The sequence below is a fragment of the Thiothrix lacustris DSM 21227 genome, from assembly GCF_000621325.1.
GTDB classification, from domain to species: domain Bacteria; phylum Pseudomonadota; class Gammaproteobacteria; order Thiotrichales; family Thiotrichaceae; genus Thiothrix; species Thiothrix lacustris.
The window spans coordinates 1-57,111 of record NZ_KK211258.1; the positions used below are offsets into that span (position 1 = coordinate 1).

General features: G+C 51.0%; 57 protein-coding genes (1 of these 57 only partly in view). 30 read left to right on the forward strand and 27 right to left on the reverse strand.

Annotated features, from left to right (window positions below):
- The coding region (locus Q394_RS0117625) for a DUF6036 family nucleotidyltransferase (RefSeq protein WP_028490522.1) at positions 1-461 on the reverse strand (461 nt) is incomplete at its 3' end.
- A gap of 215 nt (positions 462-676) precedes the next feature.
- Complete coding sequence (locus Q394_RS0117630; RefSeq protein WP_028490403.1) at positions 677-1,909, reverse strand: RtcB family protein; 1,233 nt, start codon at positions 1,907-1,909, stop codon at positions 677-679.
- Between the two features lie 209 nt (positions 1,910-2,118).
- Here Q394_RS0117630 and rtcR point away from each other — a divergent pair, with 209 nt between their 5' ends.
- The 4 genes from rtcR to Q394_RS0117650 all read left to right on the forward strand — a co-directional run bounded on the left by rtcR (position 2,119) and on the right by Q394_RS0117650 (position 7,673).
- Entirely contained in the window at positions 2,119-3,678 is a 1,560-nt protein-coding gene (gene rtcR / locus Q394_RS0117635) for an RNA repair transcriptional activator RtcR (protein ID WP_028490404.1), read from the forward strand.
- A 53-nt stretch (positions 3,679-3,731) separates the two neighbouring features.
- Positions 3,732-4,442, forward strand: a complete 711-nt coding sequence (locus Q394_RS0117640) for a TIGR00266 family protein (protein WP_028490405.1) — start codon at positions 3,732-3,734, stop codon at positions 4,440-4,442.
- Between the two features lie 71 nt (positions 4,443-4,513).
- Positions 4,514-7,276, forward strand: coding sequence for a DNA polymerase I (gene polA, locus Q394_RS0117645; protein ID WP_028490406.1), 2,763 nt, complete (start codon positions 4,514-4,516; stop codon positions 7,274-7,276).
- Positions 7,277-7,373: 97 nt separating this feature from the next.
- Positions 7,374-7,673: a TusE/DsrC/DsvC family sulfur relay protein gene (locus Q394_RS0117650; RefSeq protein ID WP_028490407.1), complete on the forward strand. Its 300-nt coding sequence runs from the start codon at positions 7,374-7,376 to the stop codon at positions 7,671-7,673.
- A gap of 16 nt (positions 7,674-7,689) precedes the next feature.
- Here the strand turns inward: Q394_RS0117650 and Q394_RS0117655 are convergent, their stop codons facing one another.
- Together Q394_RS0117655 and Q394_RS0117660 are read right to left on the reverse strand one after the other, a co-directional pair.
- Positions 7,690-8,880 carry a BaiN/RdsA family NAD(P)/FAD-dependent oxidoreductase gene (locus Q394_RS0117655; RefSeq protein WP_028490408.1) on the reverse strand — a complete coding sequence of 397 codons (1,191 nt, stop codon included), beginning with the start codon at positions 8,878-8,880 and terminating at the stop codon, positions 7,690-7,692.
- Between the two features lie 82 nt (positions 8,881-8,962).
- Positions 8,963-9,352, reverse strand: a complete 390-nt coding sequence (locus Q394_RS0117660) for a 3D domain-containing protein (RefSeq protein WP_028490409.1) — start codon at positions 9,350-9,352, stop codon at positions 8,963-8,965.
- 464 nt (positions 9,353-9,816) lie between these two features.
- On the opposite strand from Q394_RS0117660, the gene Q394_RS0117665 reads away from it, so the two are divergent.
- A complete protein-coding gene (locus tag Q394_RS0117665; RefSeq protein ID WP_028490410.1) occupies positions 9,817-11,346 on the forward strand; it encodes a B12-binding domain-containing radical SAM protein in 1,530 nt (509 codons plus the stop codon).
- Between the two features lie 99 nt (positions 11,347-11,445).
- Positions 11,446-11,994 carry a GTP cyclohydrolase I FolE gene (folE, locus tag Q394_RS0117670; RefSeq protein WP_038142023.1) on the forward strand — a complete coding sequence of 183 codons (549 nt, stop codon included), beginning with the start codon at positions 11,446-11,448 and terminating at the stop codon, positions 11,992-11,994.
- 4 nt (positions 11,995-11,998) lie between these two features.
- Here the strand turns inward: folE and Q394_RS22650 are convergent, their stop codons facing one another.
- A complete protein-coding gene (locus Q394_RS22650; RefSeq protein WP_169735916.1) occupies positions 11,999-12,163 on the reverse strand; it encodes a hypothetical protein in 165 nt (54 codons plus the stop codon).
- Positions 12,164-12,229: 66 nt separating this feature from the next.
- Entirely contained in the window at positions 12,230-14,071 is a 1,842-nt protein-coding gene (gene typA / locus Q394_RS0117680; RefSeq protein ID WP_028490412.1) for a translational GTPase TypA, read from the reverse strand.
- Positions 14,072-14,250: 179 nt separating this feature from the next.
- Here typA and Q394_RS0117685 point away from each other — a divergent pair, with 179 nt between their 5' ends.
- Positions 14,251-15,084 carry a GntR family transcriptional regulator gene (locus Q394_RS0117685; RefSeq protein WP_051543555.1) on the forward strand — a complete coding sequence of 278 codons (834 nt, stop codon included), beginning with the start codon at positions 14,251-14,253 and terminating at the stop codon, positions 15,082-15,084.
- Here the strand turns inward: Q394_RS0117685 and Q394_RS0117690 are convergent.
- Complete coding sequence (locus Q394_RS0117690; protein WP_028490414.1) at positions 15,047-15,988, reverse strand: ribokinase; 942 nt, start codon at positions 15,986-15,988, stop codon at positions 15,047-15,049. The two genes, Q394_RS0117685 and Q394_RS0117690, sit on opposite strands and share 38 nt — an antisense overlap.
- 186 nt (positions 15,989-16,174) lie before the next feature.
- Between Q394_RS0117690 and Q394_RS0117695 the strand changes: the two genes are divergently transcribed.
- The 8 genes from Q394_RS0117695 to Q394_RS0117730 all read left to right on the forward strand — a co-directional run bounded on the left by Q394_RS0117695 (position 16,175) and on the right by Q394_RS0117730 (position 21,539).
- Positions 16,175-16,978 (forward strand): RICIN domain-containing protein, encoded by an 804-nt coding sequence (locus tag Q394_RS0117695; protein ID WP_028490415.1) that lies wholly within the window; start codon positions 16,175-16,177, stop codon positions 16,976-16,978.
- A gap of 56 nt (positions 16,979-17,034) precedes the next feature.
- Positions 17,035-17,247 carry an OmpA family protein gene (locus Q394_RS23010; RefSeq protein ID WP_084260524.1) on the forward strand — a complete coding sequence of 71 codons (213 nt, stop codon included), beginning with the start codon at positions 17,035-17,037 and terminating at the stop codon, positions 17,245-17,247.
- A gap of 21 nt (positions 17,248-17,268) precedes the next feature.
- Complete coding sequence (locus Q394_RS0117705; protein WP_028490416.1) at positions 17,269-17,754, forward strand: hypothetical protein; 486 nt, start codon at positions 17,269-17,271, stop codon at positions 17,752-17,754.
- A 10-nt stretch (positions 17,755-17,764) separates the two neighbouring features.
- On the forward strand, positions 17,765-18,328 hold the full coding sequence (locus Q394_RS0117710) for a hypothetical protein (protein WP_028490417.1): 564 nt from the start codon (positions 17,765-17,767) through the stop codon (positions 18,326-18,328).
- Positions 18,329-18,344: 16 nt separating this feature from the next.
- Positions 18,345-18,935 carry a LemA family protein gene (locus tag Q394_RS0117715; protein ID WP_028490418.1) on the forward strand — a complete coding sequence of 197 codons (591 nt, stop codon included), beginning with the start codon at positions 18,345-18,347 and terminating at the stop codon, positions 18,933-18,935.
- Between the two features lie 2 nt (positions 18,936-18,937).
- Positions 18,938-20,329: a M48 family metalloprotease gene (locus Q394_RS0117720; RefSeq protein ID WP_028490419.1), complete on the forward strand. Its 1,392-nt coding sequence runs from the start codon at positions 18,938-18,940 to the stop codon at positions 20,327-20,329.
- Between the two features lie 103 nt (positions 20,330-20,432).
- Complete coding sequence (locus Q394_RS0117725) at positions 20,433-20,825, forward strand: group II truncated hemoglobin (RefSeq protein ID WP_028490420.1); 393 nt, start codon at positions 20,433-20,435, stop codon at positions 20,823-20,825.
- A gap of 90 nt (positions 20,826-20,915) precedes the next feature.
- Positions 20,916-21,539: an outer membrane beta-barrel protein gene (locus Q394_RS0117730; protein WP_028490421.1), complete on the forward strand. Its 624-nt coding sequence runs from the start codon at positions 20,916-20,918 to the stop codon at positions 21,537-21,539.
- Positions 21,540-21,607: 68 nt separating this feature from the next.
- On the opposite strand, the gene Q394_RS0117735 is transcribed toward Q394_RS0117730, so the two are convergent.
- The 10 genes from Q394_RS0117735 to Q394_RS0117785 form a co-directional block, all read right to left on the reverse strand.
- Positions 21,608-22,963, reverse strand: coding sequence for a hypothetical protein (locus Q394_RS0117735; RefSeq protein WP_051543546.1), 1,356 nt, complete (start codon positions 22,961-22,963; stop codon positions 21,608-21,610).
- 91 nt (positions 22,964-23,054) lie between these two features.
- Entirely contained in the window at positions 23,055-23,798 is a 744-nt protein-coding gene (locus Q394_RS0117740) for a lysophospholipid acyltransferase family protein (RefSeq protein WP_028490423.1), read from the reverse strand.
- Positions 23,795-24,340 (reverse strand): D-glycero-beta-D-manno-heptose 1,7-bisphosphate 7-phosphatase, encoded by a 546-nt coding sequence (gmhB, locus tag Q394_RS0117745; protein WP_028490424.1) that lies wholly within the window; start codon positions 24,338-24,340, stop codon positions 23,795-23,797. The genes Q394_RS0117740 and gmhB overlap by 4 nt, the downstream gene beginning before the upstream one ends.
- Positions 24,337-24,936 (reverse strand): RdgB/HAM1 family non-canonical purine NTP pyrophosphatase, encoded by a 600-nt coding sequence (rdgB, locus tag Q394_RS0117750; RefSeq protein WP_028490425.1) that lies wholly within the window; start codon positions 24,934-24,936, stop codon positions 24,337-24,339. The genes gmhB and rdgB overlap by 4 nt, the downstream gene beginning before the upstream one ends.
- Positions 24,933-25,649 carry a ribonuclease PH gene (rph, locus tag Q394_RS0117755; protein WP_028490426.1) on the reverse strand — a complete coding sequence of 239 codons (717 nt, stop codon included), beginning with the start codon at positions 25,647-25,649 and terminating at the stop codon, positions 24,933-24,935. Before rph ends, rdgB begins: the two co-directional genes overlap by 4 nt.
- Positions 25,650-25,710: 61 nt before the next feature.
- A complete protein-coding gene (locus Q394_RS0117760; RefSeq protein WP_028490427.1) occupies positions 25,711-28,017 on the reverse strand; it encodes a hybrid sensor histidine kinase/response regulator in 2,307 nt (768 codons plus the stop codon).
- Positions 28,018-28,356: 339 nt separating this feature from the next.
- Positions 28,357-28,629, reverse strand: coding sequence for a hypothetical protein (locus Q394_RS0117770; protein ID WP_028490429.1), 273 nt, complete (start codon positions 28,627-28,629; stop codon positions 28,357-28,359).
- 96 nt (positions 28,630-28,725) lie between these two features.
- Positions 28,726-29,073, reverse strand: a complete 348-nt coding sequence (locus tag Q394_RS0117775; RefSeq protein ID WP_028490430.1) for a hypothetical protein — start codon at positions 29,071-29,073, stop codon at positions 28,726-28,728.
- Positions 29,070-29,777 carry a response regulator transcription factor gene (locus tag Q394_RS0117780; RefSeq protein WP_038142026.1) on the reverse strand — a complete coding sequence of 236 codons (708 nt, stop codon included), beginning with the start codon at positions 29,775-29,777 and terminating at the stop codon, positions 29,070-29,072. Before Q394_RS0117780 ends, Q394_RS0117775 begins: the two co-directional genes overlap by 4 nt.
- Before the next feature lie 149 nt (positions 29,778-29,926).
- The gene (locus tag Q394_RS0117785; protein ID WP_028490432.1) at positions 29,927-30,610 is read right to left on the reverse strand and encodes a DUF3108 domain-containing protein; all 684 of its coding nucleotides are present in this window, start codon (positions 30,608-30,610) and stop codon (positions 29,927-29,929) included.
- Between the two features lie 144 nt (positions 30,611-30,754).
- Here Q394_RS0117785 and trxA point away from each other — a divergent pair, with 144 nt between their 5' ends.
- Both trxA and rho read left to right on the forward strand, forming a co-directional pair.
- Positions 30,755-31,081: a thioredoxin TrxA gene (gene trxA / locus Q394_RS0117790; protein ID WP_028490433.1), complete on the forward strand. Its 327-nt coding sequence runs from the start codon at positions 30,755-30,757 to the stop codon at positions 31,079-31,081.
- A 218-nt stretch (positions 31,082-31,299) separates the two neighbouring features.
- Positions 31,300-32,559, forward strand: coding sequence for a transcription termination factor Rho (gene rho / locus Q394_RS0117795; RefSeq protein ID WP_028490434.1), 1,260 nt, complete (start codon positions 31,300-31,302; stop codon positions 32,557-32,559).
- 34 nt (positions 32,560-32,593) lie between these two features.
- On the opposite strand, the gene hflX is transcribed toward rho, so the two are convergent.
- The 5 genes from hflX to Q394_RS21060 form a co-directional block, all read right to left on the reverse strand.
- Positions 32,594-33,874: a ribosome rescue GTPase HflX gene (gene hflX, locus Q394_RS0117800; protein ID WP_028490435.1), complete on the reverse strand. Its 1,281-nt coding sequence runs from the start codon at positions 33,872-33,874 to the stop codon at positions 32,594-32,596.
- Between the two features lie 35 nt (positions 33,875-33,909).
- Positions 33,910-34,140: an RNA chaperone Hfq gene (gene hfq, locus Q394_RS0117805; RefSeq protein WP_028490436.1), complete on the reverse strand. Its 231-nt coding sequence runs from the start codon at positions 34,138-34,140 to the stop codon at positions 33,910-33,912.
- 154 nt (positions 34,141-34,294) lie between these two features.
- Positions 34,295-35,221, reverse strand: a complete 927-nt coding sequence (miaA, locus tag Q394_RS0117810; protein ID WP_028490437.1) for a tRNA (adenosine(37)-N6)-dimethylallyltransferase MiaA — start codon at positions 35,219-35,221, stop codon at positions 34,295-34,297.
- On the reverse strand, positions 35,221-37,086 hold the full coding sequence (mutL, locus tag Q394_RS0117815; protein WP_028490438.1) for a DNA mismatch repair endonuclease MutL: 1,866 nt from the start codon (positions 37,084-37,086) through the stop codon (positions 35,221-35,223). The genes miaA and mutL overlap by 1 nt, the downstream gene beginning before the upstream one ends.
- Positions 37,086-38,897: a S1C family serine protease gene (locus Q394_RS21060; protein WP_084260526.1), complete on the reverse strand. Its 1,812-nt coding sequence runs from the start codon at positions 38,895-38,897 to the stop codon at positions 37,086-37,088. The genes mutL and Q394_RS21060 overlap by 1 nt, the downstream gene beginning before the upstream one ends.
- 194 nt (positions 38,898-39,091) lie before the next feature.
- On the opposite strand from Q394_RS21060, the gene ileS reads away from it, so the two are divergent.
- Together ileS and lspA are read left to right on the forward strand one after the other, a co-directional pair.
- Entirely contained in the window at positions 39,092-41,911 is a 2,820-nt protein-coding gene (ileS, locus tag Q394_RS0117825) for an isoleucine--tRNA ligase (protein WP_028490439.1), read from the forward strand.
- Positions 41,904-42,425, forward strand: coding sequence for a signal peptidase II (gene lspA, locus Q394_RS0117830; protein WP_028490440.1), 522 nt, complete (start codon positions 41,904-41,906; stop codon positions 42,423-42,425). The genes ileS and lspA overlap by 8 nt, the downstream gene beginning before the upstream one ends.
- A 44-nt stretch (positions 42,426-42,469) precedes the next feature.
- Here lspA and aqpZ read toward each other — a convergent pair whose 3' ends face one another.
- Together aqpZ and argH are read right to left on the reverse strand one after the other, a co-directional pair.
- On the reverse strand, positions 42,470-43,180 hold the full coding sequence (gene aqpZ, locus Q394_RS0117835; protein ID WP_028490441.1) for an aquaporin Z: 711 nt from the start codon (positions 43,178-43,180) through the stop codon (positions 42,470-42,472).
- A gap of 165 nt (positions 43,181-43,345) precedes the next feature.
- Positions 43,346-44,746: an argininosuccinate lyase gene (argH, locus tag Q394_RS0117840; protein WP_028490442.1), complete on the reverse strand. Its 1,401-nt coding sequence runs from the start codon at positions 44,744-44,746 to the stop codon at positions 43,346-43,348.
- A gap of 249 nt (positions 44,747-44,995) precedes the next feature.
- Here argH and Q394_RS0117845 point away from each other — a divergent pair, with 249 nt between their 5' ends.
- Positions 44,996-46,039, forward strand: a complete 1,044-nt coding sequence (locus tag Q394_RS0117845) for a sensor histidine kinase (protein WP_028490443.1) — start codon at positions 44,996-44,998, stop codon at positions 46,037-46,039.
- Positions 46,040-46,046: 7 nt separating this feature from the next.
- Positions 46,047-46,793 (forward strand): LytR/AlgR family response regulator transcription factor, encoded by a 747-nt coding sequence (locus Q394_RS0117850; protein WP_028490444.1) that lies wholly within the window; start codon positions 46,047-46,049, stop codon positions 46,791-46,793.
- Between the two features lie 54 nt (positions 46,794-46,847).
- Here Q394_RS0117850 and Q394_RS0117855 read toward each other — a convergent pair whose 3' ends face one another.
- The gene (locus tag Q394_RS0117855; RefSeq protein ID WP_028490445.1) at positions 46,848-47,333 is read right to left on the reverse strand and encodes a thioredoxin family protein; all 486 of its coding nucleotides are present in this window, start codon (positions 47,331-47,333) and stop codon (positions 46,848-46,850) included.
- Between the two features lie 227 nt (positions 47,334-47,560).
- On the opposite strand from Q394_RS0117855, the gene Q394_RS0117860 reads away from it, so the two are divergent.
- The 9 genes from Q394_RS0117860 to Q394_RS0117900 all read left to right on the forward strand — a co-directional run bounded on the left by Q394_RS0117860 (position 47,561) and on the right by Q394_RS0117900 (position 54,540).
- Entirely contained in the window at positions 47,561-47,911 is a 351-nt protein-coding gene (locus tag Q394_RS0117860; RefSeq protein WP_028490446.1) for an ATP synthase subunit I, read from the forward strand.
- Between the two features lie 41 nt (positions 47,912-47,952).
- Positions 47,953-48,807, forward strand: a complete 855-nt coding sequence (atpB, locus tag Q394_RS0117865) for a F0F1 ATP synthase subunit A (RefSeq protein WP_038142029.1) — start codon at positions 47,953-47,955, stop codon at positions 48,805-48,807.
- Positions 48,808-48,893: 86 nt separating this feature from the next.
- Positions 48,894-49,181, forward strand: coding sequence for a F0F1 ATP synthase subunit C (gene atpE / locus Q394_RS0117870; RefSeq protein WP_028490448.1), 288 nt, complete (start codon positions 48,894-48,896; stop codon positions 49,179-49,181).
- 43 nt (positions 49,182-49,224) lie between these two features.
- Positions 49,225-49,695, forward strand: a complete 471-nt coding sequence (locus Q394_RS0117875) for a F0F1 ATP synthase subunit B (protein WP_028490449.1) — start codon at positions 49,225-49,227, stop codon at positions 49,693-49,695.
- A gap of 11 nt (positions 49,696-49,706) precedes the next feature.
- Complete coding sequence (locus Q394_RS0117880; RefSeq protein ID WP_028490450.1) at positions 49,707-50,243, forward strand: F0F1 ATP synthase subunit delta; 537 nt, start codon at positions 49,707-49,709, stop codon at positions 50,241-50,243.
- Positions 50,244-50,271: 28 nt separating this feature from the next.
- Complete coding sequence (atpA, locus tag Q394_RS0117885) at positions 50,272-51,813, forward strand: F0F1 ATP synthase subunit alpha (RefSeq protein ID WP_028490451.1); 1,542 nt, start codon at positions 50,272-50,274, stop codon at positions 51,811-51,813.
- Positions 51,814-51,828: 15 nt separating this feature from the next.
- A complete protein-coding gene (gene atpG / locus Q394_RS0117890; protein ID WP_028490452.1) occupies positions 51,829-52,686 on the forward strand; it encodes a F0F1 ATP synthase subunit gamma in 858 nt (285 codons plus the stop codon).
- A gap of 39 nt (positions 52,687-52,725) precedes the next feature.
- Entirely contained in the window at positions 52,726-54,102 is a 1,377-nt protein-coding gene (gene atpD / locus Q394_RS0117895; protein ID WP_028490453.1) for a F0F1 ATP synthase subunit beta, read from the forward strand.
- Between the two features lie 12 nt (positions 54,103-54,114).
- Positions 54,115-54,540, forward strand: a complete 426-nt coding sequence (locus Q394_RS0117900) for a F0F1 ATP synthase subunit epsilon (protein WP_028490454.1) — start codon at positions 54,115-54,117, stop codon at positions 54,538-54,540.
- 70 nt (positions 54,541-54,610) lie between these two features.
- On the opposite strand, the gene Q394_RS0117905 is transcribed toward Q394_RS0117900, so the two are convergent.
- Positions 54,611-56,044, reverse strand: coding sequence for a sigma-54-dependent transcriptional regulator (locus Q394_RS0117905; RefSeq protein ID WP_028490455.1), 1,434 nt, complete (start codon positions 56,042-56,044; stop codon positions 54,611-54,613).
- Between the two features lie 33 nt (positions 56,045-56,077).
- Positions 56,078-57,111: the 3' portion of a two-component system sensor histidine kinase NtrB gene (locus Q394_RS0117910; RefSeq protein WP_028490456.1), read on the reverse strand. The gene runs 595 nt beyond the window's last position; 1,034 of the gene's 1,629 nt are visible here — the last part of the coding sequence; the start codon falls outside the window, past its right edge; its stop codon occupies positions 56,078-56,080.

The following is a 57,111-nucleotide window of genomic DNA, read 5'->3' on the forward strand; positions in this document are numbered from 1 at the left end:
AGTCTTGAAGTCTTGAAGTCTTGAAGTCTTGAAGTCTTGAAGTCTTGAAGTCTTGAAGTCTTGAAGTCTTGAAGTCTTGAAGTCTTGAAGTCTTGGAGGCTGATGACATGAACAGTCACGCCGCCATAAGCTACGTCCAAACGTTGTGTATAGCTATCGGCAAACTCCACGCCGTCAGGTTGTGTAAGCAAATCAATACGCAATGGTGGGTAGCCAAGCTGGATCACATTACCGAGTTTGGTAAAATCTTCAGTTGTCAGATCAAGCTCGCCAAAACCGAAATCTTCTAATACTGCCATGACTTTTGCAGCATTTTCCTCATCAGGCTTGACCCAAATATCCATATCGCCGGTATAACGCGGATGCCCATGGATGGCGAGTGCGTAACCGCCGACAAGCAGATACTCAACCGCGTGATTGTTGAGTAACTCGATAAACTCTTTGAAGTCGCGTTGGAACATCGGTACGGAAGCTCAGGTAGGATTGACGAAGCATTTCAACAGCATCCAGACGTTCAGCGATAGGTCGCGAAATCCAATATTGGTAGTCGGATGGTTGATCTAGGTTGGTGGTGACACGCACCACCTTCCTGATCATATGGAGTTCGCTGGTTGCTGGAATATCTGCCATTAGTGGGTGCTGTGGGTAGTGAAGTTATGCTCGATTATAGCATTCCTCACCCCTTCACACACAGCACCTGCTTCAACGTATGCATAATCTCCACCAAATCGCTCTGCGCTTCCATCACCTTCTCAATCGGCTTGTAAGCCGACGGTGTTTCGTCGATCACGCTGGCATCGGTACGGCATTCCACCCCAGCGACGGCGCGTTTATGCTCATCCAGCGACACGCGGCGTTTCGCTTCAGTCCGTGACATCACGCGCCCCGCGCCGTGGCTGCAACTGCAAAAGCTTTCGGCGTTACCCAAGCCGCGCACGATGTAAGACTTCGCCCCCATGCTGCCGGGGATGATGCCCATTTCGCCCGCCCGCGCACTCACCGCGCCTTTGCGTGTTACCCACACATCCTGCCCGTAATGGTGTTCCTTGCGGATGTAGTTGTGGTGGCAATTCACCGCTTCAACATCGGCAGAAAACGGTTTCGGCAATACCTCGCGGATCGCTTGCAAGGTACGCGCCATCATCACTTCGCGGTTGGCTTGCGCGAAATCCTGCGCCCACGCCACCGCTTCGACGTAATCGCGGAAATGCTCGCTACCTTCGGGGATATAAGCCAAATCCTTGTCCGGCAGGTGGATGAAATAGCGTTCCATATCCCTTTTCGCCTGCGCGATGAAGTGCGTGCCGATCTTGTTACCGACCCCGCGTGAACCGCTATGCAGCATCACCCACACGCTCTGGGTTTCGTCCAGACACACCTCGATGAAATGGTTGCCGGTTCCCAGCGTTCCCAAGTGGCTCAGGTTATTGGTGTTTTTCAGGAACGGGTGCTTTTCGCACAAACGCTGGAAACCGTCGCTCAAGGTCAGCCATTTATTCAGCACATCATCGGGCGCATCACCCCAGCTTCCGGGGTCACGTTGACCGCGCAAGTTTTCACCGCGCCCGTGCGGCACACGGCGTTCGATCTGGCTGCGCATCGCCTCCAGTGAATCGGGCAAATCGCTGGCTTTCAAGGTGGTTTTCGCCGCCATCATCCCGCAACCCAAATCCACACCGACCGCCGCCGGAATCACCGCGCCAAGGGTTGGAATCACGCTGCCGATGGTCGCGCCCTTTCCCAGATGCACGTCGGGCATCACCGCAATCCATTGGTGGATGAAGGGCATCTTTGCCATGTTCAGCACTTGCTGTTTGGAATTGGCATCGAAGGGTACGCCTTTTGTCCACGATTTAACGGGGGCGTGACCTGCTTCGTGGAGGACTTCGTAGTTGCCGGTAGTGGTCATAGTGTTTTCCTTGTTGCATTTCTCGTTGTTTGGGTTTTGGAGAAGGCGTATTGCATACGCCCTCTTCGGCTGATTAAAGCAATAGCTATGCCAAGATAAGAATTTTCTCATTAAGTAATTGTAAAATTTGAAAAAAACGAATTATTCTGATTTGGCCGTGATGTTTTGCTAAACTGTAAATCTATCCAAAAAAATAAAGAAATATCCAAATGAATAATATTGTCATCGGCATCCTCGGCTCGCGCCTTGACCACCAAGGCTTAGGCAAACGTCGCCATTCACGCTGGCGGCCTTCCATCGGCATCCTCATGCATCCCGCATTTCCGGTGGACGAGTTCGTGCTGATCCACCACGCCGATGAGGCTGAGTTAGCGGGTCTTACGCTGCGTGATATGCGCGAACTTTTGCCCAACATACGCCTGACGGCCTACGTGGTCGACTACGCTAATCCGTGGGATTTCGGCGAAGTTTACAGCCAGCTTCACGCATTCACCCGCCAGCAGCGTTTCGACCCGGAGCAAAACAACTACTACGTGCACATCACCACCGGCACGCACGTCGCGCAAATCTGCCTGTTCCTGCTCACCGAAGCGAACTACATTCCTGGCAAGCTGTTGCAAACCTCGCCGAGTGCAGAGGGCGTGCAAGGCAAGCTGCAAATCATCGACCTCGACCTGTCTCGCTACGACCAGATTGCCAGCCGCTTTGCCCGCGAAGCACAAGAAGGCATCGCCTACCTGAAAAGCGGCATCGAAACCCGCAACGCCGCCTTCAACAGCTTGATTGCACAACTCGAACAAGTGTCGATCCGCTCCTCTGCGCCGATCTTGCTCACTGGCCCCACAGGTGCGGGCAAATCACGCCTCGCCAAACGCATTTTCGAGCTGAAAAAGCAGCGCGGGCAGGTCAGCGGCAAATTGGTGGAAGTGAATTGCGCCACCTTGCGCGGCGACAACGCCATGTCAGCCCTGTTCGGGCATGTGAAAGGCGCTTTTACCGGCGCACTGACCGCCCGCACCGGCCTGCTACGCGAAGCCGACAAAGGCTTGCTGTTTCTGGATGAAATCGGCGAATTGGGGCTGGATGAACAGGCGATGCTGTTACGCGCCATCGAAGACAAAGTATTCACCCCCTTCGGCAGCGACCGCGAAACCAGCAGCGATTTCCAGCTCATTGCCGGAACCAACCGCGACCTGTTCAAGCGGGTGCGCGAGGGCAAATTCCGCGAAGACCTGCTGGCACGTATCAACCTGTGGACGTATGAATTGCCCGGCCTCCAACACCGCCTCGAAGATCTGGAAGCCAATATCGAATACGAACTCCAGCAATTCACCCGCAAGGTCGGGCACAAAGTCAGCTTCAACAAGGCGGCGCGGGAACAATACTTGGCGTTTGCACATTCACCACGAGCGACTTGGCGGGCGAATTTCCGCGACCTCAATTCCAGCATCACCCGCATGGCGACGCTGGCGAATGGCGGGCGCATTACCGAAGAAGGTGTGACCGGGGAAATCCAGCGCCTGCGTTACGACTGGGGTAGTTTCCAACAGGAAACGCCACCGGCGGACGAGGTGCTGGAAGGCATCGACCATTTCGACCGGGTGCAATTGGCGGAAGTGCTGCGGGTTTGCCGTGCCAGCAAAAGTTTGGCGGAAGCGGGGCGCACCCTGTTTAACATCAGCCGTACCCAACGAGCCAGCAACAATGATTCGCACCGCTTGCGGGTTTACCTGCAAAAGTTCGGGTTGAGTTTCGCTGATTTGGCGTAGGTATAGAATGTGCGTGGTATCTTTCCAAGCCAGATTCAAGCGAGGATTTAAAAATGACAGTGTTTACCATTACCGGGGAAGTTGATCCCTTTTTGCACGTTTCCATGCAGCAAGGCGACAAGATTTATTGCGAATCGGGCGCAATGGTGATGATGGAGGCCAATCTGGAGCTAAAAGGACGTATGACCGGGGGGCTGGGGAGCGCCTTGATGCGGCGTTTTACCAACGGTGAGTCTTTGTTCCAGCAACATATCGAGGCGGTGCGGGGTGACGGTGATTGCCTGTTATCCCCGGCTTTACCGGGCGGCATGGAAGTGATCGAGGTGGGTAGCACCCAGTACTTGCTCAATGATGGCGCGTTTGTCGCCGCCACTTCCGGCACGGAAATGAAAGTGCGTACCCAAAATCTGGGCAATGCCTTGTTCGCGCAATCTGGCGGCTTTTTCGTGATGGAAACTGCCGGGAAGGGTCAAGTGGTGGTGTCGGGTTTTGGTTCGATGTTCTCGCTGGATGTGGAGCCGGACAAAGACCTTATTATCGACAATTCCCATGTGGTGTGTTGGGACAGCACCTTGCGTTATGAGTTGTCGGTAACGACCAGCAGTTCAGGCAGCGGGCTGGGCGGCATGTTAGGTAATCTCGTCAACAGCGCCACCAGCGGTGAAGGTATCGTGTTACGTTTCAGCGGGCGCGGTAAAGTGTTTGTGTGTTCGCGTAACCCTGCGGCCTTCGCCAAGTTGGTGAGTAAGGGGATGACGGCGTGATACGGTAGTTTCATTGGGGCAGGGGGCAGAAAACGCTATACTCAGGCTTTTACACAGTTTGGCCTTGCCCCATGCCTAATCACACCTCCAAGCCACTTGTCCTCGTCGACGGTTCTTCCTACCTGTTCCGCGCTTTTCATGCGCTGCCGCCGCTGACCAATTCGCACGGCGAACCCACCGGCGCCATGCACGGCGTCCTCAATATGCTCGACAAGCTGCGTAAGGATTACGACCCCGAACACATGGCGGTGATTTTCGATGCGCCGGGCAAGACCTTCCGCGACGACATGTTCCCCGACTACAAGGCGAATCGCCCGCCGATGCCGGATGACTTGCGTGGTCAGATCGAACCCTTGCTGGACATTATCAAGGCGCAAGGCTACCCGTTGCTGATCATCCCCGACGTGGAAGCCGACGATGTGATCGGCACACTGGCGCAGGAATACGCTGGCAAAGTGATCATTTCCACCGGCGACAAGGATATGGCGCAACTGGTCGACGCACGTGTCCACCTGATCAACACCATGAGCGGCCTGTATTCCGACCCGGCGGGCGTGGTGGAAAAGTTTGGCGTTGCCCCGGAACGCATCCGCGATTACCTCACCCTGATCGGCGACACCGTGGATAACGTGCCCGGCGTCAACAAGGTCGGCCCCAAAACAGCGGTGAAGTGGCTGGCTGAATACGGCTCGCTGGAAAACATCATGGCACACGCCGACGAATTCAAAGGCAAAGTCGGCGAATACCTGCGCGAAGCACTCGCACATTTGCCGCTTTCCTACGAACTGGTGACGATCAAATGCGACGTGGCGCTGGACTGTTCGCCGGAAGCGCTGACGTTTACGCCGCCGGATGTGGACAAGCTGCACGCGTTGTATGAGCGTTATGAATTTCGGACGCGCTTGGCGGGGTTGGGGAAAGAAACCCCTCCCAACCTCCCCTTATCAGGGGAGGAGCAAGAAGGTGGTGCTTCCGGTTCTCCCCCTGATAAGGGGGAGTTAGAGGGGGTTTCTTCCGCCGAAGGCGTTTCTTACCAAACTATCCTCACCCAAGCCGACCTCGACACCTGGCTCCAACGCCTGCAAGCCGCCGCCGAATTCGCCTTCGACACCGAAACCACCAGCCTCGATTACATGGAGGCGCAAATCGTCGGTGTCTCCTTCGCGATCAACGCGGGTGAAGCGGCTTACTTGCCGTTGGCGCACGATTACCTCGGCGCACCGCCGCAGCTTGACCGCGACGCTACCCTTGCCCAACTCAAGCCGCTGCTGGAAGACCCGGCCTTACGCAAAATCGGTCAGAACCTGAAATACGACCGCAGCGTGCTGCTCAACCACGGTATCGAACTGCGCGGCATTGCCCACGACACCATGCTCGAATCCTACGTGCTGGATTCCACCGCTAACCGTCACGACATGGATACGTTGTGCGCAAAATACCTCAACCATACCAATATCAGTTTCATCGACATTGCAGGCAAGGGCAAAAACCAGCTTACCTTTAACCAGATTGCGCTGGAACAGGCGACCCCTTACGCCGCCGAAGATGCTGACATGACCCTGCAACTGCACCAGCATTTCTGGCCACAACTGCAAGCCCTCGACGCTCAGCGTAAGCTGTATGAGGAGGTGGAAGTGCCGCTGGTGAGCGTGCTGTCCAGCATCGAACGCAACGGCGTGAAAGTCGACGCCACCATGCTCGCCAAACAGAGCAAGGAACTGGAAACGCGGATGCAGGAGGTGGTGAAACAAGCCTATGCCGCTGCTGATCAGGAATTCAATCTGGCTTCGCCCAAGCAATTGGGGGAAATCCTCTACACCAAACTCGGCCTGCACGCACCGCGCAAAACCCCCAAGGGGCAGCCTTCCACCGCTGAAGATGTGCTGGAAGAACTGGCAGCGCAAGGGCATGAACTGCCGACCCTGATCCTTGAGCATCGCGGTTTGGCGAAACTTAAATCCACCTACACCGATAAACTGCCGGAACAGATCAACCCGCGTACCGGGCGGGTGCATACCTCCTACCATCAGGCGGTGGCGTCGACCGGGCGGTTGTCTTCCAGCGATCCGAATTTGCAGAACATCCCGATTCGTACTGAAGAGGGGCGGCGTATTCGTCAGGCGTTCATCGCGGACACAGGCAACAAACTGCTGGCGGTGGACTATTCGCAGATCGAATTGCGCATTATGGCGCACCTTTCCGGCGACAAGGGCTTGTTGGATGCGTTTGCGCATGGGCTGGACGTGCATCGTGCCACGGCGGCAGAAGTGTTTGGCACGCCATTGGCTGAAGTCAGCATTGAACAGCGCCGCGCCGCCAAAGCGATCAATTTCGGGCTGATTTACGGCATGTCCGCTTTCGGCCTCGCCAAACAACTCGGGGTTGATCGGCGTGATGCGCAGGATTACGTCAATCTGTATTTCGCCCGCTACCCCGGTGTTAAGCAGTACATGGACGACACTCGCGAACAGGCGCGTGCACAGGGTTACGTCGAAACCCTGTTCGGTCGCCGCCTGTTCCTGCCCGACATCCAGTCCAAAAACGCCGCCACCCGCCAATATGCGGAACGCACCGCTATCAACGCGCCGATGCAGGGCACGGCTGCCGACATTATCAAGAAAGCCATGATTGCGGTGGCTGCATGGTTACGTGACAGCGGCTTGCAAACCCGCATGATCATGCAGGTGCATGACGAACTGGTGTTTGAAGTGCCGGAAGCCGAGCTGGAGACTGTGCGGGCGCAAGTCACTGCACTGATGACGGGGGCGGTGACGCTGGATGTGCCTTTGGTGGTGGATAGCGGGGTGGGGGATAACTGGGATGAGGCGCATTAACGAGCGCCCCTTGCCCAGAGTGAATATTGACACCGGTAGGCGCTTTGTCAGTACAATACCCGATGAAATTACTAGGCAATTTGAGGAGACCTAAACCATGAGTACTGAAATTCCCGGACGTGACGGCGACGGCTACCTGTTGAGCATGGATGACTGGACACCCGAAATCGGCAAGGCAATGGCTGAAGCCGATGGCGTAGAATTGACGGATGCTAAGTGGGATCAAATCCTGAAAGCCCGTGAATATTACGACGACCAAGCGGTTGTTCCACCGATCCGCAAGTTCTCCAAATTCATCAATATGGATCAGAAAGAGCTGTTCGCCCAGTGGAAAACCGGGCCAATGAAGCCGATCACCAAATACGGCGGCCTGCCAAAACCCACTGGCTGCGTGTAAGGGCACGGGTGCGGGGTTAGGCGACTTGCCCCGCACACCAACCAGACGCCCACGCCCACTGAAAGTTATACCCGCCCAGCCAGCCGGTCACATCGACCGTTTCCCCGATAAAATACAACCCCGGTACTTTACGCGCTTCCATGGTTTTGGAAGATAGCTCGCGGGTATCCACGCCACCCAGACTCACTTCGGCGGTGCGCATTCCTTCTGTGCCTGCGGGCGTCAATTCCCATGCTTGTAATTGCTCGGCAATCGACTGTAGCAATTTTTCGCCGTATTGCCCCAGCGGGCGGTTCGGGAACAGGGTTTCACACAGACGTTGCGCCAGTCGGTTGGGCAGCACTTCAGCCAGCACGGTCTTTAATTCGGCTTTGGGACGCTGCTTTTGCAGGGCTTGTAACCAGCTTAACGCATCTTGCCCCGGCAGTAAGTCGATTTGTACCGCTTGGCCTTGCTGCCAATAAGACGAAATTTGCAACATGGCTGGGCCACTCAAGCCCCGATGGGTAAACAGCATGTTTTCCCGGAAATAACCTTCCCCGCAACTGACGCCGATAGGGGTGCTGACACCGGCTAATCCAGCCAATAAGCCTTCTAACTGCGGCTGATCGAAGGTGAAGGGCACTAAGGCGGGTGAAAACGGGATGTTTTTCAGGCCAAACTGCTTGGCGACCCGTAAGCCAACATCACTTGCCCCCATGCGTGGAATGGAAGGGCCACCGGTGGCGATGACCAACGCTTGGGTTTGGATCTTGCCTTGTGAGGTTTGCAGGGTAAATTGCTCATCCTCATGGCTGATGGTGTCGAAGTCGGTATTGAGGCGTAATTGTACGTCTGCTTCACGGCATTCTGTCCACAGCATCTCGACTATGGCAGGGGCTTTCTGGTCACAGAATAGTTGTCCGAGGGTTTTTTCGTGCCAACTCAGACCGTGTTTGCGCATCAGGTCGAGAAAGTCCTGCGGGGTGTAACGTGCCAATGCCGATTTGCAGAAGTGTGGGTTCTGCGACAGGTAAGCGGCCGGGGTGACATGCAGGTTGGTGAAATTACAACGTCCGCCGCCGGAGATGAGGATTTTCTTGCCGATCTTGTCAGCCTTATCCAACAGCAGGACGCGCCGTCCACGCTTGCCTGCTTCGGCGGCACACATTAACCCGGCAGCGCCTGCGCCGAGAATCACAACATCATAAGTATCTTGGTTTTGCATGGGGGCATCATAAGCGGGTGTTGGCCAATAAAAAAGCCCGCCGAGCGGCGGGCTTAGAAATTCCTTCAATCGAGTGGTTTTATCACCAGTGAATGGTGACAGTGCGCTTTCCCCAGCGCTTGGCTTCGCGGCGATCTTTTCCCATGTAAATATCGATCTTTTTACGCCACCGAGAGTGCATTTTATCTAATACAAGATATTCACCTTCGAGGCCTTTGATTTTGATTTTGTCGCCATAAGAGAGGCCATGCTGCTTAAGCAGGTCTCTGGATACAGCGATGGCTTTCATGCCTGGTTTCAGGCGGTCGCCCCATGCGGCGATGTCTGGAGTACTATCAGTTTGCTTAGAAACTGAGTTATAGGCGGTAGCGGTTACCTTTAGGCTGTTCGGTCGTTTCTGCCCAGCGGAGGCTATTCCAACCATGCTAATGGTCAGAAGAGCCACTGTTAGAAGACGTTTTACAGTAAACATAAATTAACCCAAATATTTGATTTCAAAAATAAATAAACAAAGTTGATTGAAGGAATTCGATCGAGATTAGCATATTCAAATATACTAATGAAACAAAAATTTGTGCTTAAAGCGACAAACGGTTAGGTTTGATGATGTTAAAATGACACATACTTAAAAATGGTTTAACAAAGAATAACCAGCAATTACCACTAAAGAGGCTTTTACGCACTGTCTAGCAGTAAGTGTTGTATTCACTGGATACGGATTATCTCTACTGTATCCATATAACAACATCCTATAAGATTTTGGAGTGTATATCAGAGATGGCCTTCTGTCAGGTTTTTCATGATAAAATGTTCTTTGTGTCATTTTCTCCATCAATAGTTATTATTTATTGATATAAAAAACAATGACTTGTACATGAACCTATCGTGAATAACTTACCCATTAGAATTTTATATTATTAAATTGTGTTTATATTTATGAATGAGTTAATTATTATTTCTACATTGAATGCTCGTTATACCCATGCCTCATTGGGTTTGCGCTACATTTTTGCGAATTTAGGGAAATGGCAGGGCAATACGAAAATCATGGAATTTACGATTTCAATGCGCCCTTTGGATATTGCTGAGCAATTATTAGCATGTAAGCCGCGTATTATTGGTTTAGGTGTATATATTTGGAATATTACTGAAACAACGGCTTTGGTTGAATTGTTAAAGACACTCGCACCTGATGTGATTATTGTGTTAGGTGGGCCTGAAGTTAGTTATGAAACTGAGCAGCAACGCATTGTTGAATTAGCTGATTATGTGATTACTGGGCCGGGTGATGTGAGTTTTCGCTACTTATGTGATCAGTTACTAAATGGACAAAAACCAGTCTTTAAAGTGATCGCCGGAGAGCAGATACCCTTAGCACAACTGGCTTCGCCTTATTCTGAGTATACGTCGGAAGATTTAGCGACCCGTTCCATTTATGTGGAAGCATCACGGGGTTGCCCTTTTAAGTGTGAATTCTGTTTGTCAGCGCTCGATAAAACAGCACTGCCTTTTGAGTTAAGTCGTTTTTTAGCCGATATGGAACAGCTTTGGGAGCGAGGCTTACGTCAATTCCGTTTTGTGGATCGTACTTTTAATCTAAAAATCCAGACAACTATCGCTATTTTAGATTTTTTTCTGGAACGTTTAGATGCGGATACGTTTTTGCATTTTGAGTTGATTCCTGATCATTTACCAGAAACGTTAAAAGAGCGAATTTTGCGCTTTCCGGCTGGGAGCTTGCAGTTTGAAATTGGAATTCAGACGTTTAATCCTGATGTTCAAGCCTTGATCAGTCGTAAGCAGGATAATATTAAGTCAGCTAATAATATTCGTTGGTTACGCGAACACTCAGTGGCACATTTGCATACAGATTTGATTTTTGGCTTACCGGGCGAGAGTTTGCAGAGCTTTGGAGAGGGTTTTGATCGCTTGATTGCTTTGAATCCGCATGAAATCCAAGTGGGTATTCTTAAGCGTTTGCGCGGTACGCCGATTATTCGTCATTCAGATGCTTTTGGGATGGTGTACAACCCACAACCGCCTTACAACATTCTACGCACGGATAGTGTGGATTTTGACACTATGCAGCAAATGAACCGCTTTGCTCGTTATTGGGACATGATTGCGAACTCTGGGCGGTTTGGGCATACGTTGCCATTGTTATTGGGCGATTCGCCGTTTGAGCGTTTTGGGAAGCTCACTGAATGGGTTTATGCCGAGGTACAACAAACGCACAAGATTGCTTTGCCGCGTTTGTTTGGGTTGGTGCATGGGGCGGGGCAGGCCGTGCTGGCTATTGAACGCACCACATTAGAAGATGCTTTGTTACAAGATTATGCGTTGACCGGGCAGAAGGGGCAGATCCCATTCTTGGCAGCAGGACTTAAAAACTCACACAATCCTTATCTAAGCGGTAAAAGTGGTAATCATCGGCAATTGCGCTTTGTGGCTAAGTTGGATGGCTAGGCGTATCTATACCACTGCGTTTGCTGACTTAACTTGTCAGGTGTTGATGGAGAGCTTACTCTTGCCGCTGACTTCATTCATTCAAGCAGGACAATAACAATGACAGATGCTAGCAAGCTCTACGCGGAGCTGATTACCAGCATTGGCGAGGATATTAACCGTGATGGGTTGCAGAAAACCCCGGAACGCGCAGCAAAAGCCTTCAGCTTTTTGACCCAAGGTTATCAGCAGTCGTTGGAGGACATCGTGAACGGTGCGGTGTTTGATTCCAGTAATGATGAAATGGTGGTGGTTAAGGATATCGAGTTCTATTCCTTGTGCGAACACCACATGCTGCCGTTTGTTGGCAAGGCGCACGTCGCTTACTTGCCACAAGGCAAAGTGTTGGGGCTTTCCAAGATTGCCCGGATTACGGATATGTATGCGCGGCGCTTGCAGATTCAGGAAAATATGACGAAGCAGATTGCCGATGCGATTCAGGCTGTCACAGGCGCCGTAGGCGTCGGCGTGGTGCTCGAGGCACAGCATTTCTGCATGATGATGCGTGGGGTGCAAAAGCAGCATTCATCCACGGTGACGTCGATGATGTTGGGAGAGTTCCGTGAAAATAGCCGCACCCGGCAGGAGTTCCTGCAATTGATCAAGTGAGGGGTTAGTCGCCGCTCACAACGTCAATAACCGCGCCGCCAACTTGGAAGGGAACTTTTGCCACGCCAATCGCAGTACCAGCCACGACGCCGACGGCAGTACTCGCCATTTGTACGGCACAGCCTTGCAGTAATCCGGTGAGTGTTAATGCGAGTAAAATTCTTTTCATGATGAAGCCTTTTCTCTCAAGGTTAAATGGAAAAAGGGGTCTTGTTGACCCCTTTTTCTATTGGGCTTACGCCTCTTTTTTCGGTGCCGCACGCTTGCGTTCATGCTCAACTAGGAAGCGCTTGCGGATACGGATGTTCTTCGGGGTGATTTCAACCAGCTCATCGTCGTCGATGAATTCCATCGCCTGTTCCAGCGTCATGCGGATCGCGGGAACCAGAATCAGGTTTTCATCTGTACCGGAAGCACGGATGTTGGTCAACTGTTTGGCTTTCAGTGGGTTAACCACCAAGTCGTTGTCACGGGTATGGATGCCGATGACCTGACCTTCATATACTTCTTCCGTGTGGCCAACGAACAACTTACCCCGCTCTTGCAGGCTGAAAAGTGCGTAAGCCAGTGCTTTACCCGTGCCGTTGGAAATCAGTACGCCGTTGTGACGGTTGCCAATCGCACCCGCTTTGAACGGTGCATAGCTGTCAAACACGTGGTAAATCAAGCCAGTACCGGAGGTCATGGTCATGAAGTCGGTTTGGAAACCAATCAAGCCACGTGCAGGCATCAGGTATTCTAGACGTACACGGCCTTTGCCATCCGGTGCCATGTCTTTCAGTTCAGCACGGCGTTCGCCCAGTGCTTCCATGACTTTGCCTTGGCTGGACTCTTCGATATCAACGGTCACGTTTTCAAACGGTTCCATTTTTACGCCGTCGACTTCACGGATGATAACTTCCGGGCGGGAAACCGCGAGTTCATAGCCTTCACGGCGCATGTTTTCGATCAGGATGCCCAAGTGCAGTTCGCCACGACCGGAAACTTTGAATTTCTCAGGGTCATCGGTTTCTTCGACGCGCAAGGCGACGTTACTCAGCAGTTCTTGATGCAGACGCTCGTTCAAGCGGCGTGAAGAGGTGCCGGTTTTGACTTCTTTGCCTGCAAACGGTGAAGTGTTGACTTGGAAGGTCATGGTGACGGTCGGTTCGTCAATGGTCAGCGCTGGCAGTGCCACAACGCTTTCCGGGTCACACACGGTGTCGGAAATGTGCAGTTCGTCCATCCCGGAGAAGGCGATGATGTCACCGGCTTGCGCTTCGTTGACTTCCACGCGGTCAAGACCGTTGAAGCCGAGGATTTTCAGCACGCGACCGTTACGGATTTTGCCGTCGATGTCGATGACTTTAACTTGGGTATTGGTTTTGACGCGGCCTTGCTTGATGCGGCCGATACCGATAATGCCGAGGTAAGAGTTGTAGTCCAATTGGCTGATTTGCAACTGGAACGGTGCGTTCGGGTCAACGTCTGGTGCGGATACGCTGTTGATGATGGTTTGGAACAGCGGGGTCATGTCGCCACTGTTAACCGTTTCTTCCAGACCGGCAAAGCCGTTCAGGGCAGACGCGTAAACCACTGGGAAGTCGAGCTGTTCGTCGGTAGCACCGAGGTTGTCGAACAGTTCAAAGACCTGATCCATCACGCGGTGCGGGTTAGCGCCGGGGCGGTCGATTTTGTTGATGACCAGAATTGGCTTCAAACCGTGGGAGAAGGCTTTTTGAGTCACGAAGCGCGTTTGCGGCATAGGGCCATCAACTGCGTCCACCAGTAGCAGTACAGAGTCAACCATCGACAGTACACGTTCGACTTCGCCGCCGAAGTCCGCATGTCCTGGGGTGTCGACGATGTTGATACGGTATTCGATACCATCAGCAGGATTGGTCCAACGCAGGGCGGTGTTTTTCGCCAGGATGGTAATGCCGCGCTCTTTCTCCAGCGCGTTAGAGTCCATCATCCGTTCGGAGACTTCGGCGCGTTCGCCCAAAGTGCCGGACTGTTGTAACAATTTATCAACTAGGGTGGTTTTCCCGTGGTCAACGTGGGCGATGATGGCGATGTTTCGCAGATTCTGGATCACAGCTAAGGTACTCAAATGAATTCATGAAAGGCGCGATTATACTGGGAATATGTTAATTTTCTAATGAATTTACTGTTTTAGTGCCTGATTCAGTTTTTTTACAGGTGATGAAGGGATTTTTCAGTGGTTTTTTATGGTGCTATACTGGCACTTTAATGCTTGTTGGTAATTACTGGCTCATGAGTGCAGTTTCCTTGGTATCCCCTACTTTTCACTTGGATGTTGGTCTGAATGCGGTTAATGACAGTGCTGCATTCATTCAGCGACTGAAACCGGACACGGGTATTTCTGAGCCAGTCTATCGACAGTTACTGCGGCAAATTATTCAGATGATCCAGTCTGGGGAGTTGGGGGATGGCGACAGCTTGCCTTCCGAGCGTACCTTGGCAGAGGCGCTAAGCTTGAGCCGTACCACTATTCGCCGTTGTTATGATGAGTTACGTGGGCAGGATTTTATTAGCACTCATGGGAGATCTGGCGTTATCGTCAAAGCCCCGCCGCGCATCAACCCGGAATTGGGCAAGCTCAAGGGGTTTACCGAAGAAATGCACGAACTGGGTATGGAGCCATCTACCCAGTTACTGGAACGCAGGGTTGTGTCAGATCGCATGATTGCAGCGGTGTTCAATCGCCCCTCCTCGGCGCGTTTCCTTAAACTGATTCGTTTACGCTTGGGAAATGGTATGCCCATGACCCGTGAGGTGGCGTGGTATGACCTGACGCTTGCCCCGGCATTGGTGGATTGGGATGTGGTGGGTTCTGCCTACCAATTCCTGCAACAGCATTGTGGCGTGGCCTTGGCAGATGGTGAGCAGACCATTGAAGCCGTGATGAGCAATGCCGAAGAAATGGATGTATTCGGCTTTGGAGAACCTGGCCCGTGTTTGCTGCTCAAGCGTAAAACCTATGCTACCAGCGGGCAGATGGTGGAATACGTGGAGGGCACATTTCGTGGTGATGCCTACACGTACCGTATTACTTTGAAGATGAATCCAACGACTGCCCAGCCATAAAAGTATCAACCTGATGGGTGGTGGGCAGGGCAGGCAGCACCGCTTGTCGGGCAGCCACAATCGCGCCACAAGCATTGGCAAACTGTAAAGCATCGACCAACGCTAGCCCTGATACCCATGCCTGCGCTAACCCTGCGGTAAATGCATCGCCAGCGCCAGTTGGGTCAGTGGGGGCAATAGCCCATGCAGGTTGATGGGTGGCTGGTTGCCCTGACTGCAAGGCGACACACCCGCGTTCTGCGAGTGTGACCACCAGCAATTCTCCCTGCCATTCCAGCGTTGGCAAAATCACCAACCATTGTTCCACGGAAGGAGTTCTGCTGGTTTCCAGATAGAATAATGCGGCGGCTTCCGTTTCATTTACCACCAGAATATCGGTCAGGTTTAGCAGAGAGGGGCTAGGGACGCGCCACGGTGAGGGGTTCAACAGGGTGTTGATGCCGCATGATCGGGCGTGCCGGAACGCTTCCAATATCGGTGCATCCGGGATTTCAAACTGGGCACACACGAGCTGGGTGCTTTCCAGTGTGCCAAGTGCAGTTTGGACATGGGTTTTATCCAGCAAGGCGTTTGCTCCCGGATAAACCACGATGACATTGCTGCCATCCGCTGCAATGAGGCCAATACCCAGCCCGGAACGTTCCCCAGCTTTGATTACCCAGCGGGTATCCAAGCCTTCAGCACGCAAGAAATCCAGCAAGGCATCCCCCGCTGCATCGTTGCCTATCGCCAACAATACCTCGACATCCAGCCCCAGCCGATGCAAGCCCACAGCAAGATTCAAGCCTTTGCCGCCGTGTTCCACCCACAGAGCCTGTGCCGCAAGCGACTCCCCCGCCAAGGGCAAACGTTCCACGCACAGGCAATTCGCGCTGACGTAACTGCCGAGAACCAATACTTTCATCCATCACCTCGCATATAAAGCAGAGTGAATTGTAGTCGCTCCGCTTAAGTGCTTGGAATATTTGTGTAAGTTACTTTTTGGTCGACAGGTTTTGTGAATTTGTTTGATTTTTCACAAAAACTTGTTGCCAGCGTTATTTATTGGTATTAGATTGGTATCTTGAGTTGCACTTGCGAGGAATAGAAAATGAAACATACTAAACTAGCTCTGCTAGTCGTTAGCTTATCTGTCGTCGTGTTGACCACCGCAGCCTATGCCGATCAACCTGATGGACTGTATTACCTCAAAGCCCAACACAGTGGTAAATGCGTGCATCAACACGGCGCTACCAATGCTGAGGGGGGCAATGTCACCCAATGGGATTGCGTCGATCAACCCAATGTTAGGATTGAAAAAGTCACAGCGGGGGGGTCTTATTTCACCTTACGCTTTCAGCACAGCGGTAAATGCCTGACAGTCGAGGGTGATGGCGATCAAAACGGGACTAACATCATTCAAGAAACGTGTGATCCACTTGCACCCCGTTATCAGACATGGATGGAATTACCGGGGCAAGGGAAATTCGTGAAAATCCAATCCAGCATCGGACTCTGCCTACATCAACACGGTGCAACAATGGGTAACGGTGACAACATTACTGCGTGGGAATGTGTTGACCAGCCGAATGTCAGGTTTGAGTTTGTGCCTGCCAACCCCTCCATGACGGATACATCCAATGCCCCGACCATTCCAAGTGTCCCCATCAAAATTGATCAGGCGTGTAACACTTATGCGGATGGTGCTGTGAAGCAATATGAAAGGAAAGTCGCGTTTGAACAAGGAAATAATGGGCTGGATTGCAAGTTAGGCCCGAATGCGCGTTGGCAGAGTGACCGTAAGAATCATTATGGTTGGTGTGTCGATCAGAAAGCGGATAGTGCTATGCTGAAGGCTGAAACGGATGCCCGTGATAGAGAATTAAATGGCTGTTTTTCAATATTGGTTAAATAATTTTACGCATGTACATACGCACACTGCTTATCCACTTGCGAGGGATTAGGTCATGAATAAAAAAACAGTATTTCCTTGCTGGCGATGATTTCAACCTTGACCTTTCCAAACGCCGCGCGGCGGCGGTCAAGGATGCGCTAGTGGCTCGCTTCAAGCTTGATGCGGGGCGTTTAAGCACCCAAGGTTATGGCGAAGCTAGCCCGCGAGATACCAATGATACCCTCGAGGGCCGCGCCCGTAACCGGCGGGTAGAACTGGTACGACAATGATTAACCGCTAAGGAGTTGAACATGAAACGTTTTCTGACTACCACTATCCTGCTGGCTCTGTTCCCGCCCGCTTTTGCGCTGGATGCCGCCTGCGACCCTTTGCTCAAAGCCAGCGAAGCCAAGTTGGCGCAAGTGGCTTGGCATTCTGTCACTGAAAGCACCGGGATAAAGCTGGAGGCGATAAAAGTAGATGGGCAATTCTTCATGCAGATAGACGGCAAATGGAAAAAATTCCCCGTGGATATTATGGACAAGGCCGAGAAAACCGCCATCACCCAGATGCAGGATGGCAGCATCAAAGTCACCAACTGCAAGGATGAGGGGTCGAAAACGGTGGATGGTATGGAAATGACTGTGCTCAGTTATACCTCTGAAGTACCGGAATCAGGCGTCCCGGCAGAAAATGCTAAACTGTATATCGGCAAGGATGATGGCTTGCCTTACAAAAATAGCTCTGAGAATGCAACCGCTACCTATCATTACAAAGATGTGGTTGCCCCCAAATGAGAAATACACCATGAAAGTACCTGTACTGATGCCGCTTGTCCTAACACTTGCCTTGATTGCCTGCGGTGACAAACAGGAAAACACCGCTTCCTCACCAGCGACGCCACTACCCGTCGCTAAAACCTTACCCACTGCCTGCCAGTTGGTGACAACCGCTGATGTCCAAGCCGCGTTTGGGCAAGCGGTGGAAGTGATGGTGGATGAGTCTGAAACCTGTATTTACAGCGGCACTGGCAATACGGCTGCGTTCATTCTTCTCACTACTACGGTGACACCCAGTGCCAATGCCGCAGAAGCAAGTGATACGTTCCGCCTGATGCTCAAGATGCAGGGCGGAATGAATGAGTTGATGAGTGAAACCCTCGGCGCTGCCAATAACTCAGCAGCAGGCCAAGCGTTGGCAGGAGTCGGGGATGACTCATGGTTCAAGGTCGGCGATACCAACCCTCTAGCCATGACACAAGCAATGGTACACAAGGGAACGGTTGTGCTAGGAATCACTGCAACTGGCATGGATGGAAAAGATGCCCCCAAGTTTGAAGGGCTTGTCCGTAAGGTTGTTGAGAAGTTGTAAATTTTAAGGAGCACTCATGTCTGGATTATGGATTACCCTTGCTGCGCTAGCACTTATCATTCTGTTTTTCATCAGCCTTTATAATCGTTTGGTTGCCCTGAAAAACAAGGTGGAGAATGCCTTTGGGCAAATTGATGTGCAACTCAAGCGGCGGCATGACCTGATCCCGAATCTGGTCGAAACAGCGCGTTCTTACATGTTGCACGAACGTACTACCTTGGAGGCGGTTATCAATGCTCGCAATACTGCGCAAACTGCGGGGCAATTAGCCACCCAACGGCCGGAAGATGCCCAAGCATTAGCAGCGATGGCACAAGCCGAAGGTGCATTATCGAGCACGTTGGGGCGGTTTTTTGCTTTGGCGGAAGCTTACCCTGATTTAAAGGCTAACCAGAATATGATGCAGCTTTCGGAGGAGCTGACGACCACTGAAAACAAAGTCGCGTTTGCTCGTCAAGCCTTCAATGATGCGGTGATGGCGCTAAACACTGCTATCCAGTCCTTCCCTGCGGTCGTGTTTGCCGGGGCATTAGGGTTTAGTCAGATTGCCCTCTTACAGCCCTTGGAATCAGAAGCGGAACGTAAAGCGCCTGTGGTTAGGTTTTGAGTATGGACTGGCAGCCGTGGCAAGGGACGGAGCGTGAAGATTTTTTCAACGCTGTTGCCCGTCACCGCCGTACTGCGTGGCGTATCACGTTAGTCTGCGGGGTCGCCTATGCGGTGTTGGCGCTGGTTATGTCACTGCTGTTAGCGCCTTTGCTGTTTGGGGTGGCAGGTTTGGTATTGGATATTCTGAGCCTGTTGTTCCCTACACCTGATCTGCTGGCTTACGCGGGTAAGCTGTTATCCCCTATTGTGGATGACCCGAGGGCTGTGCCACTTGCTGACCTGCTCAGCTTCATTCTGCTGGCAAGCGCACCGGGATTGTTGCTGATGTTGATGGTGGCATGGGTGGTATCGCGTGCTATTCGGCATTCTGCCTTGTTTGATACTACCCAACAACTTGGGCGTCCACCTGACCCGCTGAGCTTGGTCGAACGGCAATTTGCCAACACGCTGGAGGAAATGGCAGTTGCTGCGTTGATTCCAGCACCCAAGGTGGTGATTATTGAGGGTGGGGCAAATGCTGCTGCTTCCGGTATGGATGCGCAACAAGCGACGGTCGTGATCGGGCAATCCCTGTTGGCTTTGATCAACCGCGCTCAGATGCAAGGTATTGCCGCGCACTTGATTGCTGCGATTGCCGACAACGACATGAAAATTGGGATGCGTACAGCCAGTGTCTTAGGTGTATTTGCTTTGCTTACTCGCTTGTCAGTCAGCCTGTTGGATAAGGATTCCTTTGCTGCTAGCCGTCACTTGATGCGTGCCTTGTGTGTGCCGACTGCTGCTAGCCAAGCGTTTGTGTTGGCACAGTTGAGTGATCCTTTTATTGATGCAAGCTTGCCAGCAGCGTCGCAATATGACAATAAGCTGGGTTGGCGGGAATGGCTGTTGATGCCGTTGATGGGGCCGGTGTGGTTCAGTGGTTTTCTCGGTGGATTTGTCAGCACTCTAATCCTGTCTCCTGGTATTGCATGGGCATGGCAACAGCGCAAATACATGGCTGACGCGACTGCTGTTCGCCTGACCCGTGAGCCGGATGGGTTGTCTACTGCGCTATCGGTATTGAGCCACGCCAATACGTCCTTATTGAGTGGTGCGTGGGCAAGTCATCTGTGCGTGGTTGCGCCACAACAAACCACAGGCATGATTATTTCCGTCTTTCCTGCCGTGGAACGGCGGCTGGCAGCATTGGTGCGCATGGGGGCAAGTCATCAACCGATGGCCACGCCTTCTTCAGTGTCTCCTCTGTGGATCAGATTATTGGTCGGTGGTTTGTTGGTGGTGATGGCTGGATTGGTTGCGGTGTTATTGCCGCTGCTGGTCATTGCTTCCACGATGCTGACCATGCTGTTTACTATCATGCCTATCGCCATTCTGCACGCCTTATTGCGCTAGGTGATTTTCCCTCAACGAGCGTTCCTCGATTTGCGAAATCTCCTGCCCAATGCCTGGTAAACGTCGTAGACTTGCGCCTTTATTGTTGGCTGCGGAGTAACGGATGGAATTACCGATCAGAACCCACTATGACATGCTCGGCGGTGAGGCAGGCGTGCTGCATTTGGTGAATCGTTTTTACGATCTTATGGATGAATTACCCGAGGCATGGGAATTACGCAAGATTCACCCGCAGGATTCGCAAGAATCCCGTGATAAGCTCTTTAAATTTTTATCCGGTTGGCTCGGTGGGCCGGGTTTGTATGAAGCAGAATACGGTCACCCACGTTTGCGAATGCGCCATGCTCCATTCCCGGTGAATATCCAGATGCGCGACCAGTGGCTATTATGTATGGACATGGCTTTGGATGAGCAAATTAACGACGAATTATTAAAGATGCAGTTAAAAAACTCATTTGCCAAGGTAGGCGACCATATGCGTAATCAAGCAGGATGATAAAGATTTGCTCTTATAAAGAAAATAAATAACTATTTCCGCCATTTCTGCTAAATTCATTAAAGCATAAACATAAATGAGGAAAAACGGATGAATAAATATTTACCATTGGTAAGTGTTGTGGCTTTATTGTGCAGTGGTGTGGCGTTAGCTGGGTCCCCAAAAGGACCTTATGCAGGTGCTGGTATTGGTTTCAATACATCTGTTGATAACAATGATTTAAGCTCAGCTTGTGGCGTTAATGGCGTCCTGTGTAATGATTATTGTGATACGGATAAAGCGGTTAATGCGTATGCGGGTTATCAGCTTAGCCCGATTTGGGGGGTAGAAGCTGGTTATGCTGATATGGATTACACTGCCCGTATTGCTGAAAGCGGTGGTACAGTCACGGGTGATCAACAATCCAAGGCGCTCAGCTTGAGTGCTGTGGCACGTAAGCCATTAGCACGGAATGTAGGTGTTTACGGTAAAGTGGGTGGTGCTGTGTGGAAAAGCAAAGTGACCACTACAGCAGGTAATGCTGATGATTCTGGCGTTACACCGACGGTTGGTGTTGGCGCTGAATACAATTTCAGTGATCATTTTGGGTTACGCGCTGGTGTGGATCATTTCTTCAGCATGGGCAATGATGCCAAAATGATTAATGCAGGTACAGTGGGTACTGTCGATACAGGTATCAGTACCGCTACGGTTGGTTTGCATTATAATTTCTAGATTTTTTTTGAAAATCTGGCATTGAGGTTTATTTTAAGCCAGATAGTTTTGTCTGGCTTTTTTATGGGCTAGCCACGTTGACGACGCGTGACCATCACCTCCGAATATTCATCCCCCATCGCAACACATTGGCTTTGTTCTGCCCAAAATGAGCTGGGGGAACGGTTAATCTTATGGTAGTAATCCAGTGTTAGCTCAGGGCGCTGGGTCATGTCGCCTTCATACAGCAGATTCATCAGGGAAGCTGCCACGCCCATGACCAGATAATCCACCGGCTGCTTGCTGTAGCCGAACCAGCGTAAATGCCCCAGTGACTCGTAAGGCCGCCACACCCGTAACACCAACTTTTCGCCGGGAATCAACTCGTGGATGCGCCAGATACCCCAGCCCAACGCATTGATGACGGCGACGATGCCATGCAGCCAGTCTTCGCGGGTTTCAATCATGGGCATTACCAGCCCTTCCCATGCTTCTGAACTCATAATGCCGCCCATGGTGTTAAAGCCACAGATGTGCCCGGCTTCGGTCAGCAGGGTGCGCGACAAGTTCATGCCTTCCAGATTGATGTATTGCTTGTAATAAAACAGAGCAGGGTAATCGTAGATCAGCAGGTCGGCTAGGCTGGGGCGTTTTTCCAGTGCAGCGGTGAGTTGCTGCTCGAAACGGAAGGCAACCAGATTGTAGTAATCGGCATAATGGCGGGTGAGTTCCACGCCGAAAGCAGGAATCAGGCCGTACTGGTTGCCGTATAGCGGGGCTTGGCTGACCCCGTTGATGACAGCGATTTCGTCGATATTACTGGGGACGCTGCGCTCAGGGATGCTGGAGGTCATGCCTGCCGCTTCCTGATAAGCAGTTGTGCCACTTTCCAGCTTGAACAGGTATTCAAACTCATCGCCACCCACGTAAATGTGGAAGGTGCTTTGTTTGCCTTTAAGGGAAATAGCTTCTGTGGTGAGTTCGCCGCTGAAGGCTTCCCCGAAGGCGGCAGAAAGTGCACCAATGACAAAACCGAGGTCAAAGTATTCTCCAGCACCCCGGCGCTTTTCAAAGTTGAGTGCTAACGCTCGCCCGTAATGCGAGGAATGGGTGCTGAGGTTGAATTCGTTTTGCCCGACTGCTTGTTTGACGCTTGCCACCAAAGGCAACAGGCCGAAGCCGCAATAGTGGTATAAGGTTTCAGCGTAATGCAACCGTTCTGCTAGCGACATTTCCGGGTGTTGGCGGAAATGGGCTTGCAGGCCAAGAAAGCTGACTTCTGCGGCTGAGTGAATCAGTATCTTCTTGTTGTCGATGTGACGGCAGTTTTCGATAGTATTTTGTAAAGTACGGTTGTAGTGGTTGCAGTGAAACACCATCGGTTGCCCGTCGATGTTACAAATGCCCACTGCCACGTCTGCCACGGTAATGACTTCGTTGCTCATGATTGCTCCCTTCGCTGATACGGTATTATGACCGCATCAGGACGGTAAGGTATAGAAGAGCAGATGAAGTGTAGGTGTTTGAGTTAGTTGCTTATTTTTTGATAGGTGGCAGGCGGGCTTTTTCTGTTTCGATCCAGTTTTGTGCTTGTTGATTGATGGCATCTGCCTTTAAGCCTTTGGTCGAAAAAGCGGGGCCGATGCTGACGGTAATCATGCCGGGTTGCTTGATCCAAGCGTGGCGTTGCCAGCTTTTACCTGCATTGTGCGCCACGGGGAGGACGGGGAAACCGGAATGTGAGGCCAAGATTGCCCCGCCAATTTTGTAGTCTGCTTTCACGTCGGGGGCGACTCGCGTGCCTTCCGGGAAGATCACGATGCAGACGCCTTCTTGCAAGAGCGCCTTGCCTTGGTGGGAAATCTGTTTGACAGCGGCTCGCCCCGCGCCCCGGTCAATTGCAATCGGGCGGATCAGGCGTAAACCCCAACCGAAAAACGGGATGTTTAACAATTCACGTTTCAGCACCCAGCTCAGTTGCTGCGGAAAAATGCAGGGGATGGCGAAGGTTTCCCAGGTTGACTGGTGATTAGCCATGATGATGAACGCGCCGTCGGTGGGGATGTTTTTACGCCCTAATACCTGATATTTCACCCCACACGTGATTTCCAGCCACCAGCGGTTGAAGCAGTTCCACAAGGTAGTGGCGGGGTAACGGTACTTGGGGGGCAATAACCACGCCAAGGGGGCTAACAAGCCTGCCAGCAAGGTAATGGGGATCGAGCCAGCCCAAAATAGGGTGGCGCGAGCGCCTAGCAGCAGTGTGTTCAATGCATTCATGCGGTGTATGCCCCTAACAGTGAGTCGGTGTAGTCTGCCAGATTATCGAAAACAGGTATATCGGCGGGTAATTTGCCGTCTGCGAGGGTGCGTTCGCCTTTGCCGGTGCGGACTTGCACATACCCCGCGCCCACCGCTGCGGCAGCTTGCCAGTCACGCAACGAGTCGCCAATGACCAGCGTTTGCGTCGGGTCGATGTCGAAGTGTTGGGCAATGCTTAGCATCATGCCGGGTTTGGGCTTGCGGCATTCGCAATGGTCTTCGCCAAGGTGTGGGCAATACGCGATGTAAGCGACTTCAGCGCCGTGTGCTGCTAGCAAGTGTTGCAGCTTGGCGTGCATCGCCTCCAACGTGGCTACGGTGTAATAGCCCCGCGCAATGCCGGACTGGTTGGTGGCAATCGCCAAGGTGTAACCCGCTTTGTAGAGTCGTGCCATCGCCTCAAGGCTGCCGGGGATGGGAATCCATTCTTCCACCGATTTAATGAAGGCGTCGGAATCTTCATTAATCACGCCGTCACGGTCGAGAATGATGAGTTTCACCCGGCCTTCTCCAGTAACTCATGCAGCTTGCGCAGTGCCTGTCCACGGTGGCTGATACGGTTTTTTTCTTCCGGCGGCAATTCGGCGGACGAGCAGCCGTGGGTCGGCACGTAAAACAGCGGGTCGTAACCAAAGCCATTCGCGCCGCTGGCTTGGTGCAGTATGACACCTTCCCAATTGGCTTCGGCAATGATGGGTAACTGGTCGTCCGCGTGGCGCAGGTAAACGATGCAGCAATAGAAACGCGCGGTGCGTTGCGCATCCGGCACGTTTTGCAGTTCAGCCAATAGCTTGGCGTTGTTGGCGGCATCGTCACCGTGTTCCCCAGCGAAACGCGCGGAATACAGCCCCGGCGCACCGCCGAGTGCATCCACCACGATGCCGGAATCGTCTGCCATCGCGGGCATTCCGGTAAGCTTGGCGGCGTGGCGGGCTTTGATCAGGGCATTTTCGACGAAGGTCAGGCCATCTTCGACGGCATCGCTGACACCGAATTCGCTTTGGCGCACGAATTCGATGTCCAGGTCTGCCATCATGGCGTTGAACTCACGTAATTTTCCGGCGTTACCGCTGGCTAATACGATGCGTTTGTTCATAAGCCGAGGGCTTCCTGTTGTGCTTGCATGATTTCGCGGATGCCTTTTTCGGCGAGTGCCAGCATCGCGTCCAGCTCATCGCGACGGAAGGCGTGGCCTTCGGCAGTGCCTTGCAGTTCGATGAATTGGCCCGCTTCATTCATGACCACGTTCATGTCCGTTTCGGCTTTGGAATCTTCGGCGTAATCCAGATCGAGCACCGGCACGCCGTCGAAAATGCCGACGGAGATGGAGGCAATTTGCCCATGCAGCGGGTTTTTCTTGAGACGGCGGTTCTTTTGTAGCCAGGTTACCGCATCGCAGAGCGCGACGTAAGCACCACTGATGGAGGCAGTACGTGTGCCGCCATCGGCTTGCAGTACGTCGCAGTCGATGGTGATCTGGAATTCGCCAAGGGCTTCAAGGTCAACCACCGCACGCAGGGAACGCCCGATCAGGCGCTGGATTTCCATGGTGCGCCCACCTTGCTTGCCTCTGGCCGCTTCGCGAGCCGTGCGTGAACCCGTGGCGCGGGGCAACATGCCGTATTCAGCCGTGACCCAACCTTGGCCTTTGCCTTTTAACCAGCCGGGTAAGCGGTCTTCCACGGTGGCAGTACACAGCACCTTGGTATTGCCGAATTCCACCAGTACCGAGCCTTCGGCGTGCATGGTGTATTGGCGGGTGAACTTGACGGTTCGCATTTGGTCGGGTGCGCGTGCGCTTGGCCTCATTGGGGTTCCTTTTTCCGTTCGAGTAATGTGGAGGGGATTATACGCATCATCGTCGCGGGTTTCACGGAGTGCTTGCTGTCCATTGGTAAATCATCTGGCGAATACCTTCTAGTGAAATGGGTTTGGTGAGGTAATCGTTCATGCCAGCGGCGAGGCAGCGTTCGCGTTCCCCGGCAATCGCGTGGGCGGTGAGGGCGACGATGGGGAGTTTGGGAATGTTTGGATCAAAGCGAATTTTCTGGGTGGTTTCATAGCCATCCATGCCCGGCATACTCACATCCATGAAGACTAGATCGAAGCTTTGCTGCTGAATTTGTTGGATGGCTTCTGTGCCGCTAGCGGCAACGCTGACCGTCGCACCGAGGGTTTGCAGTAATTCCCGTCCGAAGAATTGGTTCATTGGGTCATCATCGACCAGCAGGATGTGCTTGTTTGGGGGGAGCTTAGGAGGGATGGGTTTTAGTGAGGTTGCTTCAGTCGGTAGATATAATGGGAATGGTAGCGTGAAAAAGAAGCGGCTCCCTTTGCCGGGCGTGCTCTCCAGTTCTAATGTTCCGCCCATGGCTTCCACCAGTTTGTGGCTGATAGCAAGACCAAGGCCAGAGCCTGTGTGTTGTCGCGTTCGATGACTCTCTACTTGGGTGAAGGGTTGGAATAGCCGTTGCTGGTCAGTCCTAGAAATGCCGATGCCTGTATCGCTTACTTCAAAATACAAGCTGATGGGGTTGCAGTTGGGCTGGCTGGCTTCTTTTACGTGCAATTCTACCTTGCCGTGCTCAGTAAACTTGATGGCATTGCCGAGCAGGTTGATCAGTACTTGAGAGAGGCGCTTGGGGTCACCTAGTAAATGCAGGTTTTGTTGTGCCGGTTTATACAGGTGTAGAGGAAGCTTTTTCGCATCCGCTTGTATATCCAGCATTTGATGCAAGCCTTCCAATAAGGTGTGCAGGTGGAAAAACTCAGGTGTCAGTGATGGTGGGATGGCTTGTGCCATTCTTGATAGGTCAAGGATATTGTCGATCAGCCCTAGCATGTGATGCGAGGCTGCTTGCATACAGGTCACGTATTCCTGTTGGCGCGGCGGTAGTGTGTCTTGTTGAAGTAGGGTAGTTGCGGCGATGACCGAATTCATCGGGGTGCGTAACTCATGGCTCATGGTGATGAGGAAATCATCTTTTGCTTGGCTTGCTGCGGTGGCGCGTTCTGCTTGAATGCGTAGTTGTCGCGTGTGTTCTGCCAAGGTTAATGACAGCAGAATGGCAATCAGTAGGGAGCCAATATGGAAAAGATCGATCAATGCTATGGTCTGGGCGTTTTTCAGGAAGCCCATTCCCCACATAATGAGAGGGGCTGCACAGCCTAGAAACACAAAAAAAGCCACCGCAAAACTACGCATGATGCGAGAGCCTTGCCGCAAGGCAAGGAGACCTAAGACACTGCCAATCAGGGTCAGGCCAGCACTCAAGAGAAAACTCCATAAATCGGTGTATGGCAGTAAACCGACGAAAGGGGTGATGCCGATGGCAAATATCAGGACGGCAGTGAGTACCCGATTTGTTCGTGGGAATAGCGTTTTAGTATCGATCAGTTGCCGACAGAATTGTGTGGCGCTGATGGCAATAACCTGGAGGGTGATGGGATAGTAAACCATGGCTGGATTGCTAAGAGACAGGTAAGGGATGACATTAGTCATGCGCTGTAACACCAAGGCTAGACTTAGCAAGAAAACGATTAGGGTCAGGTAGTCCCAGTTACGCAAGCTGATGAACAGGAAAAAGTTGTAAAAGGCTAACACGATCAACCCTATGATGATGCCGCCGTAAAACAGGTAATCTTTGGCCGTTTTTTTGATTAGGGCATCGGCTGATAGGAGTTGTATGGGGATGGCTAAGATCCCTTTGCCGTTATTGGAGGCACGAATATAAAGTGAAAAGTGCCCCGGTTGCGTAGGGAGGCTCACTATCGGTAGTCGCTGCCATGCTTGCTCTTTTAATAGGCTTCCTAGTGGCGTAATTTGGTGTGTGCTTTGGTTAACGGCAAAGGCATCCGCTTGGGCTATGCCGGGGAAGTCGATGAGTAGATGCCAGATATTGCTGCTCTGTTGTTCTATTTCCAGTCGTAGCCACCAGGCTGATGGACTGCGCCCCAGATTTAGCTCTGGGTGGGGATTGGGTTGGAAGCGCTGGGTGTACTCGCTGGAGCTAACCTGTGCAATGCTTAGTGCGTGGGTGGGATCTTCTAATAATGATACGAAAAAAGAGGCATGTAGGCTTTCTTCCGTATTTGTTAACGCCAAGGTTTGCGCAATGCTGTTGATTGGTACAAGACAGAGTAACCAACAGGAAAGCAGGTGCCGGATGATTGACATGATGGGAAAATCCATTGCGTTTGGGGTTTCCTTGTACTTTGCTCTATTAGTCGATTTGATTAATCATGGTTGCTATGCGTTTCTGGCATTTTTTGGTAGTTTATTCAATGATTCTGGGTTGCTTTTGATTGCTTGTTTGTCGGCGCTTGGTTGGGATCTTAACTATTATTATAGTTTATATCATTTATATAACAATAAGATTATTAATGTTTTTCGATAGTTTCTGGAAATAAAAAAAGCTCCGGCCACAGGGGCGCAGCCAGAGCTAAAATCCAGATCATTATATATTTGGCGCAGTCTAATGATCTGAATCAAGGAGGATTTGATGTTTTTTATAATTTACGATTTCCAGTAATCTTCAATGATGCCTTGTAATGTAATGAACTGATCCGACTGAAGCAGGTAACGGTATAATTGTGGTCCTACCAAATTAGCAATAAGATTGTTTGAAGCAGCTTGGGTGGTAGGTTGTGTCGTATTACTTTCAGTAACAAGGGTATCGTCATTCGACGGCTTGATTTGTGTGTTTTTTATGCATAGCGCTGTGGCTGGTGTACTGCTCAATAAAGCAATAAAAAGATAAAAAATTAAAAAAATATTTTGATTTTTCACAATACTAAACGTCCTGTTTTTAGTGATTATCCATTCCTTAGCTTAGCGAACTTAATTAGCCTTGTATTGTAGAAAATTGTAAAAAAATGTAACAACTCATGGATTAATGAGTGTTGTTTTCTTCAGAAAGGAATCGATATTTGTTTCAATATATTGAAATTCCAGCAGAAGCTGCTGACAAAATTCAGGGTGTTGTAATATATCAATTTGCTTGGCGATAATATCGTCTAGCAAGTTTTGTAAGGTTGCTGTGCTGTATAAATGAGCGGTTGCTTTGAAGCGGTGAGCCATGGCAGCAGCAGCGTCCCAATTTTTTTGTTTTAAGCTTTCAGTTATATCATGATGATATTGTTGAATGTTTGGTTGTGCAAATGTCAGGAAGCATTGAGTTCCTTCTGTGCCAAGTATGTCAAGTAGGCTATCTAGTGGTGAGGATAAGTTCATGGCGCGAGCGTTAATCGATAACCTTTTCGCCATACAGTACATAAGTAGCGAGGGTTGGATGCATGATCCCCCAGTTTTTTGCGTAGTCGATTGATTGTCATGTCAATACTGCGGTTTAGTGGTTGATGTTCGTTACCGTTAAGCGCTTGAGAAATACAATCTCTGGTTAAAATTTCATCTGGTCGTTGGCAGAAAAATTGTAACAAACTACTTTCTTGCGTGGTGAGTTTAATTAATTGGTTATTACGTTCTAAGTGTTCGTGTGCAGGGTTGAATAGATTGCTGCCAATTTGATAGGTTACGTGTTTATTCGCTAGCGTGGGGTGGCGCATGATTTTGCGGATACGGATAAGAAGTTCTTTTGGATGAAAGGGTTTAGTCAGGTAGTCATCCGCACCAAATTCTAGACCTATCAGGCGCTCTTCGGCCGATTTTTTAGCTGATAGTAACATCACAGGTATATTAGGGTAATTGTGTTTTAACCAATTTAGCCAGTGTAGCCCATCTTTGCCGGGCAGCATGATGTCTAGTAAAATAAGATCAGGGGTTTGCTGAGAAATGAAGTCTCGGATTTCTTCACCACAAGAAAGTGATTGAAGCTGATAATGATGCTCAAAAAGGTACATTTCCAACAGTTTATGTAGAAGAATATCATCATCGATAAGTACGACTCGATACAAGTGTGGTGCATGTATGCTTGACATTATTTCTCAAAAATTAAGCTGTTGAACAATGGGCTTCGTGAATGTTAATCGCTTGGTCGAAAAAAGTCTAAAAATATCGTTGTTTTCATAGAAAACGCTATTAACCATTCAGTTAATAGCGTTATACCATAATTCATTTTTGAATGATGCTACTGATATTTTTGTAGACGCGTTTCGATGATGTCGCCATCTTCCTTATGGCGCACTTGAGCGATGGCATAGTGTAGCTTAGGCGCTAACCATAGAGTAGTTTGGCGGGTGGTATCTTGATGCATCACTTCGATTTTCTCGCATTCATATTCTCCCGCTGGTACGGTGATGGTTTCTTTGCCCAATTTACGTAGACGATAATCCTGTAACTTACCTCTACTAGCAATGGGGTAATTCATCGGCTTATTAAGTGTCATGGCATCCATGAGGTAAAGTTCGAGAGTTGCCATGTCTAATGTGCCTTTGGGGACGCTTAGTTGGTAAGCGTTGCCATCAAAGGTGCCATTCACTTGTGTGGGGGTAACAAAAGTGAACTCGTCTTTTTTATCCTTGCGTTTGTTTTTGTGGTGATGTAAATAGTTGTTAGGTATGAGTGTGGCGCCACTTTTTTGCCCGCTGCTGCGCTCAGTTAGCGTGTCGCCACTCAATAAGGCTGCTAAGCCGTTAGCTTTGGTGATTTTTTGGTAGGTATACCCATCGTTATTGTAGTGCAGGCTAGCGGTCATTGTTCCCATCTCTAACCCTTTTGCGGTGACAGTGTAACTGGCTTGAAAGGCATCTGGTGCAGCGGTGGCTATTGAGCTAAATAATGCGAAGCTTGCTGTGACTATCAAACGTTTCATCTGTGTTATCCTTCTGGTTAAACGTCATTGGCCTGATTAGACTACAATAAGCCGCATTGGTTCTTAAAGGCTATACTACAAAGATGGCGCGAAATATTAGAGAATAGCGGCTGTGAAACCTCAAAAACTAGGGAGAAACCTTCTGTGAGTAATAATATTATCTATCTTTCTGATACTACATTTGAGCAGGAAGTGCTGAAATCCACGATGCCTGTATTGGTTGATTACTGGGCGGAATGGTGTGGGCCATGCAAAATGATTGCTCCAGTGCTGGATGACATTGCGGTCGAGTTTGAAGGCAAGCTGAAAGTTGCCAAGCTGAACATTGATGAAAACAAGGACGTGCCACCACGTTACGGTGTCCGGGGTATTCCTACGTTGATGCTGTTCAAGAGCGGCGCGGTGGCGGCAACCAAAGTCGGAGCCTTATCCAAATCACAATTGACGGCGTTTCTGAATCAGAATCTCTAACAGTAGCTAAACATACCCGTGGAGGAGACTTTATCCTTGCCACGGGTGTTCTAGTGTGATTTTTCTGGACTCTATAGAGCCGACGTGCTAGTGTGGTCATACTTGAATCTGCATCCAGATTCATTCTGACGCATCCTTTCTCGTTTTCCTAGTCACCAATTCCTGCAAAGACTGGAACGAGCGATAGCTTTAATTTCCCCCATCAACGCCATCATCATATGAACCTGTCTGAACTAAAAAAGAAATCTGCCGCCGAAGTCTTTGAGTTGGCGCAAGCCATGGGTATCGAGAGCATCTCGCGAACCCGCAAGCAAGACATCATTTTCGCTTTGCTGAAAGCCAATGCTGCCAATAACGTCGACATCCACGGTGATGGTGTGCTGGAAATCCTTCAGGATGGTTTCGGCTTTTTGCGTTCAGATGACTCCAGCTATCTAGCAGGCGCGGATGACATCTATGTATCGCCTAGCCAGATTCGTCGCTTCGGCCTACGGACGGGTGATACGGTATCTGGTAAAATTCGTCCTCCCAAGGATAACGAACGTTATTTCGCTTTACTCAAAGTCGATACCATCAACTTTGAACCTCCCGAAAGCGCCCGCAACAAGATTGCCTTTGAAAACCTGACACCCTTGCACGCCGATGATCGGATGCGTATGGAACGGGGCAATGGTAGCCGTGAAGACATTACCGCTCGCGTTATCGACATCGTAGCGCCGTTTGGTAAAGGTCAACGTGGCCTGATTATCGCGCCGCCGAAGGCCGGTAAAACCATCATGCTGCAAAACATCGCGCAGAGTATTGCTTCCAATTACCCGGATAGCTATCTGATCGTCTTGCTGATCGACGAACGCCCGGAAGAAGTGACAGAAATGTCACGCATGGTGCAGGGTGAAGTGGTTTCTTCTACCTTCGACGAACCCGCTGCCCGCCATGTACAAGTTGCGGAAATGGTTATCGAGAAAGCCAAGCGTTTGGTTGAGCATAAACGTGACGTGGTTATCCTGCTGGATTCCATTACTCGTTTAGCGCGTGCTTATAATACGGTTGTGCCATCATCCGGCAAGGTGTTGACAGGTGGTGTGGATGCGAATGCGTTGCACCGTCCGAAACGTTTCTTCGGTGCGGCACGTAATATTGAGGAAGGCGGTAGCCTGACCATCATCGCGACAGCCTTGATTGAAACTGGCTCGAAGATGGACGATGTTATCTACGAAGAATTCAAGGGTACGGGTAATATGGAAATCCATCTGGATCGCCGTATTTCCGAGAAGCGCGTCTTCCCAGCGATCAATATCAACCGTTCCGGCACGCGCCGCGAAGAGTTGCTGACCACGCAAGACGAGCTGCAAACCTTGTGGGTACTGCGCAAATTCCTGCACGGTATGGATGATCTGGAAGCGATGGAACTGTTGTTCGACAAGCTTTCCAAGACCAAAACCAATAGCGAATTCTTCGACGTGATGCGTCGCGGTTAAGGTTGTAGGGGCGTATGCAATACGCCCCTAAGCCCTACAGATCTTCCAGCGTTAAGCCTTCTTCCCGCAAATACTGATCCAGCCGTCGCTGGTCAATGACCACTTCTAGGTCGAAATTACCTTCATCCGTGATGCTTTCTTGCTGAATTGCTTTGTCTGCGTACAGTTTGGCGCGTAAGCGTGCGTGGCGTGGTTGAAGCGTCAGTTTGCCCCGGAACATGTGTCCGGCGAAGTAATCACCCAGATACTCCAGCAAGCCTTCCAGCCCCAGATTGTTTTGGGCGGAAACGTACACGCGGGTGGGGTTGGTGCCGGTGCCTTCTTCGATATGCGGGGTTTGTCCGCCGAGGTCAATCTTGTTCATGACTTCGATTTGCGGTACTTTTTCGGCACCAATTTCAGCAATGACTTTGTTGACCTGCTCGCGGAATAGCTCCAATTGTTCGTCGTGACTGTCGATGACGTGCAACAGTAAGTCGGCGTCAATGGTTTCCTGCAAGGTGGAGCGGAAGGCGACGACGAGATCATGCGGCAGATGGCGAATGAAGCCTACTGTGTCTGCGAGGATGATTTCTTGCTGGTTGGGCAGTTGTACTTGCCGCAACGTGGGGTCAAGAGTCGCAAACAGTTGGTCGGCGACGTACACCCCGGCTTGGGTCAGGGCGTTGAAAAGGGTGGATTTACCTGCATTGGTATAACCGACCAGCGAAACCGTGGGGATTTCAGCCTTTTTGCGGGACTGGCGGCCTTGTTCGCGTTGGTTCTGGACTTTTTCCAGACGCTTGTCGATTTGCTTGATGCGTTCAGCAATCAGGCGACGGTCGGTTTCTAACTGAGTTTCACCAGGGCCGCGCATCCCGATACCGCCTTTTTGGCGTTCCAGATGCGTCCAGCCACGCACGAGGCGGGTGGAAAGGTGTTTCAATTGCGCGAGTTCAACCTGAAGTTTACCTTCGTGGCTGCGGGCGCGTTGGGCGAAGATGTCCAGAATCAGGCCGGTACGGTCAAGCACGCGGCATTGCAGCAGCTTTTCGAGGTTACGTTCCTGAGCAGGGGAGAGGGAGTGATCGAAAATGACCAGATGGGCATCACGCGCTTCCCTTAGCTGGCGAATTTCTTCGGCTTTACCCGTACCGACGAAATAACGTGGGTCAGGGCGCTGGCGCGACCCACTGATAAAACCGACCACTTGGGCACCGGCTGAATCAGCGAGTTCGGCGAATTCCTTTTCGTCTTGCGTAGACTTTGCCGTATTGAAACTGATTTGAACAAGGACAGCATTTTCACCGCCGCCGGGGCGTTCAAATAGTTCCAATCGGCAATCTTCCTAAGGTTTGTATGGGGGATGGCTTATTCTTCGGGAGCCAGCGCCAGTTTGATCGGGCGAGCAGGCACGATCGTGGAAATGGCGTGTTTGTAAACTAATTGGCTAACGGTATTTCCCAGTAGCACAACGAATTGGTCAAATGACTCGACATGCCCCTGTAATTTGATGCCGTTGACCAAATAAATGGAGACTGGAATCCGTTCCTTTCTCAGAGCATTAAGGAAGGGTTCTTGTAATGTGTGCCCTTTCGACATGAGCTTCTCCTAAAAATATTCTTGGGTTTGTGGTTGTTATGGTCTCACACCTAAAGCTAGGGGGGTCGTGAGCCAGTCGTTTGTTTCCTTCGACGCCTAAAAGCTTATCAGTTTTTTCGTCTCGCAAGAATGCCAGTTTGTCGGACGTATCCGTTCATCCGCCAATAAACGCTGAGACGTTGCCGATGACCGATGAAAGGTTGAGTTCTTGGGGGTTATACAAAGACACATCCTTTTCGGAGCGCAACCACGTCATTTGACGTTTAGCAAGCTGTCGTGTTGCGACAATAGCACGATCACGCATTTGATTGTAGTCTATTTCATTAATTAAATAGTCCCAAATCTGTCGATAACCCACAGCCCGTATGGCGGGGAGGTGGGTGTCAAGGTCGCCACGTGCCAAGAGTTTGCGTACTTCATCAATAACGCCCTGTTGTAGCATTTGGTCAAAGCGCTGTGCAAGCCGGGCGTGTAACCAGCCACGATCTTCAGGAATCAAGGCAATTTTTAATAGCTGATAGGGGCAGGCTTCATGCCATTCCGCTTGCTGTAATTCGGTGAGTGATTGACCTGTCAGCTCAAAAACCTCCAAAGCACGTTGCAAGCGTTGGGGGTCATTGGGATGAATGCGTTGCGCGGCTACCGGGTCGATGCTTGCCAGTCGGTCATGCAGGGCTTGCCAGCCGTGGGTCGCGGCTTCGGCTTCTAGGCGGGCACGAATCGCAGGGTTAGCCGGAGGTAGTGCTGATAGTCCGTACTCAAGGGCGCGGAAGTAGAGCATGGTTCCACCGACTAATACGGGGATTTTACCGCGTGCGCTAATGTCAGCCATTTCGCGCAAGGCATCTTCCCGAAAGTCGGCGGCGGAGTAGGGCTGTGACGGGTCAAGGAAGTCAATCAACCGATGCGGGGCTTCGGCCAGTGTGGCTGCATCGGGTTTTGCACTGCCAATATCTAGCCCCTTGTAAACCAAAGCAGAATCGACGCTGATGATTTCAATCGGAAAGTGTTTGTGTAACTCAACGGCAAGATCCGTTTTGCCCGTTCCGGTCGGACCCATGATGAAAATGGCTTTGCTCATCACCTTCCTCTCAGGAACAGTTTGTCGATTTGGTCGAGTGACATGTGTGTCCAAGTGGGTCGTCCGTGATTGCATTGTCCGCTGCGTTCGGTGCGTTCCATATCACGTAACAGGGCGTTCATTTCGGTGATACTGAGTTTGCGGTTGGCGCGTACTGAGCCGTGGCAGGCCATCGTTGCGAGGATTTCATTCATGGCATTCTGGACGCGGTTGCTTTCGCCATGGGTAATCAGGTCGGCGAGCACGTCGCGTACTAACGCTTCCGTATCTGACTCTTTCAGCAGGCTGGGAACGGCGCGGATGGTTAGTTTTTCCAGCCCTAAACGATCCAGCTCAAAGCCGAGGGCGCGGAAGGTGTCGGCATGTTGCTCAGCGTGATCCGCTTCCTTTTTGCTCACATTCAGGCTGCCGGGAACCAGCAGTGGCTGCGAGCGGATGGCGTCTTGCGCCATGCTTTGCTTGAGGTATTCGTAGGTAATGCGTTCGTGGGCGGCGTGCATATCCACCACGACCAGCCCAGTCGCGTTTTGCGCAAGGATGTAAACGCCATGCAATTGGGCAATAGCGAAGCCTAGCGGTGGCATGTCCTCGCTATCTGGTGTATTCACAGGTAGGTCGGGCTTCAGCTCCCTCGCTTCTGCCTCTTCCTTGGGTAATACCACCGGCTGATACAACTGCTGGTAAGCCGCCATCTGTTCGCGTACCGGCATCTGTAAACGCGGCTGATACTGCGCCTGATAAACTGGACGCCGCTCTTCACCTCCCCCTTTGAAAAAGGGGGATTGAGGGGGATTTTCTTCTGGCGAAGCAGGAGGTTCGTGTGTTTGCACCGGAAGCTGCGTCGGCGCACCCGCCTCATCCCCCGGTCGAATATCCGCCAATGCCTGATGCAGCGTGCGAAACAGAAAATCATGTACCAGCCGTCCTTCCCGAAAACGTACTTCCTGCTTGGTGGGGTGTGCATTCACATCCACCAGTTGCGGGTTTAGTTCCAGAAACAGCACGAAAGCGGGGTGTCGCCCGTGGTACATCACATCCTGATAGGCTTGTTTCACTGCGTGGCTAATCAGTTTGTCACGCACATTGCGGCTATTCACGTAAAAATATTGCAGGTCTGCTTGCGAGCGTGAAAAGGTCGGCAAGCCCACCCAGCCCCAGAGTCGTAATCCAGCGGCTTCGTAATCCAGGTACAGGCTTTGCTCGACGAAAGCACTGCCACAGATGTCAGCCACACGCCGTTCTGCGCCGCTACGGTCATCGACCGGCCGCAGGCGCAGGGTATTTTTCTGGTTGTGGTTCAGCTCAAAACCCACGTCGAAGCGGCTCAGCGCCAGTTTGCGCACCATGTCTTCGATGTGCCCGAATTCGGTCTTTTCAGTTTTGAGGAATTTACGGCGGGCGGGAATGTTGAAAAACAGGTCGACGACATCCACGGTCGTGCCCGTTGCGTGGGCAACAGGTTCTGGTTCGTCGAAAATTTCTTGTCCATCGCCAAACAGTTTCCAGCCTTGCGGGGCTTCACTGTGGCGGGAGCTGAGAATAAGGCGCGATACCGAGGCGATACTGGGCAAGGCTTCCCCCCGGAAACCGAGGCTGCGTACTTGTTCCAGATCGTCAAGGCTGGCGATTTTACTGGTGGCGTGACGGCTCAAGGCGAGGGCTAATTCCGTTTGGGGAATGCCGCCGCCATTGTCGCGGATGCGGATACGTTTGCCGCCACCTTGTTCAATGTCGATCTCGATGCGGGTTGACCCGGCATCGAGCGCGTTTTCCAGCAACTCCTTGACCACCGACGCAGGGCGTTCAACCACTTCACCAGCGGCGATTTGGTTAATAAGGTGGGCAGGAAGTTGACGGATGGGCATCAGGGGTGTGAGCCTCCTACTACTGGCGCTGCGGGTTGTGGTGCAGGTACGACAACCGGTGTTACGGGTTGAGCGGCAGGTGTGGTAACAGCTGGTGGTGGCAGTTCGGCGGCGACTACTGGCGCGGTTGGAGCCACAGTAACGGGTGCTGCTACTGGAGCAGGTGCGTTTAACGGCTCACTGATTTGTAGGTCTTTCGAACGGTCAGCGTTAACACCGTATTGTGCGAGGATTTGTGGCTGGCGAGCAATGGCGTCTTTGCGGTCAATCACGAGCTGGTAATCATCGGCGGCTTGTAAGGTAATAAAATCGCCAGTAGCTGATTGTACTTTTTGGTAAAAATCACGGAAGTTATGAATCTTCTCTCCGTTAATTTTTTCGATTAGCAGGTTACTGTCGTGATGGTAATCTTTATTAATGTCGGCAGGTAGCACCTTTGTCATGATGACCGCTTCATTACGGATTTCATCAGGTGATTCGTAGGTGAGTGTGCCAATACGTGCTGGTGTGCCATCCATGCTATCAATCACATCTTGATTCAGGGGCATGAATACTAAGCCACCAAAAATGAAGTAGGTGGGTTGTTTATCATATTGATTGGGTTTTACTAAGAGGTATTCTTTGCCGGGCTTATCCAGCTTTAGGGCGACTTCTTGTAGTTGGCTGTTGCGAATGACTTTAAACTTAATGTCTTCGCCGATCTGGTGCATATCGATGTAGTGGGTGTGGTCAATGAATTCGCCGGGACGGAATTCTACCGTGCCATTGTTTTCGATTTTATGACCATCAATTTCGGTCACAATGTCACCGATCTGAATTTTGCCATCAGCAGGTGAGTTTTTGTAAACTTTGTGTACTAGCATTCCGGTTTGGGCATCCGTCAAGCCGTATTTGTGACGCATCGCAGGGTTTTCCATCGACTGGGTCAGAAAACCGTGGAAGCCATAGCCATCAATTTTCCCATCTTTGGTATCTTCAAGTACGTGACGAATGATTGGGGTAGGGATCATGTAACCAATGTTTTCGGTTAGGAACCCAGATTGCATGGCAACACCTACTACTTTGCCACCCGAGATAACCGGGCCACCACTGTTGCCAAAGTTGATGGCTGCATCGACTTGAGCAGCCATCAGGTTTTCACCCGTGTGGACGTAATTTTGCTTTTCAATACGCGACACAACACCGCGTGTGACACTTAGCGTATTGCCACCGATCGGGAAGCCGTAAACTTCTACGGGTTGTTGCATTTTGGGTAGGTCACCCAGTTCTAGTGGGGTGATGTTTTTGTATGCATTTACGTCTTTAGTGCGTAGTAGGGCGAGGTCAGATTCGTGGGAAATGTAGACAACTTCGGCTTCATGACGTTTCGTTTCGCCGTGACGCTGAACTTCAAGAAAGGTGGAGTCAGCCGCCACGTGAGCATTGGTCAGAATCAGGTTGCCCGCAATGATCAGGCCAGAGCCTGAACCTTTTTGGGAATCAGAGTTCCAAGGGGACATGGTGTCGTAAGTGTGCTGCACAATATGGACTTTGACGACAGCATCTTTGATTTTTTCACGAGGGTCATTGGCATTTACAGTGCCTCCTACTGGTGGTGGATCAAGTGACGCATCGTTGTTAATGGCATCAATAGCTGTTTCTGTTGGAGGCACTATTGCCGCCGGTGTGGGTGTGCGGCCATCCGCTGTGGGTGTTGTTGTTGGTTGTGCAATAGATGGCGGTGGCGTGATGCTGATTTCAGCCAATAAGCTAGGTGAACTGGCAAGGCCAAGGCACAGTAATGTGCTGGTAATAATGGTTTTTTGGCGCATTCTTAAAGTCCCGTTTGAAATAATAATAACAGCCCTGAGAGCGATGCAGAAATAATTAAGGGACTATAGCGTATCCATCGGTCGAGTGAAAACACTTTAATCTGACGGTAATCTATCGGTTTTTAAGGTAAAACTTGGTATTCTTCGGCACTTATGGCACAGCGCAAGCCCCAAGACGACTATAGGATCGAATGATGACGGACTACAAGCACACCCTCAACCTGCCGAACACGCCGTTTCCCATGCGCGGCGATCTGGCGAAACGTGAACCGGGGATGTTGGCAAGCTGGGAAAACCAGCAGCTTTACCAGCAATTACGTGCAAAAGCACAAGGTCGCCCCAAGTTCATTCTGCACGATGGCCCGCCGTATGCGAACGGCAATATTCATATCGGTCACGCCGTCAACAAGGTGCTCAAAGACATTATTGTAAAAAGCAAAACCCTGAGCGGTTTTGATGCGCCTTATGTGCCGGGTTGGGACTGCCACGGTCTGCCAATCGAATTAAAAGTAGAGGAAAAACTCGGTAAGGCGGGTGATAAGGTCGATGCCTTTGTATTCCGCAAAGCGTGCCGTGAGTACGCTGCCGAACAGGTCGACCTGCAACGCAAGGATTTCAAGCGTCTGGGCGTGTTGGGTGATTGGGAAAACCCTTACCTGACCATGGATTTTCAGACCGAAGCCGATATTGTGCGTGCCTTGGGGCGTATCGCCGCCAATGGGCACTTGCACAAGGGCGCAAAGCCGGTGCATTGGTGTACCGATTGTGGCTCGGCGTTGGCTGAGGCGGAAGTGGAATATGCTGATAAAACGTCCTTCTCCATTGATGTGCGTTTTACGGTGGTGGATGAGTCCGAATGGTTGAAGCGTGTGCCGGAAGCAGCGGGGCAGGGTGAGCTTGCCGTGGTGATCTGGACGACTACGCCGTGGACGTTGCCTGCCAACCAAGCCGTTGCCCTGAACCCGGAACTGGAATACGTGGTGGTGCAAACGGCCAGCGAACGTTTGGTGTTGGCAGAGGCTTTGCACGAATCCGTCATGAAACGTGTCGACATCAGCGATTACAGCATTCTTGCGCGGTGCACCGGTGACAAGCTGGAAGGCTTGCTGTTGCAACATCCGTTTTATGCGCGTCATGTGCCGGTGATTCTGGGTGATCATGTAACGACGGAAGCCGGTACAGGTGCTGTCCACACTGCGCCGGGGCATGGTCAGGAAGACTTTGTGGTCGGGCAAAAATACGGCCTAGCGGTGGATAACCCGGTGGGGAGTGATGGCTGTTTCCTGCCGAATACTGAGTTGTTTGCGGGCGAATCTGTCCACAAGGCCAACCCGCATGTGCTGGAAGTGCTGACTGAGCACGGCAAGCTGTTGAAGGCCGACAAGTTGCGCCACAGCTATCCACATTGCTGGCGGCATAAGACGCCGCTGATTTTCCGTGCGACCCCGCAGTGGTTTATCAGTCTTGAGCAAAATGGTTTGCGTACCAAAGCGCTGGAAGCCATTCAGGGCGTGCAGTGGGTTCCCGATTGGGGCAAGGCACGGATCGAGAGCATGGTGACAAATCGCCCGGATTGGTGCATCTCGCGCCAGCGCAACTGGGGTGTGCCGATTGCGTTGTTCATCCACAAGGAAACCGGGGCGTTACACCCGCAAACAGAAGCGCTGATTGAAGCGGTGGCACAGCGTATTGAGCGGGAAGGCGTTGATGCGTGGTTCCGCCTGACGCCGGTTGACTTGCTGGGTAAGGATGCGGCTAATTACGACAAGGTTGGCGACACGCTGGACGTGTGGTTCGACTCGGGTGTGACCCATGCGTCGGTGTTGGAGCGTCGTGCGGATTTGCGCTTCCCGGCGGATGTGTATCTGGAAGGTTCTGACCAGCATCGTGGCTGGTTCCAGTCATCGCTATTGTCGGCGATCGGCACGCGCGGGGTTGCACCTTATCGCACAGTGTTGACCCACGGTTTCACGGTGGATGGCAAGGGCGAGAAAATGTCCAAGTCCAAGGGCAATATCGTTGCACCACAAAAAGTGACCGATTCCTTGGGGGCTGACATCCTGCGTTTGTGGGTGGCTTCGACGGATTACAGCCGTGAAATGTCGGTTTCGGATGAAATCCTCAAGCGCACCGCCGATGCTTATCGCCGTATCCGCAATACCGCGCGTTTCTTGCTGGCCAACCTGAATGATTTTGACCCGGCAACTGATTTGGTTCCCGCATCTGAGATGTTGCCGTTGGATCGTTGGGCGGTGGATCAGGCAGCGCAAGTACAAGACAATGTGTTGGCTGCTTATGGTCATTTTCATTTCCACCTGATTGCGCAAGAAGTGCTGAATTTCTGTACGGTGGAATTGGGTAGCTTGTTCCTTGATATTACCAAAGACCGTCAGTACACCATGCAGGCCGGTAGTCAGGGGCGGCGTTCTGCGCAAACGGCTGCTTGGCACATTTTGAATGCGATGGTGCGCTGGTTGTATCCGGTGCTGAGCTTTACCGCCGAGGAAATCTGGCAGGCCATGCCGGGTAAGAAGCCAGAAGAATATGTGCTGTTTACCCAGTGGTATGAAGGTTTATTCCGGTTGGATGCAACGGATAAATTGTCCGCTGGTGAGTGGAGCTATGTGTTTACCTTGCGTGAATTGGTGAGTAAGCAGCTTGAAGCCGTGCGTGTGGCAGGCCAAATTGGTGCAGCGTTAGATGCCGAGGTGAGCTTGTATTACCGCAAGGATAGCCGTGAACCCGGTACTGATCCGCTGGTAAGGTTGGGTGATGAGTTGCGCTTTGTGCTGATTACTTCAGGGGTACAGTTGCTCGACTTAACGGCTGTACCTGACAATGCGGTAGAGGTGATGGAGGATGTTTTTGTGCGTGTTACCCGCTCAGAGCACGGTAAGTGTACTCGCTGCTGGCATCACCGTGAGGATGTTGGTCGTTACGTGGAGCACCCTGAATTGTGCGGGCGCTGTATTGATAATGTCGAGGGTGTAGGTGAGGTGCGCAAGTATGCGTAGTTTTCGTTCTCTTTCGGCGGATGTCGGCATGTTAGGGTGGATGTGGGTTTCCGCCGTGGTGATTGCGATAGATCAGTTGACTAAGTGGATGGCGGAAGCCAATCTGGAACCGGGGCAGCCATTCCCAGTGGTGCCTCATTTGGATATGACGTTGAGTTATAATTTTGGTGCCGCTTTTAGTTTCTTGGGCGATCAAAATGGTTGGCAACGTTGGTTTTTTGCGGGATTGGCCATTGTGGTCTGCTTGCTCATTATTAACTGGATGCGTAAGTTGAAGAGGCGTCAGGTTTGGGCGGCTTTGGGCTTGGCGTTAGTTTTAGGCGGGGCGATTGGAAATCTGATTGATCGTTTGCTTTACGGGAAGGTTATCGACTTCGTAGCGGTATATTTCGATATTCCTTTCGTGATGGAGAACTACCATTTCGCCATCTTTAATGTGGCTGATATGGCGATTACTGGCGGTGCAATGCTGTTGGTTTTCTTGAGTTTGTTTGCATCTGATCAGATCGATTAATGTTGTCTGTTACCCCCCCCTCCGTGCAAGGAGGGGGGTAACGATTAAGCTGCTTGTGTGGTCGGAGTGCTTTCTTCACTACCAATGACACGGTAGACGAGAGCACCTAAGATTGCACCGGCAATAGGTGCTGCCCAAAATAACCACAATTGTGCTGTTGCCCAGTCGCCGACAAATAAAGCTACAGCCGTGCTGCGTGCTGGATTAACAGAAGTGTTGGTGACGGGGATACTAATCAAGTGGATCAGGGTTAAGCATAAGCCAATCGCTAATGGAGCCATACCTGCTGGAGCACGTTTGTCCGTTGAGCCAAGAATCACAAGAAGGAACATCATGGTCATGACCACTTCTGTAATGAATGCTGCTTGTAAGGAATAGCCGCCGGGAGAGTGTGCGCCATAGCCGTTAGAGGCAAAACCAGCGGTGACATCAAAGCCTGCTTTGCCGCTGGCAATCAGGTAAAGTGTTCCCCCTGCAAGGATTCCACCCAACAATTGAGCCGCAATGTAGGGTAGTAATTGATTAGCTGAAAAGCGTCCGCCAGCCCATAGTCCTATCGATACGGCTGGGTTGAGGTGGCAGCCTGAGATGGGGCCAATGGTGTATGCCATGGTGAGGACGGTCAAACCAAACGCGAGTGATACGCCTAGTAAACCAATGCCAACATCAGGAAAAGCAGCGGCCAAGACGGCACTACCACACCCACCCAGCACTAACCAAAATGTGCCGAACATTTCTGCAAAATATTTATTCATTTTTTCGCTTCTGCTATTTGTAGCCCAACTGTTTACTGATGTAGAGATGAATGCATGGTAGTAAACAGTGTCAACCCAAGCACCCACATTCTTAAGAGAATATGGGGCTATTTTAGATTGAGAAAGCGTATTTTTAAGTGATGGTGCTCACTTTTTTGGTGTTATTTATTGAATAATTTCGCGAGCAATAACCGTTTGTCGTTTTACCTGCTCTGGCGCAGTGCCACCAAGATGGTTGCGAGCTGCCACTGAACCTTCGAGTGTCAGAACCGCAAAAACATCAGCCGTGATGGTGTTGGAAAATGCCTGTAGTTCCTCTAGGCGCATTTCACTTAAGTCACGCCCCGTTTCTACCCCCAAAGCAACGGCTTTGCCAACAACTTCATGTGCATCGCGGAATGGCAAGCCTTTGCGAACTAGATAGTCCGCGAGGTCAGTAGCGGTAGAGAAGCCCTGCATGGCTGCCTTGCGCATTTTTTCGGGCTTAGGTTGAACGTGCGGCATCATGTCAGCAAAGGCTCGCAAGCTGCCAAGCAGCGTGTCTACTGTGTCAAACAGAGGCTCTTTATCTTCCTGATTGTCTTTGTTGTAAGCCAGTGGTTGGCCTTTCATTAAGGTGAGTAGTGCAAATAAGTGTCCGAATACTCGCCCACTTTTGCCCCGTACCAGTTCGGGTACGTCTGGATTTTTTTTCTGGGGCATGATGGATGAACCGGTGCAGAATCGGTCTGGCAGGCGGATAAAGTCAAATTGTGCGGAAGTCCACAGCACCAATTCTTCTGAGAAACGCGACAGGTGCATCATGATAAGCGCTGCTGCGGAAGTGAATTCAATCGCGAAATCCCGGTCGCTGACTGCATCCAGTGAATTACGTGCTGGGTAATCAAAGCCCAGTAATTCAGCAGTGTACAGCCGATCAATTGGGTAGGTTGTGCCCGCTAATGCGGCTGCACCTAATGGCATAACATTGATACGCTTGCGGCAATCCTGTAAGCGTTCGAAGTCACGTTGCAGCATTTCAAACCAAGCGAGCATGTGATGCCCGAAGGTAATGGGTTGGGCAACTTGCAAATGGGTGAAACCGGGTAGGATAGTGTTAGCTTCACGTTCAGCTAATTCAATCAAAGCGCGTTGTAAGCGGCGTAGTTCGTGACTAATGCCATCCACTTGGTCGCGCAACCATAGGCGTATGTCTGTGGCTACCTGATCATTACGTGACCGACCGGTGTGAAGTTTTTTTCCAGCAATGCCAATACGGTCAGTTAGACGTGCCTCGATGTTCATGTGCACGTCTTCTAGTGAAATTTGCCATTTCAATTCACCTTTTTCGATGGATTGTTCAATTTCATCCAATCCACTCAGGATTTGTTCAACTTCTGTAGTGTCTAATAAGCCTGTTTTCCCCAACATGCGGGCATGGGCGCGGGATCCTTGGATATCGTGCCGATACAGGCGCTGATCAAAGAGGATGGATGCGGTGAATTCTTCGACAAATGCGTCGGTCGATTCGCTAAAACGTCCGCCCCAAGGTTTATCCTTGGCGCTATCTTGTTGCTGTTGGCTCATGAGTTAATGTTGAATTTTCATCAGGTTGCTAAAAGGAGTTGCCAAACATTATCACACTGTGGAAGAATAAAAAAATGCAATTCTCAATGCTGTATATGTGCAACTATTATTGCCAATAGTATACAAGGAAATGCTCAGCCTGCTACGTTAGGCTAGGGAATTATAAAAAATATAAACAAATAAACTTAGGTCGGGATAGAACGTTGCAATGGATTTTTTGCGCGTTATGTTGCTGGCTGAGAGCAAAAAATGCCGTCATACACTGGAAAAACCTTAAGTTACCTACCTAGTTTGTGTGTACCACAGGCGTTGTTTCGTGCTGTGTTAGCTGCCGAGTTATTAGCCATGATATTGGCGTTGGTAGTGGCAACTGATTTGCGAAATTTCTTTGTCAGTCTAGGGTTGCATTCGCTGTTTGTCCTGTGGGTGACATTAGCCTCCATTTTTACCCTGTGTTTTATTAGCCGCTTGATGAGCAAGCCTTCGGTTTTGCACGCCTCTGCCATTGTGTTTGGTACGGTTGCTTGTTTTACCCTAATCGCTTCTGTGTTGGGTTTGGTGATGTCGGGTGGAGAGGAATGGTTGGGGGATGTCTTAACTAGTGCTTTGTTTGTTTTTAAGAACCTAGTCATTAGTTTGGTTATTACGCTGGTGTTGTTGCGGTATTTTTATATCCACGGGCAGTGGGAAGAAACCGTCGAAGCTGACTCCGCTGCCAAGTACGATGCACTACAAGCACGCATGCGTCCGCATTTTCTGTTCAATAGTCTGAATACGATTGCACATCTGGTACATATCGATGCCAATAGGGCTGAAGAAGCATTGCTGGATTTGGCCGATATTATGCGTCTTACCCTTGATAAGCGGTCACGTATTAGCTTGAAAGAGGAGTTGAATTTGACCTTGGCGTATCTGCGGATGGAGGGTCTGCGTTTAGGTGCAAAACGTTTGAGTGTGAAGCTTGATATGGATCAGAACAGCCTGCCATTGGATATGGAGATTCCGCCATTTTTGTTGCAGCCATTGGTGGAAAATGCGGTTTATCACGGTATTCAACCCCGTCAGGATGGGGGGCTGTTGACGGTCAGCCTATATGACGCAGGTGATCGATTGGATGTCTCGGTGACGAATCCGCTTCCCCCTTCAGGCATGAGTACTCATACCAAGGGTAATCATATTGCTCAGGAGAATATGGTGAACCGTTTACATCTGGCTTATGGCGATCGTGCCAACCTGAAAATCCAGAAGAATGTACAACAATATCGGGTTTCATTTTCCATCCCCAAGGAGTAACAGAATTATGACATTAAAGATTTTAATTGTAGATGATGAGGAATATGCCCGAGCCCGTATCAAAGGGTTGTTGGCAAGCCAAGTCGATTACGGAGTTTGTGCAGAAGCCGAAAACGGGGTGGATGCAGTGCTGATGACGGAACGTTATCAGCCGGACATTGTGCTGATGGACATTTCTATGCCGGGTATGGACGGCTTAGAAGCGGCACGGCACATTTCGGGCATGGATAGCCCACCAGCCGTCATATTCACCACAGCGTATGGAGAATATGCTTTAGAAGCCTTTTCAACAAAAGCAACAGGGTATCTTATGAAGCCTATTAGACAAGAACAATTATTACAAAGTCTGGAACAAGCCCGCTCACTGAACCGCGCCCAACGTATGGAAGCGCTGGAAAACCGTGAAGGGCGTAGCATGTTGTCGCGCAAGCACATTTGCGCGCGGATGCGTGGCAACCTTGAATTGATTCCAATCGAAGATGTGGTGTATTTCCAAGCCGACCAGAAGTATGTGACGGTGCGCCACAAAAAGGGTGAGGTCATTATTGAAGAGTCGCTGAAGTCTCTTGAAACGGATTTGGCTGATCGCTTTATCCGCATTCATCGCAATGCATTAGTCTCTAAAACTGCGATTGCTGGTTTGTCCAAATCGTCGGTCGGACGTACCCAGATTGTGCTGGATAATGTCAAAGATCAGCTGGAAGTTAGCCGCCGCCATTTAGCGGAAGTACGCCGGTTCGTGCGTAACCGTTAATTTATTACTGTTCGTTTCTCCTGTTTAGGGGCGTAAGTGTTTGCGCCCCTTTTTTTATTTCATCGCTTGTTGCGCGGTGTCTATGGCGTTTTCCAAATACGCGCCATAAAAATCAGGATTGCTGTACCCTAGTAGGCGTTCTGCAATTTCTTCCCCTTGCGCATTTAAAAATAGTAATGTGGGCGTGAGCGATGCTTTATGCCGAGTGGCAAATTCATCCGCGCCGATTTTGTCGCCATTGAAATCAATAATGCTTGCATCTCCAACCATATCGAAGCTGCGGATGAGAATGCGTGAGTCATATTTTCCACTGGTGATCATTGGGGTTAGGTATTCAGCTTCTAGCCGTTTGCAAAATCCACAATAGTCGGCACGGAAGGCCAGTAATAGTGGAAGCTTCTTAGTCTGCATTTCTTGTTGCAATGCATGAAAATCCTGTGCATCCTGTATACCTTCGTTGGCAAATCCAGTACGTGTGGTTAGTGTTAGTGCTAACAGGCAAAGTAGTGTGATGACGGTGATTGATTGATTTACTTGCATGAAATTATTTTCCTGTAGGATAAGAATCTTAGTCATTCTCTATACTTAAGGACAACATATAGGTGATTTTGTTGTGGCGGGATATGCCAAAAGGGATATATAATACACCACTGTTTCCTAATGGGTTAGGGTCGTCCCTAGTGGTTGACCGTATATTAGTATCTATTTATACTCCATCGGGATTTCAGAGAGAGGAGGTTACATTTAAGCCTTCTCCAGAGGAGCAGATGCGAAGCATACTTATTATTCAATTCATCTTGATGTTGGCTGGTGTAGCAGTGTCGTTATGGCATCAAGGTGAAGCAGCATTGTTGCCTGCCTTCTACGGCGGAGCTATTGCGCTCGCAAACACTTTGTTGCTGTCTCGCCGTGTAGTGCAAGCCGGAGAGATAGCAAAAACTAGTCCACAGCAAAGTGTCAATGCTTTGTATTTTGGTGTGGTACAACGATTTGTATTTGTGTTGGTTGCGTTAGGATTCGGTTTGGGCTATTTGAAGCTATCTCCCGTTCCATTATTGGGTACGTTTATGGTCTCGCAACTGGCCTACATGCTGATGGGAACCCGCCAAGTTGGGTGATGTCAGCAAAACAGTTTTTAACTTTGTGTACGGAGTGAATTGTGAGCGAATCTAACGCGCCAGCAATATCAAGTCCTGTTGAGTACATCCAGCACCATCTGACCAACTGGAGCGTTGGCGTTGAACACGGTGAGCAAGTCAAGATCGTTGACTTCAGCGTATTCCACGTCGATGTTTTTTTGTTCAGCGTGCTACTCGCAGGTTTGCTTGCTTTCTTTGCCTGGAAAATTGGCAAAAATTTGAATCCTGATAAACCTACCGGGGCGCAAAACGTCGCGGAGACTATTGTTGAGTTTGTCAATCAACAAGTGAAAGATATTTTCCCGAATGCGGATGGTTTGATCGGTCCGTTGGCGATTACTATCTTTATGTGGGTTCTGCTGATGAACTCAATGGACTTCTTGCCGGTAGACTTGTTGCCTGCACTGTTCGGCGGTGTTGCTAGCTTGTTTGGGGCTGATCCGCACCATGTTTACCTGAAAGTGGTACCAACCACGAACCTCGATACCACATTCGGTTTGGCTCTATCCGTATTCGCCCTGATTATTTTCTACAACATCAAGCACAAGGGTGTGTGGGGTTACATCAAGCAATTCTTATTCCACCCGTTTGGGCCTTACCTGATGCCAGTGAACATCGTGATGACGGCGATTGAAGAGGTTGCCAAACCTGTCAGTCTCGGCCTGCGTTTGTTCGGAAACATGTTCGCCGGTGAACTGCTGTTCCTGTTGATCGCATTGCTGGCGTTCTCTGTTTGGGCAATGCCTGCACAGATTGCACTGGGCACTCTGTGGGCGATCTTCCACATGCTGGTTGTGCCCTTGCAGGCCTTCATCTTTATGCTGTTGACCATCGTATATTTGGGATTGGCTAGCCAAAGCGCCGAAGACCATTAATAGATGCAGGGGCGACCGATGGTCGCCCTATGAAATGATGTTTTAGTTTTATTTTTTGATTTTTAACTTTTCTTGGAGACTTCACAATGGATGCAAATGCAATTGCAATGATCTATTCCTACACGGCTGTAGGCGTTGGTATTATCTTGGCGGCTGCTGGTCTGGGTTCCGCACTGGGCTGGGGTATGATCTGTTCCAAATTTATCGAAGGCATTGCTCGCCAACCTGAAATGCGTGCGCAATTGACTGGTCAGATGCTGTTCACCGGCGGTCTGATGGAAGCATTCCCAATGATCGTTCTGGGTATCTCTATGTGGTTCATCTTTGCCAACCCGTTCATCGGCGCTGCCAAAGCTGCAATGGGTGCTGGTTAATTCCCCGATTGTTAAACGTTGTTACTAACATTCGGAGGTTAACATGAACGTAACTGCAACCCTGATTGGTCAGATGATCGTTTTTTCGATCCTTGTCTGGTTCGTCAAGAGCGTATTGTGGGAGCCGATGCTGAAAGTGCTGGAAGACCGTAAAGGGCGTATTGCCGATGGTCTTGCCGCTGCCGAAAAAGGCAAGCACGAAGAGGAATTAGCTCGCAAACACGCCTTAGATGAGCTGAAAAAAGCTAAAGCCGAAGCTGCCGAAATCGTCGCACAAGGCCAAAAGCGTGCAGCGGAAATCGTTGACGAAGCCAAGAATGCTGCTATCGAAGAAGCGGGTCGCGTGAAAGTCGCAGCCCAAGCGGACATCGAACAAGAAGTTTCCCGAGCACGTGAAACGCTGCGTACTCAAGTTTCTGCTTTGGCAGTAGCGGGTGCGGAGAAAATTCTTGGTAAGGAAATTGATGCCAAAGCTCACGCTAAAGCATTGGATGAACTGGCTGCGCAAATTTAAGGTGGTGAACCATGTCTGATTTGACAACCGCTGCCCGTCCTTATGCCCGAGCGGTGTTTGAGATGGCGCAGGAAGCCGGGAAGCTGACCGAATGGTCTGCTCAACTGGCAGCCATGTCTGCGGTCGTCGCGGCTGAAGGTTCATCTGCCTTGTTGGCTCATCCTCGTATGACCAAAGAGCAGAAAGCGGACATATTCGGCGAGATTGCAGGTGATGCACTCGACGATCAAGGCCGCAATCTGCTCAAGGCACTGGCAGAAAATGACCGTTTTACTTTGCTACCTGACATCGCAACCATCTTCGAGCAAATGAAGGCGGAAGCAGAGGGCGCAATTGAAGCGGAAATTATTTCTGCACAGGAAATGAGCGATGACCAGCAGCAGACCATTGCTGCGGCACTCCAAAAACGCTTGGGACGTGAGATTAAGCTCGTCACTAAAGTTGACCCAACCCTGATGGGTGGCGCGGTAATTCGCGCGGGTGACTTGGTGATTGACGGCTCAATCCAAAGCAGGCTGAAAGATATGAAGGCGGCGTTGGCGCGTTAAGCCCAGCCGATATATTGAGGAATAGCATATGCAACTTAACCCAACTGAAATCAGTGACCTGATCAAAAAGCGCATTAGCAGCTTTGAGTCCGGTGCTGAAGCTCGCACTGAGGGTACGGTTGTCTCCGTTACGGATGGTATCGTCCGCCTTCACGGGCTTGGCGATGTAATGTCTGGCGAGATGATCGAATTCTCCAACGGCTCTTACGGTCTGGCTTTGAACCTAGAACGTGATTCCGTCGGTGCAGTTGTCCTTGGTGATTACAAAGGTATCACTGAAGGCGACACCGTAAAATGTACTGGTCGTATTCTGGAAGTGCCACACGGTCGTGGTTTGCTGGGTCGCGTCGTTGACGCACTGGGCAACCCAATTGACGGTAAAGGCCCGGTAGAAAACGACGGTTTCGCCCCGATTGAGCGCATGGCGCCGGGCGTTATTGAACGTAAATCGGTTGACCAACCGCTGCAAACTGGTGTGAAAGCATTGGATGCGATGGTACCCATCGGTCGTGGTCAGCGCGAATTGATCATCGGTGACCGCCAAACCGGTAAAACTGCGGTAGCAGTCGATGCGATCATCAACCAAAAAGGCAAAAACGTGAAATGCGTTTATGTCGCCATTGGTCAGAAAGCATCTTCCGTTGCCAACGTAGTACGCAAACTCGAAGAGTACGGCGCACTGGAATACACCGTTATCGTAGCTGCAACCGCTGCTGATCCGGCTTCCATGCAATACCTCGCGCCTTACGCGGGTTGCACCATGGGTGAATACTTCCGTGACCGTGGCGAAGACGCTTTGATCGTATATGACGATTTGACCAAGCAAGCTTGGGCTTACCGTCAAGTTTCCCTGTTGCTGCGCCGCCCACCGGGTCGTGAAGCGTATCCAGGGGACGTTTTCTACCTGCACTCCCGTTTGCTGGAACGCGCTTCCCGCGTTAATAAAGAATACGTTGAAGAATTCACTAAAGGTGAAGTGAAAGGCCAAACCGGTTCATTGACCGCACTGCCTATCATCGAAACCCAAGGTGGTGACGTTTCTGCATTCGTACCAACCAACGTTATCTCGATCACTGACGGTCAGATCTTCTTGGAAAGTGACCTGTTTAACGCGGGCATCCGTCCTGCGATCAACGCAGGTCTGTCAGTATCCCGCGTAGGTGGTGCTGCACAAACCAAGATCATCAAGAAACTCGGTGGCGGTGTACGTTTGGCACTGGCGCAGTACCGTGAATTGGCAGCGTTCTCTCAGTTCGCATCCGACCTCGACGAAGGCACTCGTAAGTCTTTGGCGCGTGGTCAACGTGTCACTGAACTGATGAAACAGCCACAGTTCTCCCCGCTGTCCGTAGCAGAAATGGCTTTCTCCTTGTTTGCTGCCAACGAGGGTTTCCTCGATGACGTGGATGCAAAGAAAATCGTGGATTTTGAAGCAGCGATGCTGAGCTACCTGCGTTCTTCTGAGAAGGCACTGTTGGATAAGATCAACGAAAAAGGTGATTTCAACGGCGAGATTGAAAGTGCAATGAAAAAAGCACTGGAAACTTTCAAGTCGAAAAACACTTGGTAATGGGAGGTTATTCCTATGGCAGGTGGTAAAGAAATACTAAGCCAGATCAAGAGCATTAGTAATACCAAGAAGATCACCAAAGCAATGGAAATGGTTGCTGCATCCAAAATGCGCCGTGCGCAAGATCGGATGAAAGCTAGTCGTCCCTATGCTGACAAAATGCGTCAAGTGATTGGTCACTTGGCAGCAGGTCATCTTGAGTACAATCATCCTTATACCCAAGAACGTGAAACGGTGAAACGGGTTGGCTACATCATCATGTCCTCTGACCGGGGCTTGTGTGGTGGTTTGAACGTCAACTTGTTCAAGCAAGCGTTACGTAGCATTGCGGACTGGAAGAAAGAAGGTGTCGAAGTCGACATCTGCGTCTTCGGTGCCAAAGCAGCGGCAGCGTTTCGTCGTTACGGGATTGTTGCCCAGAAAACCCACATGGGCGATGCTCCAAAAGTGGCGGACATGATTGGCACCATCAAGGTGATGCTGGATGCTTACGAGGAAGGCCGAATTGATCGCCTTTTCCTGGTCGAGAATGAATTCGTCAACAGCATGACGCAAAAACCGCAGGTGACACAGCTCATCCCGGTCGTTGCTTCATCGGTGGATTCAATCAAGCACCATTGGGACTATCTCTACGAACCTGAATCGAAAGAAGTCATTGATGCGTTGATGCAGCGTTACATTGAATCACTCATTTACCAAGGCGCGGTTGAAAACGTGGCTTGCGAGATGGCAGCACGGATGGTCGCAATGAAGAGCGCCTCCGACAATGCCGGAACCATGATTGATGATTTGAAACTCATCTACAACAAGGCGCGTCAGGCGGCAATCACTCAGGAAATTTCCGAGATTGTTGCGGGTGCTTCAGCGGTCTAAGGCTGTTACGGATTTTAAATTTTAGTGAGGTACTGAATAATGAGTACTGGAAACATCGTTCAAGTCATCGGCGCGGTTGTTGACGTGGAATTCCCACGCAGCTCTGTGCCAGCGGTCTACGATGCGTTAACAGTAGCCGACCAGGGTCTGACCCTGGAAGTCCAGCAGCAGTTGGGTGACGGCATTGTACGCACTATCGCGATGGGTACGTCTGACGGCGTAAAACGCGGTATGCAAGTGGTGAATACAGGTGCACCAATCTCTGTTCCAGTCGGAACAGGGACATTGGGGCGCGTAATGAACGTTCTGGGCGAAGCGATTGATAACGCTGGCGACATCGTTCACGACAAGAAAATGCCAATCCACCGTGCGCCTCCGGCGTATGATGAATTGTCATCCGGTATCGACATTCTGGAAACAGGCATCAAGGTTATTGACCTGATCATGCCTATCGCCAAGGGTGGTAAAATCGGTCTGTTCGGTGGTGCGGGTGTAGGTAAAACCGTAACGCTGATGGAGTTGATCAACAACATCGCAAAACAGCACAGTGGTCTGTCTGTATTCGCCGGTGTTGGTGAGCGTACTCGTGAAGGGAACGACTTCTACCACGAAATGACAGAAGGCGGCGTTATCGACAAGGTAGCACTGGTTTACGGTCAGATGAATGAACCACCCGGCAACCGTCTGCGCGTCGCGTTGACAGGTTTGACGATGGCGGAACATTTCCGTGACGAAGGCCGTGACGTTCTGATGTTCGTTGACAACATCTACCGTTACACACTGGCGGGTACGGAAGTATCAGCACTGTTGGGTCGTATGCCGTCAGCGGTAGGTTATCAGCCAACACTGGCGGAAGAAATGGGCGCACTGCAAGAGCGTATCACTTCCACCAAAACTGGCTCTATCACTTCATTCCAAGCGGTTTACGTTCCTGCGGATGACTTAACTGACCCATCCCCAGCAACGACCTTCGCCCACTTGGATGCGACGCTGGTATTGTCACGTAATATCGCGGAACTGGGTATTTACCCTGCGGTTGACCCGTTGGATTCCACGTCGCGTCAGCTTGACCCGCTGGTTGTTGGCCAAGAGCACTACAGCATTGCGCGTGGCGTTCAAGGCATCCTGCAACGTTACAAAGAACTCAAGGACATCATCGCGATCCTGGGTATGGACGAACTCTCTGACGAAGACAAACAAGTCGTCGGTCGTGCACGTCGTATCCAACGCTTCCTGTCCCAGCCGTTCTTCGTAGCGGAAGTGTTCACAGGTTCACCGGGTAAATACGTTACCCTGAAAGACACGTTGAGCAGCTTCAAGGCGATCCTTAACGGTGAATACGACCATTTGCCAGAACAGGCATTCTACATGGTTGGTGGCATCGACGAAGTGATCGAGAAAGCTACGAAGCTCTGATAGGAGGGCATCATGGCGATGACATTTCATTTGGATGTGGTGACAGCAGAACAGTCCCTGTTCTCTGGCACGGTCGAAGAAGTGATTGCACCGGGTGCAATGGGTGACTTGGGCATTATGCCGCGTCACTCGCAGTTAATTTCCAAGCTGCGTGCAGGCGAATTACAGTACAAAACCGAAGACGGGATGGCATCGCTGTTCGTCTCTGGTGGCGTACTGGAAGTTCAGCCACACGTCGTGACAGTATTGGCTGACACCGGTATGCGTGCGGAAGACCTCGACGAGGCCGCCGCCCGCGAAGCAATGAAGCAAGCCCAAGACGCGCTGCAAGGCAAAGACCCGGAAGACCTCGATTATGAGGCGATCCAGTCCGAGCTAGAAGCGGCCAAGGCGCAGATCGAAATGCTGCACCGGATTGGTAAAGCTCGCGGTCACTGAGTTTCGACAAGTCCGCAAAAAACAGAAAGGCTCCTTCGGGAGCCTTTTTGCTGTTCCTTGTTGGTGGGGATTACCCCTCATCCAACCCGTACTTCTGAATCCGGTAGCGCAATTGCCGGAATGACATCCCCAGCACTTCCGCCGCCTTGGTGCGGTTCCAGCGGGTCTGATCCAACGCCCGCAGAATCAAATCGCGTTCCGCCTCCTCATCTACCGGATTCCACGCAGGCAAGGTTTCCACCTCTATTTTCCCCTTTTTGTATTCAAGCCCCTCGTCGTTCCCTGAGCGTAGTCGAAGGGAGGGGGTGGGGTGAGGCGTAGCCACGGCATCGACTGTTGCTATTGGCAACTGCAAATCATCCGGTTGAATTGTATTGTTGTCACACAGCGTACTCGCCCGCTCCAGTACATTTTCCAATTCCCGTACATTGCCAGGAAAGGTGTAACTGGCGAGTTCATCGCGTGCGGCTTGTGACAGCCGGATCGGCGGCATTTGCCAGCGTTCTGCAATCTTTTTCAGGAAAAAATCTGCCAATAGCAGGATGTCTTCCTGACGTTCGCGTAATGGTGGCACTTTCAGCTTGATGACGTTCAGACGGTAATACAAATCCTGACGGAAATGGCCTGCTGCCACTTCATGTTCCAGACTTTTGTGAGTGGCGCTGAGGATGCGCACATCCACGGCAGTTTCCTCCAGACCACCAACGGGTTTGACTGCGCCTTCCTGAATCGCCCGGAGGAGTTTGACCTGCATGGTCAGTGGTAAATCGGCGACCTCATCCAGAAACAAGGTGCCTTTGTGAGCGGCCTGAAACAAGCCTTGTTTATCGGCGACTGCGCCGGTAAAGCTGCCTTTTTTGTGCCCGAAAAATTCGCTTTCCATCAGGTTTTCGGGAATAGCACCGCAGTTAACTGGCACAAACGGGGCTTTGACTCGAGAGCCTTGCTGGTGGATCTGGTGCGCGACCAATTCCTTACCGCTGCCGGATTCGCCGTGAATGTACACCGGTGCTTGGCTGCGTGCCAGTTTATGGATGGTGCCTTTGAGTTGCTGCATGGCGGGGGAATTCCCCAGAATACTGCTACCGTGAGTGGCGCTGTTGTCATCATCAGGCACGGTTTGGTGCGCCTTGCCAGCGGACAGTTTCAGGGCAGTCTGGATCAGTTCGCGCAGTTTAGGTAAGTCCACGGGCTTGGATACAAAGTCGTAAGCCCCGGCTTTGAGCGCTTCCACAGCGGTATCCATACTGCCAAACGCCGTAATCACGGCGACTGGAATGTGTGGGTGGTGTTTTTGTAGGTAACGCACAATGTCGATACCATTGCCATCGGGCAGTTTCATGTCAGTCAGGCACAGATTGGGCTGGTATTGCTCAATTTTGTCGAGCGCGGTTTGTACGTCGCCCGCCGTGACGGTATCCAGCCCCATGCGCAACAGGGTGATTTCCAGCAATTCGCGGATATCAGGTTCATCGTCGATGATCAGTACGGTTTGTTCAGTCATGATAATTATTATCTTATTGTTTTATCTGTTGTTTTAGCGGTGGTGAGCAAACACCAGCCGGAAGCAGCTACCACCTGTCGCCAAGGCCACGTAATCGAGAGTCGCCCCATTAGTAAGGCATAATTCGCGCGACATGAACAGCCCCAGCCCTGTTCCCTGGGTGCTGGTGGTGAAAAACGGTTCAAACAGGCGTTGGCGCTGGGCTTCGGTCATGCCGCGCCCATTGTCGATGATATTGAGCATGATGTCGCGGGTATGGGTTGGGTTGCCCCCGTGAATGTCAAGTTGCAGTTTGCTGGGGTCTTCGTGGGCGTACTTGTAGGCGTTGCGGCACAGGTTCCAGATGATCTGGTGCAAGTGGGCGGGGTCGAACTCGATCACGGTGTCGGCAGGTTCGATAAACAGGTTAACTTGCTCTTCCCGCAATTGGTTTTGTTGGATGAAGTCTTTGCGGAATTCGTGCAGCCATAGTTTGAGTGCAAGGCGTTCACGGTTGGGTGTTTTTTTGCGTGATAAGTTAAGAACGCTTTCGATGGTCAGGTTCATGCGCCGCGCATTGGACTGGATGATTTGCAGTAAGCGGGTGTCAGCTTTGTCCAGATTCTGGGATTCGCTCATGAGTTGCGCGGCGTGGCTGATCGCACCGAGTGGGTTGCGGATTTCGTGGGCAATGCTCGCCGTTAACTGTCCGAGAGAAGCGAGTTTGGCGCTTTGCAGCTTTTCACGCTGTTCGGTGGTGTCTTCCAAGTTGATCATGGTGGCACGGCGTGATTGGTTGCCGAGTTGCGAGAAACGCGCCCGCATTTCGGTGGTGTTCTGGTGGCGCACGTCGAAACTAGCAATGCGTGGGCAAATGGTGTGTAACCAGTGTTGCAGGTGGTGGTCGAGTTCCGGGGCAAATTGTTGCAGTGGTTTGCTGCGCCAGTTGCCGGGTTGGCCGAGCATGTCCCACGCGGATTCATTCATGTGGCGAATAGCACCAGAACCTTCCACCACCACAATGCCGGATTCGAGCTTATCGAGGATCGACTGGTTAAGTTGTGAGAGGTTGGCAAGGTCGACCCCAC

Bases quoted from the DNA above. Each gene is read 5' to 3' on its own strand.
- atpA (WP_028490451.1), top strand. From the start codon at position 50,272: ATGCAACTTAACCCAACTGAAATCAGTGACCTGATCAAAAAGCGCATT.
- Q394_RS0117690 (WP_028490414.1), bottom strand. From the start codon at position 15,988: ATGAAAGTATTGGTTCTCGGCAGTTACGTCAGCGCGAATTGCCTGTGC.
- Q394_RS0117715 (WP_028490418.1), top strand. From the start codon at position 18,345: ATGTCTGGATTATGGATTACCCTTGCTGCGCTAGCACTTATCATTCTG.
- atpD (WP_028490453.1), top strand. From the start codon at position 52,726: ATGAGTACTGGAAACATCGTTCAAGTCATCGGCGCGGTTGTTGACGTG.
- Q394_RS0117780 (WP_038142026.1), bottom strand. From the start codon at position 29,777: ATGTCAAGCATACATGCACCACACTTGTATCGAGTCGTACTTATCGAT.
- Q394_RS0117905 (WP_028490455.1), bottom strand. From the start codon at position 56,044: ATGACTGAACAAACCGTACTGATCATCGACGATGAACCTGATATCCGC.
- rho (WP_028490434.1), top strand. From the start codon at position 31,300: ATGAACCTGTCTGAACTAAAAAAGAAATCTGCCGCCGAAGTCTTTGAG.
- Q394_RS21060 (WP_084260526.1), bottom strand. From the start codon at position 38,897: ATGCGCCAAAAAACCATTATTACCAGCACATTACTGTGCCTTGGCCTT.
- aqpZ (WP_028490441.1), bottom strand. From the start codon at position 43,180: ATGAATAAATATTTTGCAGAAATGTTCGGCACATTTTGGTTAGTGCTG.
- lspA (WP_028490440.1), top strand. From the start codon at position 41,904: ATGCGTAGTTTTCGTTCTCTTTCGGCGGATGTCGGCATGTTAGGGTGG.
- Q394_RS0117685 (WP_051543555.1), top strand. From the start codon at position 14,251: ATGAGTGCAGTTTCCTTGGTATCCCCTACTTTTCACTTGGATGTTGGT.
- Q394_RS0117650 (WP_028490407.1), top strand. From the start codon at position 7,374: ATGAGTACTGAAATTCCCGGACGTGACGGCGACGGCTACCTGTTGAGC.
- Q394_RS0117710 (WP_028490417.1), top strand. From the start codon at position 17,765: ATGAAAGTACCTGTACTGATGCCGCTTGTCCTAACACTTGCCTTGATT.
- rdgB (WP_028490425.1), bottom strand. From the start codon at position 24,936: ATGAACAAACGCATCGTATTAGCCAGCGGTAACGCCGGAAAATTACGT.
- Q394_RS0117660 (WP_028490409.1), bottom strand. From the start codon at position 9,352: ATGTTTACTGTAAAACGTCTTCTAACAGTGGCTCTTCTGACCATTAGC.
- atpE (WP_028490448.1), top strand. From the start codon at position 48,894: ATGGATGCAAATGCAATTGCAATGATCTATTCCTACACGGCTGTAGGC.
- mutL (WP_028490438.1), bottom strand. From the start codon at position 37,086: ATGCCCATCCGTCAACTTCCTGCCCACCTTATTAACCAAATCGCCGCT.
- polA (WP_028490406.1), top strand. From the start codon at position 4,514: ATGCCTAATCACACCTCCAAGCCACTTGTCCTCGTCGACGGTTCTTCC.
- Q394_RS0117720 (WP_028490419.1), top strand. From the start codon at position 18,938: ATGGACTGGCAGCCGTGGCAAGGGACGGAGCGTGAAGATTTTTTCAAC.
- Q394_RS0117725 (WP_028490420.1), top strand. From the start codon at position 20,433: ATGGAATTACCGATCAGAACCCACTATGACATGCTCGGCGGTGAGGCA.
- Q394_RS0117875 (WP_028490449.1), top strand. From the start codon at position 49,225: ATGAACGTAACTGCAACCCTGATTGGTCAGATGATCGTTTTTTCGATC.
- Q394_RS0117705 (WP_028490416.1), top strand. From the start codon at position 17,269: ATGAAACGTTTTCTGACTACCACTATCCTGCTGGCTCTGTTCCCGCCC.
- Q394_RS0117735 (WP_051543546.1), bottom strand. From the start codon at position 22,963: ATGAGCAACGAAGTCATTACCGTGGCAGACGTGGCAGTGGGCATTTGT.
- Q394_RS0117850 (WP_028490444.1), top strand. From the start codon at position 46,047: ATGACATTAAAGATTTTAATTGTAGATGATGAGGAATATGCCCGAGCC.
- Q394_RS0117655 (WP_028490408.1), bottom strand. From the start codon at position 8,880: ATGCAAAACCAAGATACTTATGATGTTGTGATTCTCGGCGCAGGCGCT.
- Q394_RS0117785 (WP_028490432.1), bottom strand. From the start codon at position 30,610: ATGAAACGTTTGATAGTCACAGCAAGCTTCGCATTATTTAGCTCAATA.
- Q394_RS0117695 (WP_028490415.1), top strand. From the start codon at position 16,175: ATGAAACATACTAAACTAGCTCTGCTAGTCGTTAGCTTATCTGTCGTC.
- rph (WP_028490426.1), bottom strand. From the start codon at position 25,649: ATGAGGCCAAGCGCACGCGCACCCGACCAAATGCGAACCGTCAAGTTC.
- atpG (WP_028490452.1), top strand. From the start codon at position 51,829: ATGGCAGGTGGTAAAGAAATACTAAGCCAGATCAAGAGCATTAGTAAT.
- Q394_RS0117640 (WP_028490405.1), top strand. From the start codon at position 3,732: ATGACAGTGTTTACCATTACCGGGGAAGTTGATCCCTTTTTGCACGTT.
- Q394_RS0117845 (WP_028490443.1), top strand. From the start codon at position 44,996: ATGCCGTCATACACTGGAAAAACCTTAAGTTACCTACCTAGTTTGTGT.
- Q394_RS22650 (WP_169735916.1), bottom strand. From the start codon at position 12,163: ATGAAAAGAATTTTACTCGCATTAACACTCACCGGATTACTGCAAGGC.
- Q394_RS0117665 (WP_028490410.1), top strand. From the start codon at position 9,817: ATGAATGAGTTAATTATTATTTCTACATTGAATGCTCGTTATACCCAT.
- Q394_RS0117630 (WP_028490403.1), bottom strand. From the start codon at position 1,909: ATGACCACTACCGGCAACTACGAAGTCCTCCACGAAGCAGGTCACGCC.
- Q394_RS0117740 (WP_028490423.1), bottom strand. From the start codon at position 23,798: ATGAATGCATTGAACACACTGCTGCTAGGCGCTCGCGCCACCCTATTT.
- miaA (WP_028490437.1), bottom strand. From the start codon at position 35,221: ATGAGCAAAGCCATTTTCATCATGGGTCCGACCGGAACGGGCAAAACG.
- Q394_RS0117860 (WP_028490446.1), top strand. From the start codon at position 47,561: ATGCGAAGCATACTTATTATTCAATTCATCTTGATGTTGGCTGGTGTA.
- Q394_RS0117760 (WP_028490427.1), bottom strand. From the start codon at position 28,017: ATGTCAATCATCCGGCACCTGCTTTCCTGTTGGTTACTCTGTCTTGTA.
- Q394_RS0117730 (WP_028490421.1), top strand. From the start codon at position 20,916: ATGAATAAATATTTACCATTGGTAAGTGTTGTGGCTTTATTGTGCAGT.
- folE (WP_038142023.1), top strand. From the start codon at position 11,446: ATGACAGATGCTAGCAAGCTCTACGCGGAGCTGATTACCAGCATTGGC.
- hfq (WP_028490436.1), bottom strand. From the start codon at position 34,140: ATGTCGAAAGGGCACACATTACAAGAACCCTTCCTTAATGCTCTGAGA.
- Q394_RS0117855 (WP_028490445.1), bottom strand. From the start codon at position 47,333: ATGCAAGTAAATCAATCAATCACCGTCATCACACTACTTTGCCTGTTA.
- argH (WP_028490442.1), bottom strand. From the start codon at position 44,746: ATGAGCCAACAGCAACAAGATAGCGCCAAGGATAAACCTTGGGGCGGA.
- rtcR (WP_028490404.1), top strand. From the start codon at position 2,119: ATGAATAATATTGTCATCGGCATCCTCGGCTCGCGCCTTGACCACCAA.
- Q394_RS0117900 (WP_028490454.1), top strand. From the start codon at position 54,115: ATGGCGATGACATTTCATTTGGATGTGGTGACAGCAGAACAGTCCCTG.
- ileS (WP_028490439.1), top strand. From the start codon at position 39,092: ATGACGGACTACAAGCACACCCTCAACCTGCCGAACACGCCGTTTCCC.
- Q394_RS0117775 (WP_028490430.1), bottom strand. From the start codon at position 29,073: ATGAACTTATCCTCACCACTAGATAGCCTACTTGACATACTTGGCACA.
- Q394_RS0117880 (WP_028490450.1), top strand. From the start codon at position 49,707: ATGTCTGATTTGACAACCGCTGCCCGTCCTTATGCCCGAGCGGTGTTT.